This is a genomic window from Streptomyces sp. NPDC005811 (genome assembly GCF_040630405.1).
Lineage (GTDB): Bacteria > Actinomycetota > Actinomycetes > Streptomycetales > Streptomycetaceae > Streptomyces.
Map to the genome: position 1 here is coordinate 113,313 of NZ_JBEXXK010000014.1, position 56,570 is coordinate 169,882.

Below are 56,570 nucleotides of genomic sequence, written 5' to 3' on the forward strand. Positions count from 1 at the left end.
TTGAGGCCGTTCTCGCAGTCGGCGATGTACGCGTCCCGCAGGTCCAGGTTGAGGGCGAGCAGCGCGGGGACCTCGTCGACGGCCCAGGTGCCGTCGGCGTCCGGCCTGTCCAGGAAGGCGCTGTCGTCGGTGAGCCGGTGGCCGTCCCGGCGGCGCTCCTCCTGCCAGCGGCCCTTGAGCCCCGCCGTGTAGTAGTTCGCCGCGTTGGTGGAGGTCTCGGAGCCGAACAGGTCCAGGGACACCGTGTAGTGGAAGTTGATGTACTTCTGGACGAGGTCGAGCGGGATACCGCCGCAGGCGGCGATGTCGAGGGTGTCGTGCTCGCGGACGAGCTCGGCGCTGCGGGTCACCACCCGGTCGACGCCGGTGGTGCCGACCATCATGTGGTGCGCCTCCTCCTTCAGCATGAAGGAACAGGTCCGCGACAGCGGGTCGAAGGCGCTCTCCCTGAGCGAGCCCAGCTGGTACTTGCCGTCGCGGTCGGTGAAGTACGTGAACATGTAGAAGGCCAGCCAGTCGGTGGTCTCCTCGTTGAACGCCCCGAGGATGCGGGGCGAGTCGGGGCTGCCGGAGTTGCGGTACAGCAGCGCCTCGGCCTCCTCGCGCCCCTCGCGTCCGAAGTAGGCGTGCAGCAGGTAGACCATGGCCCACAGGTGCCGGCCCTCCTCCACGTTGACCTGGAAGAGGTTGCGCAGGTCGTACAGGCTGGGCGCGGTCAGGCCCAGCAGACGCTGCTGCTCGACGGAGGCGGGCTCGGTGTCCCCCTGGACGACGATGAGCCGCTGGAGGTCGGCCCGGTACTCGCCGGGCACCTGCTGCCAGACGGCCTCGCCGCGGTGCTCGCCGAAGGCGATACGGCGGTCGGGGGTGGGCTCGGCGAGGAAGACGCCCCAGCGGTAGTCGGGCACGTCGACATGGTCGAAGTGGGCCCAGCCGTCGCGTCCGACGGAGACGGCGGTGCGCAGGTAGACGCCGCGGTTCTCCAGCGCGGGGCCCATCTCGCCCCACCAGTCGAGGAACTTGGGCTGCCAGCCCTCCAGCGCCCGCCGCAGGCGCCGGTCGTCGGCGAGGCCGACGTTGTTGGGGATGCGGGAGTCGTAGTCGATCCTGGTCGGCATCGGGTCACACTCGCTTCCGGTCGTAGACCGCCTTGCGGCCGGTGCCGTAGCGGCGCAGCGCGCCCTCGGGGCCGGAGGCGTTGGGGCGGTTGAAGATCCAGTTCTGCCAGGCGGCGAGCCGGCCGAAGATCTTGGTCTCCAGGGTCTCCGGGCCGACGAACCGGTGGTTGGCCTCCATCCCGGTGAGCGCGTCCGGGCTGAGCGCCGCCCGGGCCTCCAGGACGATCCGGATCCCGTCCTCCCAGTCGATGTCGTCCGGGGCGTCGGTGACCAGCCCCAGGTCGTGTGCCCGCCGCGCGCTCAGCGGCCGTCCGGACGCGCGGCGCAGCCGGTCGAGGTGGTCGTCGTCCCGGTAGAACCGGGACTCCAGGCGGGTCAGACCGTTGCCCATGGGCAACGTGCCGAAGTTCGCCGCGGAGAGGTGCAGGGCCGCCCGGTCCCCGCTGTCCGGGTCATCGACCGGCGGGCCGTCCAGCATGTACTGGAGATCGCAGGCGAGGGCCAGCTCCAGCAGCGGGCCCGCGAAGCAGCTGCCCGGCTCGATCAGCGCGATCAGGCTGCGGCTGGTGACGTCGAGGCGCTTCAGGGTGCGCTTGACGTAGTGGACGATCTCGTTGGCGAGCCAGTCGCCCGCGTCGGCGGCGTCCAGCACCGCCCGTTCGTGGGCGAGGACGCGTGCGGGATCGCCCTGCGTGCGCAGCACCCAGATGCCCAGCTCGGTCTCGTTGGTCCGCAGCCGCAGGATCAGGTCGTCCAGTTCCCGGGTGACGGCCAGCAGCCATCCGCAGGCGCCCTGACGGTGGAGCGCGGCGGCGTCGGCGGGCGCGGGGTCCTCGGGGCCGCGTACGGTGATGCGGACCAGGCCGAGCGGACGGTCGTACGCGGCCCGCACATGGCGGTACGCGATGCCGTGTTCCGTGACCTCGCGTTCCAGGGGCGTCAGCGCGACGCCCCGCCCGTCCGCCGGACGGGAGCCCCGCGCGGCCGCCTCCCGTGCGCGTCGCTCGACGACCGCGCGGAAGTCCCGGCGCGGCACGGCCTCGTCGACCAGCCTCCAGTCCACCGCGGTCCTGCCGCGCACGCCGTCGCTTCGGGTGGCGAAGAGATCGGCGAGGTCCTTGCGGACGCGGCGCTTGTCGGTGACCCGGGTGAGCCCGCCGGTGCCCGGCAGGACGCCGAGCAGCGGGACCTCGGGCAGCGCCACGGCCGAGGCGTTGTCGTCGATCAGCAGGATCCGGTCGCAGGCCAGGGCGAGTTCGTAACCGCCGCCCGCGCAGGAGCCGTTGACGGCGGCGATGAAGGTGAGCCCGGAGTGCGCGGAGGCGTCCTCCATGGCGTTGCGGGTCTCGTTGGTGAACTTGCAGAAGTTGACCTTCCAGTGGTGCGGGGAGGCGGCCAGCATCCGGATGTTCGCCCCGGCGCAGAACACCTTCTCCTTGGCGCTGGTCAGCACCACCGAGCGGACCTGCGGATGCTCGAACCGCAGCCGCTGGAGCGCGTCGTAGAGCTCGATGTCCACGCCCAGGTCGTAGGAGTTGAGCTTCAGCTCGTATCCGGGGACCAGGCCGCCGTGCTCGTCGACGTCCATCTCCAGCCAGGCGACCGGTCCGTCCGTGCGCAGCCTCCAGTGCCGGTACGTGTCCGGACTCCGGTCGAAGGACACCTCCACGGGGCCCGCGGCCCGGAACGCCGCGTGCGTGGCCCCGGCCACGTCCGGCTTGTCTGCCACCACCATGACGAGCGCCTCCTCGCGCCGGCCTGGGTTCCGTCAGAGCAATCCTCCACACGAATGACAAAGTGCGTCAAGGTTCTGTAGAACATTGAGTCGTGCTGAGTCGTACGACTGCGCCCGTGCGGGCCGACCGTCGTTCAGCTGGAGGCGTCCTCGACGACGACGCGGCGCACGGTGCGCAGAGTCGACCGGAGACGGTCCGGATCCGTCGAGCCCAGAGCGAGGCGGAGTGCCTGGGGTGTGTGCTTCGAGGTGGTGAAGGGTTCCGCCGTGCTGACCGAGATGCGCTGACGCGCGAGCGTGGCGGTCAGGCGGTCGGCGCGTGCGTCGTCGGGCAGCGCCAGCCAGGTGAAGTACGACGAGGGGTGGCTGATCTGCGGCAGGCCCGCCAGTTCTTGACGGGCGATCACCTGACGGGCCCTGGCGTCGTCCCGTTTCTGCGCTTCCAGACGGTCCACCGTGCCGTCGTCGAGCCACCGGCAGGCGATCGCGGTGGTCAGGGCAGGAGTGTTCCAGGTGGTCGCCCGAATCGCGCGTTCCAGCGCGGGCACCAGGGCCGGCGGGGCGACGACGAAGCCGACGCGCAGGCCGGTGGCGACGTTCTTGGACAGGCCCGAGACATGGACGGTGAGGTCCGGCGCGCTCGCCGCCAGCGGCGGTGGCGGGTCCTCGGCCAGATAGGCGTACGAGGCGTCCTCGACGAGGAGCGGACCGTGCCGCCGGGCGATGTCGATCAGTCGGGTGCGGTCGGCTGCCGGCATGACCCAGCCCAGCGGGTTGTGCAAGGTGGGCATGGTGTAGATCGCGCGCACCGGGCGGGTCGCGCACAGCTGCTCCAGCGCGTCGAGGTCCGGGCCGTCGGCGGTGACGGGGACGGGCTCCAGGTCGAGGCGCAGGGCCTGCGCGAGCACCTTGAAACCCGGGTAGGTGAGCGCGTCGACCGCGACGACGTCTCCGGCGCCGAGCGCGGCCATGACGGTGACCGCCAGGCCGTGCTGCGCCCCGTTGACGACGAGGATCCGATCCGTGTCGGCGGTGATGCCGCGACGCCCGAGGTGGCGTGCGATCGAGGCCCTGTCCTGGGGACGCCCCCGATGGGGTTGATAGCGCAGCAAGGCGTCCAGTTCACCGGAGGTGGCCACCTCGCGCAGCGCCTGCCGCAGGAGATCGGCCTGGTCGGGCAGCGCCGGATAGTTGAAACTGAGGTCGACGGCATCCGTGGCGATGGCCTGCTGATCGATGCCATGACCGGCGGGAACCGCGAGGTCACGCACGAACGTGCCACGGCCCTGTTCCCGGCTCACCAGGCCCATCGCCTCCAGCTCGGCGTACACCCGGGTCGCGGTCACCACGGCGATGCCCTCGCGGGCGGCGAGCGCGCGGTGCGTCGGCAGCCGTACGCCCGCCGCGAGCCGGCCCGACCGGATGTCGGACGCGAGTGCGTCGACCAGGGTCTTGTAGCGCGGGGCTGCCATGCGCCGCATTGTATCCATGACAATTCTTTGACTGTCCTGTTCGCGGGTCCCTACGGTCAGGACCTCCCAGCCGGAAGGGCAGCCGTCATGCACATCGCCATCCTCACCTTCGAGGGCTACAACGAGCTCGACTCCCTGATCGCGCTCGGTGTGCTCAACCGCGTCCGCACCGACGACTGGCGCGTCACCCTCGCCACCCCCGGCCGCACGGTGACGTCGATGAACGGAGTGGTCGTCGAGCAGATGTCCACGCTGGAGGAGGCGTGTACCGCGGACGCCGTGGTCGTCGGCAGCGGCATCGCCACGCGCGAGGTCGTCGAGGACCCTGCGATCATGAACGTCCTGCGCGGCCTGGACCCCGCGCGCCAGCTCATCGCCGCGCAGTGCTCCGGCGCGCTCGTGCTGGCCCGGCTCGGCCTACTCGACGGCGTCCCCGCCTGCACCGACCTCACCACCCGGCCCTGGGTCGTCGCCGCCGGCGTCGAGGTGCTCGACCAGCCCTTCTACGCGAAGGGCAACCTCGCCACCGCCGGAGGCTGCCTCGCCTCGCACTACCTCGCCGGGTGGATCATCGCCCGCCTCCGGGGCAGCGACGCCGCCGAGAGCGCGCTGCACTATGTCGCCCCGGTCGGCGAGAAGGAGGAATACATCGAGCGCGCCTGGCGCAACATCACCCCCTACCTGCCCGCTCCCGCACCGGCGCTCGTCTGAGACGACACCGCTTTTGGTGTACTCGCCGGTAGCTTCAACACTTGGTCCGTGACCGCCGTGTTCCAGGTGAGCGGTCGTGGAGCGCCGCTGTGTGGGGCTTGCCGCGTGAGAGACATGGGATGGGCCGGACGTGACCAGCGGGACGGGCGTGGCGGGAGGCGGAGGTCTGCCCGCCGCTTTCACCAGCTTCGTGGGGCGGCGCAGCGAGATGGCCGAGGTGCGCCGCCTTCTCGGCAGCGCGCGGCTGGTGACCTTGACCGGTGCCGGTGGTGTGGGCAAGACGCGGCTGGCGCTGGAGGCGGCCGCGGCGTCGGCTCGGGCGTTCCCGGGCGGGGTGTGGCTCGTGGATCTGGCCCCGGTGCGTGATCCGGCGGTGGTGGTGGAGGCGGCCGCGGTGACGCTGGGGGTGGCGGACCAGGGCACGCGCACGGTCCCGGAGCTGCTCGCCGCGCATGTGGCGCAGCGCCGGCTGCTGCTGGTGCTGGACAACTGCGAGCACCTGGTGGAGGCGTGCGCGGAGTTGGCGCAGTGCCTGCTGGCGGCCGCTCCCGAGGTGCGCATCCTGGCCACGAGCCGGGAGACGCTCCAGCTGACCGGTGAGCATGTCGTCGCCGTGGCACCGCTGGTCCAGGACGAGGCGGTCGAGCTGCTGGTGCAGCGGGCGGCCGCCGTACGGCCGGGCTTCCGGCTCACGGACGCGAACCGGGCGGCGGTCCACCGGTTGTGCGCGGACCTGGACGGCCTGCCGCTGGCGATCGAACTGGCCGCGTCCCGGTTGCGCACCCTGGCCGTGGAGCCGGTGATCGAGCGGCTGGAGGACCGGTTCGCGCTGCTGACGGCCGGCAGCCGTGCCGCCAGGCCGCACCAGCGGACCCTGCGCGCGGCGATCGACTGGAGCTGGGAGCTGTGCGGTCCCGCGGAACGGCTGCTGTGGAGCCGGCTGTCGGTCTTCGCGGGCAGCTTCACCCTGGAGGCGGCCGAGAGCGTCTGCTCGGGCGAGGGCCCCGCGAAGGACGACGGCCTCGCGCCGGACGAGGTGCTGGACGTACTGGACCGCCTGGTCGCCCAGTCCCTCGTCGAACACGCCGGCACCGAGCGGCAGCCCCGCTACCGGCTGCTGGAGACCATCCGTCAGTACGGGTGGGAACACCTGACGGACCGTGCCGAGGACCAGGAGGTACGGCGACGGCACCGCGACTTCTTCCTAGCCCTGGCCGAGCGCACGCACCGGGACTGGTTCGGCCCCGCGCAGGCGGACATTCTCGCCCTGCTGCATGCCGACCACAGCAATCTGATGGCCGCCCTGGAGTATCCGCGGGCGGCGGCGAAGCCCGGCCCGGACGGCGGATACCGCCCCGAGCGGGACGAGGATCGACAGGCCGCCCTGGCGCTGCCCGCCGCGCTGGTCCACCACTGGATCGCGGGTGGCTGCCTCAGCGAGGGGCGGCGGTATCTGGAACGGGCCCTGGACGCGGCGCCGGAGCCCACCGCGGCCCGGGCGCGCGCACTGTGGGTCGCCTCCCAGGTCGCCTGCACCCAGGGCGATCTCGGGGCGGCACGCCGCTTCCTGGAGGAGGCCGGCGAACTCACCGAACGGCTCGGGGACGCGGGAGCCGGCGCCCAGGTGCGGGGGCACCGCGGCGCGCTGGCGCTGTGCGAGGGGCGGACGGCCGAGGCCGTCACCCTCTTCGAGGAGGCCGTGGCCGCGCACACCGCGCTCGGCGACCGGGCCGCCGAGGTCGCATGGCGGTGCGCGCTCGGTATCGCCCTGACCCTGTGCGCGGATCCACGAGCGCCCGGGACCAGTGCGCGGGCGCTGGCCGAGACCGAGGAGTACGGCGAGCGGTGGGCCCGCGCGCGTCTGCTGATGGCGCTGGGCCGGCGGGCGTGGGAGCTGGGCGAACAGACCGAGGCCGAGGAACGGACCCGGTCCGCGCTGGGGATGCTGCGGGGCTTCAGCGACAGCATCGGCGTGGCGGACATGGTCGAGCAGCTCGCCTGGATCACGGCTTCGACGGGCGATCCGCACCGGGCCGGCCGGTTGTTGGGCGCGGCCCGGGGCCTGCGCGAGGACAGCGGCGTCACGGTCGTCGGGGACAACCCGCGGCACGCGGAGCACCACGCCCACGGCACGGCCCGGGTCCGCGGCGCCCTGGGTGCCGCGGGCTACGACGAGGCACTGGCGGCCGGCGCCGCGCTCGACGGCGCCGACCAGGTCATCGCCTACGCGCTCGGCGCTGCCGCCGGCACCGGGCCGGAGGCGGACCCCTCGCCGGCCCCCGCGAGCGGGCTGACGCGCCGGGAGGAGCAGGTCGCCGAGCTGGTCGCCCGTGGCATGACCAACCGCAGGATCGCCGCCGAACTGGTGCTGTCCCCCCGTACCGTCGACAACCACGTCAACCGCATCCTGACCAAGCTCGGCTTCTCCTCCCGTGCCCAGGTCGCCGCCTGGTGGGCCGTGAAATAGGTACCCCTTGCGCAGAACTGCTCATGACGTGGCGGCCACCCCCGGCAGACGCTGAGGACACGGCGTCCGGCGAGGGCCCGTTTCCCACACCACGGAGTAGTCGAATGGCACTGGTACCGAACAACAGCCTCATCACCGCCACGCCCGAGGAAGGGCGCGAGCTGGCGCTGAAGATGGCCCGTCTGGTGATCAAGGCGACGCAGCCGGACGACGAGGTGCGCGGCAGGCTGCGCCCGGTGTACGCCGAGAACCCGGACTCGCTCATCGCGATCGGACAGGTGGTGGCGCTGGAGTTCGCCACCATCGCGGCGGCGAACGACTACTGGCGCTGATCCGCCGCCCACCTCGTCCCATGGATACGGATCTGCTTGCGGAGTCGACGCTGAAGGACGTCGTCGACTCGATGGTGCACCTGGTGGAGTTCGCCGGTGCGCTGGTCATCCTCGTCGGCGCGTTCTGGGCGTTCGTGCAGCTCCTGAGGGGCGCGGTGCCCTGGGGACGGGCCGACGAGGCCGGGGCGCGGTCGCCACGAGGGGAGTTCGACCGCGTACGGCTCTCCTTGGGGCGGTTCCTCACGCTGGGACTCGAGTTCCAGCTGGCCGGGGACATCCTGCGCACGGCCGTCGCCCCGACGTTCACGGAGATCGGGCAACTGGCGGCGATCGCGGCCATCCGTACCGTGCTGAACCATTTCCTGGGCAAGGAGATCGAGAAGGAGCGCAAGGAGGTCGAGCGGCTGCCGGGCGAGGCGCCTGCGACGGGTCCGGCGGTCGCGTCATGACGGCGGTGCTGCACCAGCTGGCCTTGATGGTGACGCTGCTCGGACTGCTCTCGGCCGTCTGCGTCGCCGTCCGCCTGCGCCGCGTCCAGCCTACGGTCGCTCTGCTGACCGACTTCCTCGTGGCGGCGGGCCTGATCCGGCTGGCGGCGGCACCGTCGTGGACGTCGCTGACCACGGCCGCGGCGACCGTCGCCGTCAGGATGCTGGTCAACGCGGGGCTGCGGGCACTGGACGCGCGACACGCGTGAGGCGGGCGCGGCAGCAGGGGGAGTGTGCCGTACGGCGCGGCTTGTCGGCCGTGAGGCGCGGCTCGGGTGCCGTACGGCGCCGTCCGGAGGGACGGCCGCGGGCCGGGTGACCCGGTCATCAGCCCGGCCGGCCCGCGCGTCGCCCCGCCGCTCAGTCGCCCTCCTCGACCGGGAAGATGTCCTCGGCGGTCAGCCCGTGCGCCTCCCGGTGCACGGCGGTGGCGGCCTCCGCCGACGGTGCCTCCACGAGGCAGAAGACCTTTCCCTCCGGTTCGTTCACCCAGTACCTCAGGTAGCGGACCCCGAACCTGTCCTGCGTCTCCAGGTCCGCCCGGTGAGCCTGTGCCGCGTCCTGCGCGCTGACGCCGCCGCTGATCGTGTGGACGTCGAGATAGAGCGCCATGGCCGTTTTCCTTCCTGTGGCGGGCACCTCTGGTGGTGCCACACTTGATGGTCGTGGGGTTCCACGCGAAGGGCCATGACCGCACGACCGGGGCACCTGGCCGGGACCCCGGGGTCGGCTCCGGCAGGGCGGGGACACCGCCCGCGGCGGCGCCGACCACCCTTGACACGGCTCTTCAGGGGCTGCGGCTCGACGGAGCGCTCTTCTTCCGGGCCGAGTTCACCGAGGGATGGGCGTACCGCTCACCGGCGCCCGAACAGCTGGTCCGGATCCTGCGGCCGGGCGCCGGGCGCCTGATCGTCTTCCACATCGTCTCCGGTGGGACGTGCTGGGCCCGGGCCCGGGAGGGCGAGCCCCGGTGGGCCCGTGAGGGCGACGTCGTGGTGGTGCCCTACGGCGAGCGGCATGCGATGGGCGGGGCCGAGACGGCCGAGGAGGTGCCCATCCTCGACCTGCTCGATCCACCGCCCTGGCGGACCCTGCCGGTGCTCCGGCACGGCGCGGGCGGTGGACGTACCGACATCGTGTGCGGCTACCTGCACAGCGACCATCCCCTGTTCGACCCCGCTCTCCAGGCGCTGCCGCCCCTCTTCGTGGTGCGCCCGCCCGAGGGACCGGCGGCGACCTGGATCCGGTCCAGCATCGACTACGCCCTGGCGTCCGGTTCCCCGGCACCGGCCACCGACCGGACGGCGACGAGGCTGCCCGAGCTGGTGCTGCTGGAGACCCTCCGACTGCACCTGGCCACCGCGCCGGCGATCGACACCGGGTGGCTGGCCGCGCTCGCGGACCCGGTCCTCGCGCCGGTGCTGGCCCGCATGCACGCCGCGCCGGACCGCCACTGGACCGTCCAGCGGCTCGCCGACACGGCCGCGGTCTCCCGGTCGGCGCTGGACGAGCGATTCCGCCGGATACTCGGGCGCTCCCCGATCCGCTACCTGGCCGACTGGCGGATGCACCTGGCCGAGGACCTGCTCGCCACCACGGGGCACTCGGTCGGCGCCGTCGCCCGTCGGGTCGGCTACGACTCCGAGGAGGCGTTCAGCCGGGCGTTCAAACGCACCCATGCCGTGGCGCCCGGAGCCTGGCGCCGGGCGGCGGCGTCCGGGCCGCCGACCCCTGGGCTCCGCCGGCTCGAGCGAAGGAGCGAAGCCGGACTTCCCTGACGGCACTCTTGCCACTAGATTTGGTGTCATGACTGCCATCACGCTGCGTATCCCCGACGCCATGGACAAGCCGCTGCGCGACGCCGCGGCGGGCGCCCCCTCCCTCAACGACTACATCCTGCGCGCCGTGCGCCGACAGATGACGCTCGATGCCGCACGCAAGCTCGCCACGCTCGCCCCCCTCGACCTCGCGGGCGAGGGCGACGCCCTGTGACCATCCGCAAGGGCGACGTCTGGGACGTCGACACCGGCAAGGGCACGCGCACGGTTCTCGTGGTCAGCCTCGACGGGCTCGCCGAGGCCTACGGAGCCGTCGTGGTCCTGGTGCTCCACGCTCCGGCGCAGCACCCCGACACCGCGATGAGCGTGCATCTGACCACTCCGGTCGACGCCTCGCTCGTCGCCGTCAATCTCCTCCAGCTCTCCGCCCTGCGCTTCGAGTCCGGCACCCTGCACGGTTCCATCGGCCCCGAACAGCAGGAACTCGTCGACAACGCGCTGCGGGCGGTCCTCGACCTCTAGCGGGGGCTACCGGGAGGAGTCCAGGGTCCGGCGTACGACGTCCGTGGCGGAGGGCAGGACGGCGGTGCCGTCGGCGGTACGCGCGTGGCCCCCTCGGCCGACCGGGCTGCCGGCCGGGGAGATCGGGGGTTCGGGGGTTCGGGGGAGAGCGCAGTCAGGGGCGGGGGCGGCGGATGTGGGTGGGACGTCTTCACCCAGGGCTTGGCGATCAGGCCGGCCGCCACTGCCCGCTCTGCGAGCAGCCCGGGCGCCGGTGCGATCGAGGCCCCGCACGGTGAGGTAGGCGTCCACCAGAGGGACATGGCTCGCGGGCCACGAAGACCTCACCGGCCTCATCTGACCGCGACGAGCGTCGCGTACACGACGACGTTGCCCCGGTATCCCGTCGCCTTGCTGTAGCCGCCCCCGCAGGTGATCACCCGTAGGTCGGCCCGCCCGGAGCTGCCGTACACCATCCTGCTGGGGAAGTGCGCCTTGTCGTACACCTCGACGGCCTCGACGGTGAACACGGCGGTGCGCCGGTCCACCCGGTCGATCTCGATCACCTTGCCCTTGGTGAGGACGCCGAGTCCGAAGAAGACGCCGGGTCTGCCCGTGCGCTGGTCCACATGGCCCGCGGTGACGGCCGTGCCGACGGATCCCGGAGTCGTGCCCTCGCTGTACCAGCCCGCGAGCCGGGGATCGTCCGCGGGCGGAGGATCGAGCGCCCCGGCCGCGTTGAGGTGCAACTTGGCGAGAGGGACGTTCACGTCGATGAACGGGATCCGGAGCCGGAGGGGTTCCGCGGGCGGGAGCGGGGAGACCACGGGCTCCGCCGCGGGGACGGTCCGGTGGGCGGCGGGGCCCGGCAGCGGCGGGAAGGCCTGGTCCGCCGAGGGCTGCGGCGGCTGCTCGTAGTGCAGCGCGCCGACCACCAGCACGGCACCTGCCACGAGCGTCCACAGCAGAAGTCCGACGGACGGGACGAACGAGGAGGAGCGGGAGGAAGGACGGGAGGAGGTGCGGGAGGAGGAACGGGAGGACGACGGGTGGGTGGTGCGCCTGGAGGCCATCGCGGTCGGGTTCGCCTCGAGTCGGAAGTGGGGAAGGGGGTACGTCGATCGGATCCTCGCGGCTCCCCGGACGGGCAGGGTGGTCCGGGGAGCCGCGAGGATCACGGGCCGTCAGTTAGTGTTACGGCTCGCGCGGTGACGCATCCTCACCAGCCCCCCGGCCGCGGCCGCGGCGACCAGCGCCGCCCCGAGGGCGAGCTGCGGAGCCGTGTTGCCGCTCGGCCCGAAACCGGCCTCGACGGCACCGTCGGGTTCGCGTGCGGCGATCTGGTAGGTGTCCGTGATCTTGATCCGCGGCGGGCACTTGACGGTGACGGTGTCGGTGTCGGCCGACGACCCTTCCGGCAGCGTGAACTCGCCGGTGAGCACGCCCTTGCTCTCGCCGGCGAAGAGGTGGAACGCTCCTGCCAGCTCCGACTCGCCCTTGCCGTACGTCTCCGCGCCGCAGGCGGTGGTGCTGACGGTGACCTTGGAGCCGTGGGCGCTCTGACGGATGTCGAGACCGGAGTCATCGGCTGCGGCGGCGACCGGAATCTGCAGAGCCAGGACACCGGCCGTCAGGCCGATACCGATACCCACACGTGTGATGCCCACGAGAATCCTCCAACTGCTCGGCTTGCGGCCTGTCGGTGCGGCGCCTGTGTGCGCCACTGACGAGGCAACCGACGCTGCGTCAGATCCGCAACCGGACGGATCGCCCCGCCCCTCGCCCGCCCCTCGCCCGGGCAGGCGTACGTGCCGCCGCCGCACGGGCATGTGCACAGGTCAGCCCGGTGTCCGGTGCGGTGGTGGAGGACATGCGCGAGTGCGGCGAACAGGCTGACGCGCCTACACCGACCGGGTGCCGCCGGAGTTCTCACGCTGCGGTCCTGGAGCGGCACTTCCCGCCCCAGGACCTCGCGTCCCGACCGCGCCGCAGGGCTAGACGCGGTCCTGGAAGACGCAGTTCCACACATGCGTACCGGCCACGCCGCCGTCGGCGCGCACCGCCTGGAGCGTGTAGAAGTGCGTGGTCCCGCGCGCGGCGGTGGTGTCCGTGTAGGTGCGGGTCTGGGCCGGCAGCAGTCCCGTGTGCAGCGGCTCGTACGCCTTCGTGGCCGCGTTCCACCGGCTGACCCGGTAACCGGCCACGCCCTCGCACTCGACGGTCTTGTCACACCGCCAGTTGATGGACGGCCCGTCCTCGGCCGGCCCGCCGATCACGGTGCCGTACCCCACGGGGCCGAGGTCCCAGTCCCGGACGACCGTCACCTCCGGCCGGACGTCCAGCTCGGTGGCCTCGACGAGCGTGACCTTCGGGTCGTTCGGCGAGAGGGCGTTGCCCCAGCGGTCCCTGGCGACGACCGCGTACACGTTCGTCTCGCCGTCCGGCAGATCGCCGCACAGGACGGCCCATGGGTCGCTGGTGCCTTCGCGGCAGGCGGTGGAGCCGAGCCACTTGACCGTGCCGTCGGCCTGACGCACGCCGGTCCAGGCCATGTAGCGCGCCAGATCGTCCTCGGTCGAGGCCGCCCAGCTCACCAGCACGCCGTCGGCGCGCGGGGTGGCCCGCACACCGGTGACGGGGCCGGGCGCGACACGGTCGCCGGTGCGGACGACGAGCGGGGCGGACAGTGCCGACTCGTTGCCGGCCGGGTCCACCGCCGCGACCGCGTACGTCACATACGCGCCCTCGGGCATGTCCAGGTCGTGGCAGATGCCGCCGGTGCTGGTCTCGTCGCTCTGCTCGGCGCAGGTGACGCGGGTGAGCGCGGCCGGGTCGAGGGCGGTGCCGGGTGAGCGGTAGACGTGGTACGTCCCGCCGTTGTCGAAGTCCTCGTAGAAGCCGTCGGGCTGATTCCAGTACACCTCGGTGTCGCCGACGTCGACGACGGAGCCGAGATCGGTCGGGGACTTCGGCGGCGTACGGTCGACGCCGTCGCCGGTGACCGTGGCGTACGCGCCGGGGTTGCCGAGCGCGTCGAGGGCGCGGACGCGGTAGTAACGGGCCGTGTTCTCGGGGGCGTCGGTGCGGTACGACGTCGTGCTCGTCGTGCCGAGCAGCGCGAACGGGCCGCCCGGCGCGGAGGAGGCGGACACCTCGTACGCCGTGGCGTCGGCGACCTGCTGCCAGGCCAGGGTGGCCCACCACGCGTCGCCGACGACCGTGAGACCGGTCGGCGCGGCCGGGCCCGTGCGGTCCACCGTCGCCGCGGTGGTGTCGAGGCTGCCGGTCGACTCGCGGCCCGCCTTGTCGACCGCGCGGACCTCGTACAGGAAGGTCTGGCCCGTGGCGGGCGTCGCGTCCACGAACGAGCGGGAGGTGAGCGGCGACGCACCGCTGACCTTCGCCCACGACGTGGTGCCCAGCCGTCGGTACACGCGGTAACCGGCGAGGTCCATCTCCTTGTTCGCGCTCCAGCGCAAGGTCGTCTTCGTGGTGCCCCCGTCGTACGCGGCGGTCAGGCCGGTCGGGGCCAGCGGCTTGACCGTGTCGACGGCGGCCTCGGTGCGAGGGGCGTACGTGAACGCGGCGCGGGCGGCACCGGTCCAGGCGACGTAGTCCACACGGAGCGTGTGCTTGCCGGCCGGGACGGCCAGGTCGACGGTCCTGCGGGCGGTCGTGGAGACGTTCCTCCACAGGTCGATCTTCCGCACCCCGTCGACGTACACGCGCATGCCGTCCTGCGTGGCGGCGGAGAGCCGGAAGGGACCGCCGGAGCCGAAGTCCCGGGTGAGGGACCAGCGGACGGAGAAGTTGTCCCTGGGCAGGGTGACGCCGGCCGGGTCGCCGTACCCGTAGTCCTCGGCGACGGCGGAGTCGCAGGCGGTCAGCTTCGGCGTACCGCTGAAGGTGGAGTTGCCGAAGTACTGCGCCTTCCAGAGGGGAGAGGCACAGGTGACGGCCGCGGCGGCCGGGGTGGCGGTGAACAGGCCGCCGGTGGCGGCGAGAGCGGCCGTCGCGGCGAGCGCGGTCAGCCGAGTACGAGTCATCACAGAGAGTGCGGCCCCTTCCGGACCATGGGAAAGAAACAGGTGACACGTGTGTGACTCATGAGGTGATCACAGGGTTGCCCGACATCTCAGCCGGGAGCGGAGCCTTCGCCCGGGGGCCGACGGAGCAGATGCAGGCAGACGACCATGGCGAGGAAGGTCTGCCGCTCGGAGGTGTCCAGGTGGGGGGTCGTCTCGACGACGTACTGCTGCAACCCCAGCCACCGGTCGACGGTGCTCACCGTGACACGGCCGAGGCTCTCCGGCTCCCCGTTCGGCAGCGGATCGGTCTCCGTGAGCCGCCATTCGATCCCGACGAGGGCCGTCCGCGTCAGGAAGAGCGGGCGGCTCCGATCCGTCCGGAAGCTCAGCTGCCGGGTCTTGACCAGCCCGGAGGCACGGGCGCGGCCGACCTCCCGGCCCTCCGCGTCGAGAAACCGGAACCGCACCGGGGTCCAGGGGGCGAGCCCGACGTGCCGCTCCACGCGGAGGATGAACGCGCCCGAGAGGCGGGCCAGGAGGAAGTCCGTGTCGTCGGTGTTGATCACCTCGGCGAGCGGTGTCCCCTCCACGGTGGACACGGCCAGGTCGGGGCCCTTGTATCTGCGCCACCCCGAACGCTTCGGCTGCCGCACCACGACGGCCGACAGCGCGAACAACTCGGGCTCCGTCATCGGTCTTCCTCCCCGCCGTGGTCCCCCTCGACCGACCACGTCCACTGTGACGGAGCCGCCGCCGGTTTCCCACCCCTGCGGCCGACCCGCGTCGGAGCCGCAGGCCCCGGCCTCAGCGCGCGAGTCTGCGGGTGCCCCCCTTGCTCCTGCCGTCGGGCCACAGCCGCGGGCGGCGCTTGGCGGCCAGGTCCTCCGCCCAGCCCGCGCCCACGATCATCAGACCGATGAGCGGCCAGACCAGCAGGAACATCAGGATGTTGTACGACGAGTCGAGCGCCGCCACCGCGCCGTCGCTCTGCAGGAAGGGCAGGTCGTAGGCGAGGTCGATGATCGGGACGGTCGCCATGATCAGGAGGTTGTGCCAGAGGTAGATCGTCACGGCACGGTTGTTGGAGAGCGTCACCAGCGGATCCCACCGGCGCAGCCGGCCGGGCAGCTCCTGCCAGGACGGCGAGTACTGGAGGAGGATCACCACGAACCCGAAGGACCAGCAGGCCTGAGCCAGCGGGATGTCGTTCAAATCCCAGCCGTCGGGCCCGAGATGGCCCGAGGCCCACCACAGGCCGAACGCCATCACCAGGGCCGACACCGACACGGCCAGATAGCGCGGGATCCGGGCCAGCACCCCGTCGTGGTGCGCGAAACCGAGCACCCAGCAGGCGCCGTACACGCCGAAGTCGCTGACGGCGTTGCCGGTCTCGCCGGGGATCGGGACGAGACCCGTGCCCACCACCGCGGTCAGGGCGAGCGGGGCGAGCACCGTCGCCCACGGGGCCCGCCGGAACGCCCACAGCAGCAGCGGGGAGGCGATCACGAACCACAGGTAGGCCCGCAGGTACCACAGGACGCCCGCCGCCTGGACGGCCCAGGTCTCCTCCAGGAGGCCCGACTTGGAGCCCAGCTGCCACGGGAACGGCGGGGCGCCGATCGGCACGACGTAGTCGAACAGCTCCACGACCCCCCAGACGCCGCCGTGGTCGGGGTCCTTGAGGGGGTTCCAGCCCGCCGCGAACATCATCGTCAGCATCACCGCGCCGAACAGCCACATCGGCGGCAGCAGCCGGCGCAGCCGGCCCCGGATCACCCCGAGCGCCGGACGGCTCAGGGAGCGCGCCATGAGCGAGCCCGCGAGCGCGAACATGACGCCCATCGAGGGGAACAGGATGGTCAGCCAGGCCCAGCCGAACAGGTGGTACACGACCACGCGGACCAGGGCGATGGAGCGCAGCAGGTCGAGATAGCGGTCCCGGCCGGAGGGCCGGCCGGACGGCCGCTCGTCGCCCGCGGGGGGCGGGGTGCGGTCGTCGGCACGGAGGCCTGCGCCGGCCGTCGGTCCGGGGTTCATACGGCGGGGCTCCGATCGGTGAGGGGGTGGCCGCTTCCGCCGGGCGCCCCGACGACGCCGGTGCGGCGCAGCTTCTGCCAGCGCAGCCGGCCGCCGGTGAGGGCGGTGATCCAGGACTGGAGCAGGACGACGTACATGAGCTGGCGGTAGAGGATCTGCTGGAGCGGCAGCGAGAGCAGGTGGGTCATCCGTTCGCGGTCCAGCCGGAACGCGTACGCCGCGCACACGGCCTGCACGGCGAGCACGCCGAGCCAGGCCACCAGGGTCTTCTGGGTCGGGCCGAACACCACCCCGTAGAGCAGGAAGACATCGATGAGGGGGGCGAGGAGCGGGGCGACGACCATGAAGAGGGAGACGAGCGGCAGCCCGACGCGTCCGAAGCGGCCGGAGGGGCCCTTCTCGACGACGGCGCGCCGGTGCTTCCAGATCGCCTGCATGGTGCCGTACGACCAGCGGTAGCGCTGCGACCACAGCTGCTGCACGGACTCCGGGGCCTCGGTCCAGGCCCGGGCCTTCTCGGCGTAGACGACCTTCCAGCCGTCGCGGTGGAGCGCCATGGTGATGTCGGTGTCCTCGGCGAGGGTGTCGTCGCTCATCCCGCCGACCCGCTCCAGCGCCGACCTGCGGAAGGCTCCGACGGCGCCGGGGATGGTGGGCATGCAGCGCAGGACGTCGTACATGCGGCGGTCGAGGTTGAAGCCCATCACGTACTCGATGTGCTGCCAGGCGCCGATGAGGGTGTCCTTGTTGCCGACCTTGGCGTTGCCGGCGACGGCACCCACGGTGGGGTCGGCGAAGGGCTGGACGAGTTCACCGACGGTGGCCGGTTCGAAGACGGTGTCGCCGTCCATCATCACGATCAGGTCGTACCGCGCGTTGGCGATTCCGCGGTTGAGGGCGGCGGGCTTGCCCGCGTTGAGCTGCCGCACGACCCGCACACCGGGCAGACCCATGGCCTCCACGATCCGGGCCGTGCCGTCCGTCGACCCGTCGTCGATCACGATGATCTCGATCGGATGGTCGCTCGTCATCAGGGAGCGCACGGTGTTCTCGATGCACTTGGCCTCGTTGTACGCGGGCACGAGCACCGACACCGGTTCCGTGACGGGCGCGTTCGGACCCCAGGTGAAGCCCCGGCGGCGGACCCTGCGGGCGTGTGCCGCGGACAGGAGCAGCATCAGCAGGAAGCGGCCGATGACCAGGGTGCCGACCACGGCCAGCCCGGCCACCAGCACACCGGTGATCCCCTCCGAGGCCTGGACCAGGAAGATCCACGCCACGCCCTTCCACAGGTCGAGGCCGGTGACGGGGGTGTGGGCGCTGGGCGCGCCGAGCGCCTCCGTGAGGTTGTCGAAGCTGTAGCCCTCGGCCTTGAGCGTCGGCAGGAACCGGTCCAGGGCCTGCACCGTCTGGTGGCGGTCGCCGCCGGAGTCGTGCATCAGGACGATGGCGCCCTTGCCGCCGTGCGGGGTGGCGCGCCGGATGATCTCGTCGACGCCCGGCTTGCGCCAGTCCTCGCTGTCGGTGTTGTTGACGACCGTGATGTAGCCGCGGCTGCCGATGTACTGGGTCACCGGCCACGACTTGTTGTCCATGGCGTCGGCGAACGAGGAGTACGGCGGCCGGAACAGCGAGGTGCGGATCCCGGCCGCGCCGCCCAGGGCGAGCTGGTTCTGGGTCAGCTCCCAGTCGATGCGCTTCTTCGACTGGTAGGAGAGGTCGGGGTGGTTGAAGGTGTGCAGCCCGATCTCGTGACCCTCGTCCACCATCCGCTTCACCAGGTCGGGGTAGCGGGAGGCCATGGTGCCGGTGATGAAGAAGACGGCGTGCGCGTCGTGCTTCTTCAGGACGTCGAGGACCTTCGGCGTCCACTTCGGGTCGGGGCCGTCGTCGAAGGTGAGGACGAGCCGGTGGTCCGGGACCTTCAGGGAGCTGGTGCCGCCGTTGCGGGTGTCGATCACGGGGCCGCCGTCGATGATCTCCTCCGGCACCTTGTCCGACGCCGCCTCGGGGCGGATGCGGTGGTCGGCGAGGATCTCGCTGTGGACGTAGCCCCGCAGCATCAGCATCGCGACGAGGGCGGTGAGCAGCAGGACGGGCAGCAGCAGCCGCATGGGAACGCGGCGTCTGGACGCCGGGGTGTCCGGCGCGGCGGGTCTGCGACGGCGGGAGAAGGGGCGCATCGGGCGGTGTGCTCCGGGGAGGAGAGAGGGAACGATTCTGCTGGGGGTGGCGGCGGGGAGCGGCTGTGTTCAGGGGCGGGGGATCACAGGCCGGAGTCCGTGACGGTTCCGCCGGAGTCCGAGCCGCCGTCGGCCGGGGAGGCGGACGGCGAGGACTCGGATCCCGGGTCCGTCGAGGCCTCGGCGGCCGGCGACCGGGTGGGGGACTGGGCGGTCTCGGTCGCCCCGGTCGTCTGCTCGGTGTCCGCGGGAGCGGCGGTACGGGTCGCCGAGGGCTCGGCGTCGGAGGAGGCGCCGGTGTCCACCGCGCCGGCCGACAGACTGGGCACCGAGGTCCCGCTCGTCGACCGGGCCGAGGCGGTGCCGCCCGCCGAGGCGTCCGCGGCCGGGGTGGCACCCGGCTCGGTCGCGGCGGCGGACTCCGTCGGCCCGGTGGGGACCTGGACCTCGGCGGCCGGGGCCTCCTCCTGCTGCCCCGGGACCGGGAGCCACGGCGCGTCGGAATGGCCCGACACGAGCGTGGCGACGATCACGCCCGCGTAGAGCGCGCAGACGGTGCCCACGCCGATGCCGATGCGCCGCAACCGTCGGCTGCGGCGCCCCGTCTCGTCCACGAACACCGGCTTGTCGGCGGCGGAGCGGTCGGCGGCGGTGTTCCCCCGGAGCCGGTTCGCGGCGTCCACGGCGGCCCCGACCGTCACGACGTCGAGCTGGACCGTCACCTCGCCCGGATCGTGACTGTGCTCCGGCTCCACGTCCCGGAGCGGATCCGCGACAGGGATCTGCCAGGTCACTGATGGAGCGGGACGCTGGTCTGGTTGGGCGTCTTCTCGCCACATTTTCACGGGTGCACATTTCCCATGGGCCGGTCGGGGGAGCGTCATGACCGTGCGCGCATGTCGGATATGCGCACCCATAGACAACTGAACGAGCCCCCTGCTAGATCACGTTCGAAGGAGAAGGTATCTCATGTGATGAAAATGTGTGCGCACAGCCCAGATTCTGGATTTTCCATGGAGTCTGAATCTGGCTGAAAGAAGCAGTCGTTGATGTGCGGGGCGCGGAGGGGGCGTGCCGCGGTGCCCCCTCCGCACCGGTCAGCGGTCCTGGGCCAGGGCGTAGAGCTCGCCGACGAGACTGCCCTCGGTGGCGATCAGCTCGTCGAACGTGCCCTGCTCGCGGATGCGGCCCTTGTCCAGGGCGATGATCCAGTCCGCGAGGCGCACATTGTCGAGGCGATGGGTCACGATCACGGTGATCCGGTCGTCCTTGTGCTGCCGGAGCTGGTGGAAGATCCGGTGTTCGCCGCGGGGGTCCATCTCGCTGGTCGGCTCGTCGAGGACGAGGACGGCCGGCCGCCGGTACAGGGCCCGGGCGCAGGCGGTGCGCTGCCACTGTCCGCCGGACAGCTCGTGCCCGCCCCACACCGACCGCGCGAGCAGCGTGTCGAGCTGATCGGGAAGGTCGCGGAAGACCTCGCCCATCCCGACGCGCTCGGCCGCTTCCCAGATCTGCTCGTCGCCGTGCTCACGGGGCTGGCCCAGCGTGATGTTCTCCCGCGCGGCCAGGGGCCAGCGGCCGTGCCGCTGCGGCACGAGACCGACATGACGCCAGACCGATTCGGCGTGCGCGGTGGCGAGGTCGGTCCCGTCCCACAGCACTCGTCCGCCGCTCGCCACGGTCAGGCCGGCGAGCAGCCGGACGAGGGTGGACTTCCCGGCCCCGTTCTCGCCCACGAGCGCGACCACCGTGCCGCGGTGGAGCGTGAGGGAGACGGATGCGAGGGCCGGTCCGTCCTTGCCGGGGTAGGTGTACGACACGTCCTCCAGGGTCACCTCGCGCGGGGCCGCGGCCCGAGCGCCGCCGCGGTCGACGGCCTGGGACCGGTAGGCGCCGATGAAGGTGTAGTAGTCGTGGAGATAGAGGCCGTGGTGGAACATGACCGCCGAATAGCGGACGATGCCGTTCAGGGCGCGCCCGCAGCTCTGGGAGGCGACGATCGCGGTTCCGGCGACGGCCGTGCTCATCGCCCCGGCCAGGACCAGGCCCGCCAGTGCGGCCCACATGCCCACCGTGAAGGCGCCGGCGAGCGAGGCGGCGAGCAGCGTCACCAGCAAGTAGGGCCGCGATCCTTCGAGTTCACGCCCGACGACCCGGTCGCACATCGCGCGGTACCAGTAGTGCAGGTACGGGCGCATGGTGTTGGCCCGGAGCTCGTCGGCCAGCTCGGGGGTGGTGAGCCACCATCGCATCATCGACCGTACGTTGCGGGCGGAGATCGTGCGGTCGTGCGTGCGGTAGTCGATCCGCGCGGCGATGACACCGCCCATGCCGCGCGGGACGACGGACAGCACCAGGACGGCGAGCAGCAGCGGATGCAGGCTCGTCAGGACGCTTGCCGCGGAGACGAGCTGGACGAGGCCCTGGGTCAGGGTCTTGGCGTCGTCGGCCAGGTCGACGGCGCGCATGGAGCCGATCTCGGCGGCCTGGCTCGCGTCCTTGAACCCTTCCTCGTCGTAGGCGGACAGCTCGACCCGCATATGCAGGTCGATCATGGTCAGGTCGGCGGCGGCCGCGATCTGCGGGTTCAGCCGACGGGTGGCCCAGTCCGCCAGGATCCACGCGGCGGACCCCCCGGCCATGGCCACGACCGCGACCGCGAGGGCCGGCAGGGCCGCCTCCAGGCCGGAACGCGGATCCTCGGCGGCGAGCAGCGGCCCCAGGGCGCGGGAGACGGAGGTCAGCATGACGAAGGTGCCGATCCCGGACAGCAGTTGGCACACCAGGATGGCGATCACCATACGGCGGTCCACGGACCACGCCAGCCGGGCGGTCTGTGCCAGCGCCCGGGGGATGCGCCGCGCCATCTCCCACAGGGTGGCGTCCTCCATGGCCAGCCGATGCCGTCGGCCCTTGAAGTCGAGCTCCGGCGGCGGTGACGGCTGGACGGGCGCCTGCCGGGCACCGGGAACGGCCGCGGGCGGGCGGCCGTCGGAGGCGCCGTGCGGCTCACCGGTCAGCGGCCGCGTCATGCGCCCCACCTCGATGACGGGCGTGCCGCGGAGGCGAACAGGGCGCGGCGTACGTCAACAGGACGCCGGAAGGCGGCCGGCTCCGCCACGGGGTCGGGCACCCGGAGATGTTCGAACGTGGGACGGAGCGCGCTGAGCACGGACAGGGGATACACGGGTCCTCCCGGTTGAGGTCGAGCGGGCAAGGCAACCGGAGAACGTCGCTGCTCAAGGAGGCGACACGGGCCGGAGGGGGCGACTCTTCGACAGCAAGTTCGAGGTGCGCGCCGACCGGGCAAGGGGGGCCGGGGACACGGTCCCCTGTGCGGCCGTTCGATTCACCCGGGAGGGTGGGGAGTCGGCGCCGTCACTCGCGTGGGCGATTGCCCGGAGTGCGGCGGCGACGGCACCGGCCGGCCCCCGGAGCGCACGGCCGTCCGGGTGCTCCCTGGTAAAATGGGGGCACGCTTCGACACCGCCGGGGCCCGTACCGAGGGGTACGGGCCCCGGCGCGTTCCGGAGACCCGACCAGAAAGGCTCCCCATGGACGCGAAGCAGCCGGACCCCGCGCTCGCCCCCCGGACCGATGCCCCGAGCCCGCGGAACCCGTCCGAGGGCCTGCCGCCGGCCCCGTCCTTCGACGCCCTCGGGCTGCCCCCGGCGCTGGTGGAGACGATGAACGGCCTGGGGGTGAAGGACCCCTTCCCGATCCAGGCGGCGACCCTGCCCAACGCGCTGGCGGGCCGCGACGTCCTCGGCCGGGCGCGGACCGGCTCCGGCAAGACGCTGGCGTTCGGCCTGGCCCTGCTCGTACGGACGTCGGGGCTGCGCGCGGAGTCGAAGCGGCCGCTCGCTCTGGTCCTGGTGCCGACCCGGGAACTCGCCCAGCAGGTGACCGACGCCCTGGAGCCCTACGCGCAGGCGCTCAGGGTACGCCTCGCCACCGCGGTGGGCGGGCTCTCCATCAACCGGCAGCAGGCGGCGCTGCGCGCGGGTGCCGAAGTCGTCGTCGCCACCCCGGGACGACTGACCGACCTCGTCTCCCGCCGCGACTGCCTGCTGAACCACGTGCGGATCACCGTGCTGGACGAGGCCGACCAGATGTGCGACCTCGGGTTCCTGCCCCAGGTCACGGACCTCCTGGAGCAGATCCCCTCCGACGGGCAGCGGCTCCTGTTCTCGGCCACGCTCGACCGCAACGTCGACCAGCTGGTGCGGGACCACCTGCACGAGCCGGTCACCGTGTCGGTCGACCGGGTGACGGGCTCGGTCGCCACGATGGAGCACCATGTGCTGAACATCCACGCCGCCGACAAGTACGCGACCGCCACCGAGATCGCCGCGCGGGACGGCCGGGTGCTGATGTTCCTGGACACCAAGGCCGGTGTCGACCAGTTCACCCGTCAGCTGCGGGCCAGCGGCGTCCGCGCCGCCGCCCTGCACAGCGGAAAGTCCCAGCCCCAGCGCACCCACACGCTCGCCCAGTTCAAGGAGGGCGGGATCACCGTCCTGGTGGCCACCAACGTCGCCGCGCGGGGCATCCACATCGACGCGCTCGACCTGGTCGTCAACGTCGACCCGCCGGCCGACGCCAAGGACTACCTGCACCGGGGCGGGCGCACCGCGCGCGCCGGCGAGTCCGGGCGGGTGGTCACGCTGGTCACACCCCAGCAGCGGCGCGAGGTCAACCGGATGATGACCGAGGCCGGGATCCGGCCCACGATCACGCAGGTGCGCTCCGGTGAGCAGACGCTGACCGCCATCACCGGGGCGAAGCGTCCGCCGGCCGGGACCAAGTCCGACGGCGGCAACGCCCCCTTCCGCGGCCTCGGCACCCGCCCCGGCCGCGCCAAGGAGTCCCGCAAGGCCGCCGAGGCCCGCAAGACGGCGGAGGCCCGCGCGGCGGCACGCGTCCGCAAGGGCCGCTGACACCGCACCGGCGGCGAGGGCGGCCACGGCTCACACCGGGGCCGCCCCCAGGAACCACGCGGAGGGATCACCTCTTCCGCCAGGGTGAGGCGGAATCCGCACGCGGTCAGCAGCGTGCGCCACTCGTCGAGACTGTGCTCCCGCCCCCCGTGCTCCGGGAGATGTACACCAGACGTCCCAACGACCCATGCGACCACCGCCGATGGGCCTGGCAGCGTGCGCGGAATCGAAGCGCACCCGGTCGCACACGAGTTCAGCCCCGCCGCCCCCGAGGAGCGGACCGCGCGGTCATGAGCGCGGCCCCGTCCGCCGTCAGATCCCCGCCACCTTGGCGCTCGCCGTCACCTCGTAGACCAGGGTGACCGAGCGCCGGCTGCCCGGTGCGAGGGCCAGCTTCCAGTGCGCGACACCGTCGGAGTCGAGCAGGTCGGGTGCGGGGGAGCAGGCCTCCTCACGCAGGCGCACCTGCACCGCCGAGACCTCCGAGACCGGGATCCGCTCGCGCAGGACGACCGTCCTCTCGTCCCGCTCGCCCGGGGCGGAGAACCGCGACACATGGAGCCGTACGGTCCGGGTCACCACGGTCCGCTGGGTGAGCGAGGCCGTGTCACGGGACTCCTCGGCGTCCCGGACGACCCGCAGGTCGTCACGGCTGCCGTAGGCGAGTTCGACGGGAGCGCCCGGGGCCGTGAAGTCCAGCGTGCCGCGCCCGGTGAACCCGCTGCCCCGCAGCAGGTCGACCGGGCCGGCGAGCAGAGCGTGACCGGCCGCGTTGTCGAACCGCACCACCTGGGTGACCAGCGGGGACAGCTCGGGAGCGGACGCGTACTCGCTGCTCGCGGGGGCGGTGAAGACGGAGAGCGGTACCCGGTGGGCACGGCCGTCCGAGGGCACCGACACCGGCGCGGGGGAGCGCAGCACCCGTACCTCGCCTCCGTCGTCCACCCCCGGCAGACCGACCACCGGCGCCGGGCCGAGGTCCGAGATCTCCTCCTCCCGCAGCTCCACGTCGATGGTGCGGCGCTCGGCGGCCGGCCGGTCCTGGAGGACCAGCCGGTCCTCGCCGAGCCGCGGCGGATCGGTGGCCAGCGCCGAGCGCGCCGTCGACAGCGTCAGCCGTACGCCGGACCAGTCCTCGCCCGTGCGCTGCCAGACCATCGCCTCGGTCTCCAGCGTGACGGCGTCCCCGTCGAGCACGGCGCGGTAGGCGGGCCGCCACAGCGCACAGGGGGTGAGATGGGTCAGGCGCAGTGCGGCCGGTCCGGCGGCCGAGGCCTCGACGGTGAGCTCGATGTGGCCGGTCAGCTCGGCCGGTTCGTCCTCGGCGAGGTCCAAGGCCTCGCGCGCGGCGTCGAGTTCCGCGGTGAGGTCGGCCAGACGGGCTTCCGCGGCACGCAACAGCTCGGCGCAGGAGTCACGTTCGTCGTCGACCCGGTCCAGTTCGCGGGTCCAGCGGGGCCCTTCGTCCTCGCCGGTGCCGGCGCCCTCGCCGATCTCCCGCAGCAGGTCGGCCGCGAGGCGGCCGAGTGTGTCGAGGCGCGTCCGCAGCCGGTCACGCCGCTGCTCCAGTGCGAGCCGCTCGTCCTCCAGACGGACCGTGTGGTGGCGCAGGGTGGAGTCCTCGTCGGTGGGGCGAGGCCCGCGCGGCCGCCAGGCGCGGACGATCCGCACGTCGAGCACGGTCGCCGGGTGGTCGGCGGTCAGCTCCGCCTGGAGGGTGCGGTCGACGGCCAGCGCGCTGACGGGCCCGAGACGCAGCCGCTGGACGCCGGCCGCCAGGTCCAGGACGGCCGTGCGCTCGACCTGGGCACGGTCCTCCAGGCAGGTGACGGCGGTGACGGGGAGGGGGATCGGCTGCGGTGCCGTGGGCATGGCCGTGGACATGGGGTGGGTCAGCTCCTGCGGTTGCCGCCGGCCAGGGACTTGCCGGAGGGGATGCGGATCTCGTAGCCGCCTTCGAGGGCGGCGGTGCCGCCCGCGGGCAGCTCCACCCGCCACAGGCGGGTGCCGGGCGCGTGGTGGTCCGGTCCGGCGCCGTCGCGGGGGGCCGTCCAGTCGGCCCGCTCCTCGACGCGGACGTCCGAGTCCGAGGTGACCGGGACCCGCTCGCGGACCTCGACGGTGACCGGCCCGGCGAGCCGGTTGGCCAGCTCGATGTGGACACGGTGGTCGAGCACGGTCGTCTGGTTGCGCATGCCCGCCGTCGACTCACGCAGGTGCGTACGCCGGGTGACCCGGACGCCCTCGGCCGGACCGAGCCCCACCCGGCAGACCCCACCGGGGGCGAGCGTGGGCAGCGCGGCGGTCACCAGGAAGTCGTCTCCGGCGGTGACCTCGACCGGGCCGGCCAGCAGGGCCTGGTCGGTCGCGTTCGACACGACGAGCGTCGCGTAGACGGTCTGCTCCACGGACGGCACACAGAGGTGTTCGACGCGCAGACCGACCGGAATCCCACCGACGGTGACGGTGTGCCAGGCGCCGTCCGAGGGGATGTCGGCGCGGGCCACCGCGTCGAAGCGGTGGTCGAAGGAACCGGCCGACTCCCGGGGCCGCACCCCGTGGCCCGGCAGCGGCAGCGCGGCCACCGCGTCGGCGCGGCGCCGGTACTCGGCGGCCACCGGGTCGAAGGGCAGGTCGGGGAACAGCAGGCCCCGGCGGCCGCCCTGCTCGTCCGGCCCGCACAGGACGAGGGCGGTGTAGTCGAGTTCGGCACCGCTCGGCTGCGGCGGACCCGCCGCCACGGCCGGCGGCGGCGCGGCCTTGCCCAGGCGCGCGGCGCTGTCGTGCGCCGAGCGGGCCAGGGCGCGGGAAACCGGGGCGGCGAGGGCGGGGGAGGGCGGCGCCAGGGCGGCGGGAACGGCGGCCGGGCTGCCACCGGAACGTGGCCGGCTTCCCGGCGCCGAAGGGACGGCCGGGACCGGTGGGACGAAGCCGTCCAGGGCCCCGCCCATGACCTCGGGGTAGGCGCCGTCGGACGGGAAGGCGGTATCGGGGACGGCACCCGGGAAGGGGCTCGGGACGGGCACACCGTAGCTCTGCGGAGGCGGAGGCGGAGGCGGAGGCGGAGGCGGAAGCGGAGGCGTCGGAAGCGGCGGCCCGGCGACTCCGACGCTCAAGGGCCCGCCGGCCGGCTCGGGGCGGCGGCCCGCCGCGTCGTACCCGGCGAACAGGTCGGCCAGACCCGCCGGGGGCTCGCGCCAGCCGGAGGGTTCGGGGCCGGACTGCCGACGCCCGATCCGGATCGAGCGGAGCCTGGGCAGATCGGTGCGGCGGCGCAGGTCGGCGGTGGCCAGCGCGATCCGTACGCCGGTCCAGTCCTCGCCGGTGCGCTGGGCGACCGACGCGCGCAGCACCATACGGCCGCTGCCCTCGTCCTGCCGGTGGGTGAGCCGATAGGTGGGCACCCACACGGCGCCGGGCACCCCGTACTCCACCTCCACCTCCACCTCGGCGCCCTCGCCGCCGTCGAGCGTCAGGACCGCGGAGACGGTGGTCTCCACGTGTGCCGCCGGTGCGTCGGTGGAGGCGCGGGCGAGGCGGTCCTCGGCGAGGGACAGTTCGTGCTCGACGCGGCGCAGCGCCTCCTCCTGTTCGACGAGGCGGGCGTGCAACGCGGTCAGCCGTTCGTCGACGAAGTCCGCCAGCCGAAGCCATGCGTCGACCGGGGTACGGCGATGCGGATCGTCCTTCCTGCGCGCCGGAGGAACCGGGCGCAACGCCCCGACCTCCGCGATCAGTCCGAGCCCGCGATCACGGCGCCCCCGGGCCGCCGCGCACTCCTCGCGCAGCCGCTCCACCTCACGTCGTAGCCCTTCCGGCGCCTCGGTGCCGAGCGGTTCGGCCCCGACCTCCACCCGGGCCGCACCGACGCGCACCGCGGAACCGCCCAGGACACGCGCCCGGAGGGATCCCGCGTCCAGTGAGCGCGGCAGTCCCGTCACCCGCACCCGGCCGTCCGGCGGTACGACACCCCGGGCCAGCCGACGGCACACCGCGCCCTGCGCGTACACCACGACCGAATCGAGGCGCGACTCCCACCCCTGTGCCGTCTCCGACGTCGTCATCCGCTCCCCCGGGCCGTGACTGTACTGAGCGCAGCCTACGCCGACCGGCCGACCGCCCTTTCGCCGAGCCCCCGGTGGCGGTGCCGTGCGTCACCGCGGGCCATGGGTCAGCTCCGGCTCGTGCCGTGGCGCGTGGTCGTGGCGGGGGAGCAGCAGGGGGCTGGTGAGGATGAGCAGGCCCGCCGCCGCGAGAGCGGTGCGTGGGCTGGTGAGGTCGGCGAGCAGCCCGGCGAGTGCGGTGAGGGTGGCGATGGCCGCCTGCTGGCCGATCGACCAGGCCGACAGGGTACGGGCGACGAGATGCTTCGGGGTGTGTTCGAGCCGGTAGGTCGCGAGCACCGGGGTGTACAGGCTCATGTTGACGATGATCGCCAGCTCGACGGCCATCACGGTGACGAGGCCGACGACGCCGGGACGGACGAAGACCAGGCCGACGAGCCAGACGGCGCGCAGGGTGCCGACGGTCCGGAAGACCGCGTGCCGGCCGTGACGGGCCACGACGCGGCGGGCCAGCCGGGAGCCGACGAGCCCGCCGAGGCAGGGGGCGGCGAAGGCGAGGGCGTACTGCCAGGGTGGGAACCCGAGCTGGCGGAGGAGGAGCACGGCCAGCAGCGGCTCGGTGGCCATGATCAGACCGGCGACGAGCAGGTTGTTGAGGTAGAGCGCCCGCAGGCCCGGATGGCCCAGGATGTGCCGCCAGCCGTCCAGCAACGCGCCCGCCCGGTCCGGGCTGGTGCCGGAAGACGGCGGGGCCTCCTCCCGGCCGCGGATCGCGGTGATGCCCAGTGCGGAGAGGAGGTAGCTGAGTGCGTCGGCCACCACGGTGGTGACCGGCCCGAACACGCCGATCGCCGCCCCGCCCAGCGGTGGCCCGATCGCGATGGAGCTCCAGTTCGTGGACTCGAACCGGGCGTTGGCGACCAGGAGATCGTCCGGCCGCACGAGGGACTTGAGGAGGGCGCCACTGGCCGCGTTGAAAGCGATCTTGGCCGCGGCGACCACGGCCGAGATCACGAGCAGCTGGACGAAGCCGAGCCGGCCGAACGCGTAGGCGACCGGGATCGTCGCCATGGCCGCGAACCGGGTCAGGTCCATCGTGATCATGACCGGGCGCTTGCGCCGGAACTCCACCCACGGCGCGAGCGGCACCGCGATCAGCGCGCCCACGGCAGGACCCACCGCGGACAGCGCGGACATCTCTGCGGGACCGGCGTGCAGCACCAGCACGGCGATCAGCGGCAGCGCACCGAACCCCAGCCCGGACCCGTAGGCGCTCACCGCGTACGCCGCCCACAGCCACCCGAACGGCCGCCCCAGGCGTCTTCTGCCCACCACGCTCAGCACTCCCACCCGAACAAACCGACGTTGACCCAGGAGAGCTAAGCGAGCGGCACAGCAGCAGGTCAAACAACTACCCGGCCATCCACCCACAACCATGCGTTGTTGCCTAAGGTGGCCGCTGTGGATCTCGAAGCAGTACGCACCTTCGTCGCCGTCGTGGAAGCGGGCCAGTTCCAGAAGGCCGCCGCGGATCTGTCGATCACCCAGCAGGCCGTCTCCAAGCGCATCGCCGCGCTCGAACGCAGCCTCGGCGTGCGGCTGTTCACCCGGGCCGCCCGCGGCACCGAGCTCACCATCGACGGGCAGGCGTTCCTGCCCCACGCGCGCGAGCTGCTGCGGGTCACCGAGCGCGCGGTCGCGTCCGTACGCCCCGGCCGCCGGCCGCTGCGCGTCGACGTGATCGCTTCGCGCGGCGCGGCGTCGGGACTGATGCGTGACTTCCACCGGGCGCACCCCGGGATCGAGCTCGACGTGGTGATGCTCTTCGAGATGGACACAGCCGTCGCCGCCATCCGCTCCGGAACCATCGACGCGTCCTTCCGCGCCGTCGCCGTGCCCGGTCGCCCCCTTCCCGAGGACATCGGGTCCGTCCGGGTGCTCGACGAGCCGCTCCAACTCCTGACCGGCCCCGCCCACGCGCTGGCGAGCGCCCAGTCGGTGACCCTCGCCCAGCTCGTGGGCCACCGGATCTGGATGCCCGGCATCGTCCCCGGCACCGAGTGGGGTGCCTACTACGACGACCTCGTCGCCGAGTTCGGCCTCACCATCGAGGCGACCGGCCCCAACTTCGGTTCCGACGCGCTCCTCGACACCATCGCCGACACCCCGGCCCTGGCCACCTTCATGGGTGAGCACACCCGTCTCATCTGGCCCGCCGGCCACGGCTTGCGCCGTATCCCGGTGACCGACCCGACCCCCGTCTACCCGCACTCGCTCCTCTGGCACCGCGACAACCCCCACCCGGCGCTGACCACCCTCCGAGCCCACCTCGCCACCACGACGGCGGACCGGGACACCACCGGGGTCTGGACACCGGGCTGGGTGCTTCCCCGCTGAACGCTCCGCGGGCGCGGGGCACGAGGTCCGGTTCAGCGGGTGAGGGCGTCCGGGAGCTCGTGGAGGGAGTGGATGACGCGGATGCGGCCGTTGGTGACATGGCCGGATTCGTTGTTCGCCCGGTCGAGCCAGAAGGCGTGCAACCCCGCGTCGTGTGACCCCATGGCATCGATCGTGTACTTGTCTCCGACGTAGGCGACCTCGTGGGGCGGGAGACCGAGGGACGTACAGCCCGCGAGAAAGATGCTCGGTGCGGGCTTGGCGGCGCCGTGCTGGTCGGAGCAGATGAGCACGTCGTCGAAGTAGGGCAGCAGACCGATGGCGTGCAGCTTGTCGCGCTGGTGGCCGACGGACGAGTTGGAGACGATGCCGAGGCGGTAGTCCGGTGCGAGTGCCCTGAGGACGGGCTCGGCATCAGTGAACGCCGCCCAGGCGGCGTTGCGGAGGGCTTCGTAGCCGGCGAACCACGCGGACGCTTCCTCGTCCGGCATGGCGGAGGTGTCCTGCCCGAAGTGGGAGAGGAACTGGCGGGTACGTTCGATCCGCTGCTCGGAGAAGGTGAGCTCGCCGCTCAGGAAACGTGCGTACTGCGCTTCCATGATCTTCCGCCAGAACGCGAGCGCCGTGTCGGGGTCGGGGAACCGGTCGAGCAGCCGTTGGTCCTCCAAGTGGGCGAGCACGCCGATGCGTTCCGAGGACGAGTAGTCGAACAGGGTGTCGTCGACATCGAAAAGCACACCTCGGATGGGCATGAGACCGTCCGTTCCAGCTCTCACGGCTGCTCGGTTGGAGTCGGCAGGTTGTGCCATGCGTGACGGCAGGCACCTTTGCAGTACGTGTCGCGGCGGCGCGTGTCGGCCACGGCGAACACGGAGACGAGGACACGGAACGCCTTGACGTGTTCTGCGGTGGGGAGGTCCGCGAAGCCGTAGCGGGGCGGGTCCATGCAGATCATCACCGAGGGATTGGCCGTGGGCTTCACACCGGACCGGGCCACCCCCACGCGGCCGTCCTCAGCCGTGATGTGCGCCTGCATCGCGTAGCCGGCGACCTGCTGCAGTACCTCCCGCATGCGCGTCGGGGCGAGGCCGGAGAACCAGCTCACACCGGCGTCCAATGTGCGGAGCCCTTGGGCGATTTCGTTGACGACCTGCTCGGTCTCGCGCCGGAACGGCCCGTCAGTCATGAACCTGGTTCCACTCATCAGGGCCCTTCTCATCGGTCACTTAGGCTAGCGCGGTGACTGATGAGCAGGAGCGGGTCCGGCCGTCGGGAGTGTGGGCCACGGCGGTCGGGGTCGCCAGGGTGCGGGCGTTGGAGAGCGAGCGGGAGAACGCGCTGTTCCGCGACCCGCTGGCGTGGGCCTTCGCCGCCGCCGGTGGCCGGGGGCCCTCCTCGCCGCCGCTGCCCGGTGACGAGGCCGCGCGACGCCGCCGTAGGGGCGTGGCGTTCTCGATCGTCATCAGGACGAAGTTCCTCGACGACCTGTTGCGGCAGGCTTCCAAATCCGGGGTCCGGCAGGTCGTGCTGCTCGGCGCCGGCATGGACAGCCGGGCCTTCCGGATGGACTGGCCCGAGGGCACCCGGCTGTTCGAGGTCGACACCGCCGAGCCACTGGATTTCAAGGCTTCGGTGCTGCGCCGGGAGCGGGCCGTCGCACGCTGCGAGCGGATCACCGTCCCGGTGGATCTGCGGGAGGACTGGCCGGGCGCGCTGGCCGCCGCGGGCCACGACCCGGCGCTGCCGACCGTCTGGATCGCCGAAGGACTGCTGATCTATCTGCCCGAGGACGCGGTGGAGTCGCTGCTGGCCCGGATCAGCGCGCAGTCGGCGGTCGGCAGCCGGATGGGACTGACGTTGGGCTCGCGCGGCGTGATCGAACGCTTCGGCGCGGACGCCGTACCGGGATCGGCGGCGTCCCTGTGGGTCTCGGAGATGCCCGACGACCCCGTGGGCTGGCTGGCCGGGCACGGCTGGGAGGCCGACAGCCACACCCTGCGCGAGCGCGCCGCCGCATACGGCCGCCCGTTCGACACCCCGCCGCAGCACGAGGAACGGCCCGGCGGACTGATCTCGGCGGTCCGTCGGCCCGCCCGGCGCCCGTGACCGAGGTCAGCCCACGGTCGGACCCTGCGGCACCTCCGCGCGCGTGAATCCGCGGCTCCGCTCCACCTTCGCCACATGCAGCGTGTACGTCTCGTACCACTGGGCCCGCCCGCGTTGTTGCGCCGCGCGGTGCTCGACGTCAGTCCGCCACTCCGTGAGGGCGTCGGCATCACGGAAGTAGCTGACGGTGATGCCCAGCCCGCCAGGCGTCTGCGCGTGGTCCATCCCCAGGTAGCCGGGGACGTCCTTCACCAGCTCCTCCAAGTACGCGCTGGTCTCGCCGTACTCGCTCTGGTCCAGGGTGCGCACCGTGGTGAACACGGCCGCGTAGTAGGGAGGTTCAAAGGCCTCGACGGGCACGACGGGCAGGGTCGGCACGAGGGGTGCGACCCGCCGCGCAGACACCTCTATCTCGATCTTCATCCGGGGGTCGGCCAGCCCGCACACGAGCATCGTCGCGGCCGGCCGGACCTCCCCGAAGCAACGCCGCAGGACGGGCCAGCAGGGTTCGAAGTCCGCGCGCTCGGGCAGGAGGTAGCGCACCCGCACCACGTCGGCGAAGGTGCACTGCGCCTCGGCCAGTGCCGTCCCGATGGTGCGCAGGCACTGCTCGGCCTGCTCCACCACGTCGTCGGAGATCGTCATGGTGGCGTAGTCGAACCCGGTCGTCCCGGACACGTGCACCCAGTCGCCGTCGACCACGGCACGGGCATAGCCGATCTGCTCCTCGAAGGCCGAGCCACCGAGGATCGCGCGTCGCTCTGTCATGCGCGGAACGCTAAGTGCCCCGCATCGATACGTCTAATACGGTCACCTGCATGATCTGATATCTCTGGGCGTATGGAGCGCCCCGAACTCCCCCTGCCGCAGCTGCATGCCTTCGTCGTGCTCGCGGAGGAACTCCACTTCGGCCACGCGGCCGCACGCCTGGGCATCGCCCAGCCGCCGCTGAGCCAGCAGATCCGCCGTCTGGAGGACAAGGTCGGCCACGCGCTGTTCACCCGCGCCCCGGGGCCTGTCTCCCTGACCCCGGCCGGCAGCGAACTGCTGCCCGCCGCCCGGCGCGCGCTCACCGAGCTCGCGGACGGCCTCGCCGCAGCCCGGGCCGTCGGCAGCGGGCGCGCCGGCCGCCTGCGGATCGGCTTCGCGGCCTCCCTCGCCCTGACGGTCCTGCCCGGCCTGCTGCGCACGTTCCGTGACCGGCTGCCCGGCGTGCAGCTGGACATCCACGAGATGACGACCGCTCCGCAGATCGCCGCCCTGCACGACAAGACCATCGACATCGGTCTGCTGCGCGAACCCCCCGCCGACGAGACGGAACTCGGCTTCAGGACGATATTCAGCGAGCCCTTCGTGGCCGTGCTGCCGTCCACCCACCCGCTGGCCGCCCAACGGACCGTCCGTCTGGCCCAGTTGGCGGACTCGCCCTTCGTGCTGTTGCCCCGCACGGTCGGTCCGCCGCTGTACGACCAGATCATCGGCCTGTGCACGGCAGCGGGATTCACCCCGCGGGTGATCCAGCACGCGGTGGAATGGCAGACCGTGTGCGCCCTCGTGGAAACCGGTCTGGGCGTCTCCCTGGCCCCGGCCGGCATCCGGCGCATCCGCCTCAAGGGCGTCGCCTTCCGCGCGATCGAACCCGGCACCGCCCGCACACGCGTGGCCGTCGCCTGGCGCCGGGACGACCACAATCCGCTGGTCGCACACCTGTTGGCGACCATCAGCCAGGAACCGCCGGACAGGCCCTGACCCGCCGCCCCCTGCACGAGGGGGTCGACGAGCCCGGGAGACGTACGTCTTGACGGTCTCGGGAGTGATGAACAGCTGCGCCGCGATCTCGGCGCTGGACAGCCCTTCGGCGATGTGCCGCAGGACCTCCGCCTCGCGGGGCGTGAGGGCGCTGATGACGTCTTCCCGCGCCGGCCGGGTGACCGCGGGACGTCGTCCTCATGGCGGCCTTCCTGTGACGGTCGCGCCTTCGGCGATCCGGCTGCCACGCTGGAAATCCGCCGCCCTCCGCGAATCACCCGGCCGGGGACGGCTGGGGTGGCTCTCACGGGGGATGCGCCGCACCACCCGCACCGGCATCCGCCCCCGGTGGCTCAGTCGGCCGCCTCGCCCTGGGCGATCTCGATGTCCTCGTGGACGCGGAACGCGCCGGTCGCCGCGGTGGCGCAGGACAGCACGGCACATGTGGCGAGGAGCGCGGCGATCCACGGCACGGCGCGCGCGTGCCGGGCGGGCGCCAGGAGGGCGGCCACGCGCCGGGGGACCGGACCCGTCGTCGCCGCGGGCGTGACCGTCGGCCGGACGGTGTCCTGTCCTGTCGTGGCCAGCGCGGCCCGTGCGATGGCGCGCGCGGTCAGGTGCCGGTCGCCGACGGCGGTGGCCGCGGCTTCGTCGGCCGCTCGCTCGGCGGCCAGCCGGATGGCTTCCCGGACCGGACGCAGCGCCGGGTGACAGTGGGCCGCGAGTTCGGCCGTGGCCAGGAAGTAGTGGTGGCCGCCGCTGTTGTGGGCGCGCTCATGGGCGAAGAGCGCCTCGCGCTCGGACGCGTCGAGGCTGCGCAGCATGGCGGTGGTGACGACGATGCGGTGCGGGCGGCCGGGCAGGGCGTACGCGTCGGGGCGGGGGGAGTCGACGACGCACAGGTCGCCCGCGGCCGGCCGGCGGTCGGCCTGGGCGCGGGCGGTGCGCAGACCCGCCGCCTGCCGTACGAGCGACGTCCCGAGGGTCAGGGCGGCCAGGACGAGGAGGCCGGCCGCGAGTGCGGCGATCGGCAGGACCAGCCGCTCGGAGGGCGTGCGCAGGGGGTGGACCAGCTCGCCCAGCGCGGCGAAGGCCGGGATCCTGAGCAGGCCGGTCAGCGCGAGCGTGCCGAGCGCGGCGACGCTGCCGCCCGCGAGGAGGAGCGCGGAGACGGTGAGGGTCCACAGGGCGGCGACCGGAGGACAGCGGTCGAGGACCCGGCGGGCCAGCGCGGGCGCCGCGCACGGCAGCAGCAGCGGGACCAGGAGCAGGGCGATCATCACGGCCCCTCCTCCAGCAGTTGGCGCAGGACCTGCTCGTCGTCCGGACTGAGCCGGTCGACGAAGCGGGCCAGCACGGTCGCCCGGTCGCTGTCGCGGTCGAGTTCACCGTGCATGCGCAGGGCGGTCAGGCCGTGCGGGTCCTCTATGGGGCGGTAGGCGAAGCCGCGGCCCTGCCGCTCCCGCTCCAGTGTCCCCTTCTCGTGCAGCCGGGACAGGATCGTCGTCACGGTCGTGCGGGCCAGATCGGAGGCGAGGTGGGCCTGGACCTGGGCCGGGGTGAGGGGTGTGCCCGCGGTCCACAGCGCGGCCAGCACGGCGGCCTCCAGCTCACCCGCCGGCCGGCGTTCGTCCTTCGCCTCGGGCATGGGAACCCTCCTCGCTCCTCGATCGTCTACAGTGTCGTAGACCGTCTACGTGATTGTAGTCGGTCGGGTTGCCGCGCCGGAGGTCCAGGAGGCCAGGGGCGCCGTCCGGCCGGCCTCGACGAAGGGACCCGCCCGATGACTGCCACCGTAGCCCTGTCGTCACAGCTGGCGGTGAACCCGCTCGACGCCCGCTCGCTGCTGAGCGCGTTCGGTGTGCTGGGCGTCGGCGTGGTGATGTTCGCGGAGACGGGACTCCTGATCGGCTTCTTCCTGCCCGGCGACTCCCTGCTCTTCACCGCGGGCCTGCTGTGCACCGGCACGGGAGAACACGGGGTCGCGCTGTCCCTGGGGCCGCTGCTGGTGGCGGCGGCGCTCGGCGCGCTCACCGGCGCCCAGTGCGGCTACCTGCTCGGCCGCCGGGCGGGCGGGGCCCTGCTGTCCCGCGGCAGATCCGCCCGGCTTCGGGCCGGGGCCGAGCGCGCCGAGATCCTCCTCGCACGCTACGGACACGCCAAGGCGGTCGTTCTGGCGCGCTTCGTGCCGGTGGTGCGGACCGTGCTCAATCCGCTGGCCGGGGCGCTGGGCGTACCGGCACGGGTGTTCACCCTCTGGCAGATCGTCGGCGGCCTCCTCTGGAGCGTCGGCCTCACGCTCGCGGGGTACGCCCTGGGCTCGTCGATCCCGAACGTGGACCGCTATCTGCTGCCGCTGGTCGCGCTGATCGTGCTCCTGTCGCTGCTCCCGTTCGCCGCCGAGCTGTACCGGGGACGCGGGCGGACCGGGGCGAAGGAGGCACCGTGACGTTCCTCGGGCTGCTGGTCTTCGCCGTACTCATGCTCGCGGGGTGGTGGCGGGCCGGACACAAGGACGCCGTCGCGGCGATGACCACGCTCGCCGTGCCCGCGACCGGGTCGGCGGCCTACGGCGTCGACGCCCTGGCCGAGCTGCCGGTGTGCGAGGACCGGCCCTGCCGGAGCCCGGCGGTGCGGACGCCGGAGGCGCGCCCGGCCCACGGCGCCCGGTCGTTCCCCAGCAATCACGCCGCCGCCGCGGCCGTCGCGCTCCTGTTCGTCTCCCGCCGACCGGGCGCGGTGGCGGCCGCGGCCGCTCTCGCGAGGGCGGCCTCCCGGGTGTGGATCGGCGTGCACCACCCGCACGACGCGATCGCCGGTCTCCTCCTGGGCGGGGCGGCCGCCCCCGGCCTGATGATCCTCATACGACGGCGGGCACGGACCGTGGCCCGGCTTCTCACCGGCACACGGCTGAGCCCGCTGCTCGCGGTCTCATGAAGCGCAGGGACGTCGCCGAGCTGGCGGGCAGCGTCGGGGCCGGCGCGTGGACCGCGTTCGCGGTGCTGGCCATGAACAGCGCGGGCGGCAGCGGCGGCCCGACATGGCCCGACCAGGGCCTGCTCACCTGGTCCCTCGGCCACCGCCCCGACATGCTGCTCGCCCTGGCCCGCGGGGTGACCGCCACCGGCACCGGAGTCATTCCGTACGCGCTCGTCGTGCTCGCCGGCGCGGTGGCCGGGCGGACCCTGCGGCAGCGGCTTGCGGCCGCCGCCCTGGGCCTCGTCTGTCTGCTCGGCGGGCAGGCCCTGCGCTACGGCGTGATGGAGGCCGCGCACCGGGCCCGGCCGCCGCAGGGGGACTGGGCCGCGCACGCGAGCGGCTGGTCGTTCCCCTCGGGACACACCACCACGGCGGCCCTCACCGCGGGCCTGCTCATCGTGGCGCTCACCGTGCGCGCCCCGCGCGGCGGCACGGCCCTGTCCGTCGCCGTCGGCTGCTGGGGAGCGGCGGTGGGACTGACCCGCGTCTATCTCGGGGTGCACTGGTTCAGCGATGTCATCGGCGGCTGGCTGTTCGCCGTCGGCTGGCTCGGGGTGTGTCTGTGCGCCGCCGCCCACTGGCTGCCCGCCGCCTTCCCCACCCGACCGACCCACCCGCGACACCCGGAGGAACATGCGCCCCAAGATCCTGGTCGTGGAGGACGATCACGCCCTGCGTGACGTCCTGCGCCGTGCCCTGGACGACGAGGACCTCGCCCCCGTCCTCGCCGCCGACGGAGCCACCGCCCTGAGACTGGCCGGCGCCGACATCGCCGCGGTGATCCTGGACGTCGGGCTGCCCGACGCCGACGGACGGGACGTGTGCCAGGCACTGCGCGCCGGCGGATTCCGCGCCCCCGTCCTCTTCCTGACCGCCCGCCACCATGTCACCGACCGGCTGTCCGGCTTCTCCGCCGGAGGCGACGACTACCTGCCCAAGCCCTTCCACCTCGCCGAACTCACCGCCCGGCTGCGCGCGGCACTCCGGCGGTCCGGCCCCCTGCCCCCGGCCACCGTCGGCGACCTCGTCCTGGACCCGATGGGCCACCACGCGAGCGTGCACGGTGTCCGCGTCGACCTGTCCCCGACGGAGTTCCGGCTGCTGGCCGCGCTCGGCGCGGCGGGCGGGACCCTCGTGCGCCGACGCGATCTGGTCCGGGCGGGCTGGCCCGAGGGCGCACACGTCAGCGACAACACGCTGGACCAGTATCTGAGCCGGCTGCGGCGCAAACTGCGCGGGGCGGGCAGCGGACTGACGATCGGCACCGCCCGCGGGATCGGACACCGCCTGTCATGAACCGCCTTCTGCGGCGCTTGGCCCCACGCACCCTGCGCGGACGGCTCTCCCTCGTCGCGCTGACCACCGCCACCCTGCTGATGACCGCCCTGACCCTGGTCTTCCACACGATGGCGGAACGGCAGCTGAGGCAACAGGCGGACGACGAACTGCTGGGCCGGGCGGCCGCGGTCGCCACCACCGTCGACACCACCGGCCCCCGCGTGCGCGTCCTGGAGACCGTCAACGACGAACTCCTCGACGCCAACGTCTGGATCTACGACGGCCCCCGACTGGTGGAGAAGCCGCCGTCGGCCCCGCCCGGCAGCGCGCTCACCGCAGCCGCCGACCGGCTCGCCGCGCAGGGGGAGCGGACCTGCTCGACGGTCCGCGAGGGGCACGGCTCCGTCCGCCTGTGCTCCCGGATCGTGGCCGGCCGCCGCACCACCGCCACCGTCGTCACCGCCCTGGACCTCGCCCCGTACCGCGGCTCGGCCGACACCCTGCTCCTCGGTTCCCTCGTCCTCGACGCGGTGATGCTGGCCTGCACCTACGCGCTGACCCGTCTCGCCGTCGGCCGCGCGTTGCGCCCCGTCCGCACCATGACCGACCAGGCCACCCGGTGGAGCGCCGTGACCTCCCCCCAGCGCTTCGGCGCCGCACGGCACCCCACCGAACTCGCCCGTCTCGGCACCTCCCTCGACGCGCTCCTGGACCGGATACGCGCCGTGCTGCGCCACGAACAGCGGCTGACCGGCGAGCTGTCGCACGAACTGCGCACCCCGCTCGCCCGGATCGTCGCCGAACTCGACTGGTGGCACGCCCGCCCCCGCACCCCGGCCGAGACCCACGCCACCCACCAGGTGATCGCCGAGGCCGCCCACGCCATGCGCGCCATCTGCGACACCCTGCTCGACGACGCCCGCGACCCCGCGCACCACCCGGCCACCGCCCCCGGCACCACGGACGCCGTGTCCGTGCTGCGCCGCCTGACGGAGGGCCTCGACACCCCCCACCCGGTGACGACCCGGCTCGACACCGCGCACGCGGAACTGCACGCGGCCGTCACCGGCCCCCTCCTCGAACGGATCGTCAGCCCCCTCCTGGCCAACGCCGCCCGCTACGCCGACCACGAGGTGACCGTACGCGCCCGGCCGGCACCCGGCGTCGTACACGTCGATGTCGAGGACGACGGCCCCGGCGTACCGGAGACCTTCACCGAGCAGCTGTTCCAGCCCGGCCGGCGTGCCGACGCCACGGACGGCCACGACGGTGCGGGCCTCGGACTCGCCCTCGCGCGACGCCTGGCCCGCGCGGCCGGCGGCGACATCGCCCACGATCCCCGACACACCCCCGGGGCCCGCTTCACGCTCACCCTGCCCGCAGGGTGAGCGTGCCCGTGAGGCTCAGCCGGCCGCCCCCTCGGCCTCCGCCGCCCCGGTGACGTCCTTCCGCGTCACCGACAGGTACACCACCAGGCCCAGGATCACCGCCAGGAACACCGCGCTCGTCACGACCGTGCCCAGACCGAGTCCCCCGTCGCCGGCCGGCTGGGAGAGGTAGTCGCCGACCGACGCCCCCAGCGGCCGGGTGAGCACGTACGCGATCCAGAAGCTCCACACCGCGTCCAGTCCCAGGGCGAAGCGCGCGACCGCCACCGCGGCGAGGGCGAGGGCGAACAACAGCGCGGAGACCCGGTACCCCAGGTCCATCCGCTCGGACACCAGGTCACCCGCCGCCGTTCCGAGCGCGAAGGTGAACAGGACCGCGAGCCAGTAGAAGGCCTCCCGGGGCACGGTGTCGATGCTGTGGATGGACAGGGTGCGTTCGCGACGGAACCAGACGACGAACACCACCACGAGCACGACCGCGAACACGGTGGTGCTCCGCTCCAGCGGAACCCCCATGCGGTCGGTCAGGTTGTCGCTGATCAGCGTCCCGACGACGCTGATCAGAGCGACGACCGGCCAGTACACCCCCGCGCGGTAGCCCGCCGTACGGAACTGGACCACCAGGACCGCGGCGAGCAGCGCGCTCATCAGCAGCGACACGCCCGTCAGCCCCAGCCCGGCCTTCTCGCTCAGCAGGTCGGCCACCGTCTCGCCGACCGTGGTGCACAGCACCTTGATGATCCAGAAGTAGACGGTGACCTCGGGAACCTTGTTCCAGCGGAACCGGTGCCGCGCCGGAGCGGACGGCCCGCCCGGCAGCGGAATCGACGATGTCTCGGATGTCTCGTACGTCATGGGGCCCGACGGTGCCACCGGCCACCTGAACGCATCCTGACCGTCGCGCGGCACCTGCCGCCCGTCGCCGCGCGCGGGAGCAGCATGGGCGCCATGGACACCGACGCGTTCCCGCACGGCATAGCCGCCTCCTTTCCTGCCGCTGCCCCCGCCCCCGCCCCCGCCCCACCACCGTGACGGAGAAGAGCCTTCATGGAGGACACCCCACCGACCGCCCGCGGTCCGGCCGCCTGGCTGCGGCACAGGCTCGGCCGCGCCGTCGCCGTCTCCTACGCGGCCGCCGCGCTTCTGCCCGCGCCCGGACTGTGGCTGCGCCGGACCCACACCGTCCCGCTCGGGGACACCGCCCGTCTGCCCCTGCACAGCCCCCAACTCCTGCTCGCCCTGGTCCTGTTCTCCGCCGGACTCCAGGTTCCCGTCCAGGCGCTGGGCGGGCTGCTGCGCCGCCCGCGGACCCTGCTCGCCGGGCTGGCCCTGCATCTGGCGATCCCCCTGCTGGTCATTCCCGCCGTCGCGTTCCTGCTCCGCCTGACGCCGGACGCCGACGGGGGCAGCGGCCTGGTCACCGCGATGATCCTCGTCGTGGCGATGCCGGTCGCCGCCGGTGCCACCGTCTGGACCGACAGGAGCAACGGCGACCAGCCGGCCATGGTCGGACTCGTCGTCACCTCCACCCTCCTCAGCCCCCTGGCCGTGCCCCTGACCACCGGTGCCCTGCTGCCGCTGCTCAGCCCGGAGTACGCCGACCGTCTGAGCCGGGCCGCCCAGACCGCGGGCGGCGGATTCACCCTCGGGGGAGTGGTCGTGCCCTGCGCGGCGGGCCTTCTCTGCCGGCTCGCCCTGCCCGCGTCCCGGCTTCCCCGGGCCCTGATCACCGTCGTGCCCGCCGCCCTCGCCGGCTCGCTGCTGCTGACGTACGTCAACGCCGCCGGAGCCCTCGGCTCGTTCCTGGCCCACCCACGCCCCCAGTTGCTGGCGGCGGCGCTGGCCGTGGCCGCCCTGGTGTGCCTGCTCTCCTTCGCCGTCGGCCGCTGCGCCGCCCGGCTGCTCCGCCTGGACACCGCCGCGGCCTCGTCCCTCACCCTCGCCTGCGGCATGACCAACAGCAGCGCGGGCGCGGCACTGATCACCACCACCCTGCCCGACAAACCCCACCTGCTCCTGCCGGTCCTCGCCTACGGCCTCCTCCAGAAGACGGCAGCCGACCAAGTGGTCCACGGCCGCTTCCCCACCTCGCTGCTCCGCCGACGCACGACCGCCCCCGCCGGGCCTCAACCGGCGGACGAGGACGACCGGTGAGGCCCCTGCCTTCCCGCCGGTGGTTGACCTCGTGGCGCCGCCGAAATCCCCGACATCATTCTGTTTGCCCGGTCCCTGCCGCTGTCATATGCTGGCAATGAGTAATCTTTCAGACCTCGTAAAGCCGCCTCGCACGGCGAAGTTGCGGCTAAGAGGGGCCACCTTTCGGCAATTCCTCCCCCCGGGTAGAGACTTCATTCGCCGATCACCGCCGCGACGCACCGTCGGCCCGTCACAGAAAAACGTCCAAGCGCTGAGGCCACGGCGTCGCAGAAGCGAGTTGTGGACTGAGAGGACGACGTCATGTCCGAGAAGAACTTCGACGACGACGACGTGAAGGCGGCTCTCGAGAAGACGGACACCGGCGACGGGCCCGGCACCGACCGCCTCGACGACCTTCCGGAGAGCGATTTCGTCGCCTTTCCCGAGGACGGTGTGGAGAACGACGGGGAGGCCTCTCACATGGCCGCCACCATCGCTTACGACCATACCGTCGCGGACTTCATCGACAAGCTGAGTGCGACGGGCCACGTTTACCACACGCCTTACCGGAAGACGTCGGTCACGCTGCACCACAACGCCGGCCGGTATTCGCACCAGGGTCTGCTCGACCTCTGGAAGACCCGCCCGGCTTCGGCCCACTTCGACGTGGACGCCACCGGTGCCGTGGCCCAGTACGTCAAGGTGAACGAGTACGCGTGGGCCGTCGGCAACAAGGTCGGCAATCAGGGCTCGGTCAGCATCGAGATGGCGAACGCCACGCTCGCGCCCGGTTGGACGGTCGCCGAGACCACCTGGAAGGAAGCCGCACGCCTCGCCGGCTGGCTCTTCGCCAAGGTGGTCGGCGAACGCCCCGGCACGGGCAACCTCTTCTACCACCACCACTGGAAAGCGACCGAATGCGCCGGCCCGTACATGGAAGGGGTCTACGACAAGGTCCTGGCGGCGGCTCAGGAGGCGTACGACTACTTCAAGGCTTCCGCCGCCGGCATCCCCGGCCGGCATGACCTGCACGTCCCCAGCGCCTGACTCCTCAGGCCGCCGCCGGATGGGCCTCGTGCTTCCAGAACCCCGAGAACGTGATGCGGTCCTTGGGCAGGCCGGCGCGGTGCAGATGCCGGCGGCCCTCGGTCGCCAGGGTCGACTCGCCCACGACGAAGGCGTATCCGGCGGGGTCGGCGCGCGTGTGCCGTCGTAGCTCCGCCAGGGTGGCCGTGCCGGGCGGGGACGTGTCGTCGTCGCGGACGACCCAGGTGACCCGCATGCCCGCCGGTGAGTCGAGGGTGCGCCGGTCCCGTGCCGTGGGTACTTCCTGGATGAGCCGGCCGACCGTGTGCGCGGGCAGGGAGCGCAGGATGTTCGTGGTGGCGGGCAGTCCCGTCTCGTCGGCGGCGACGATCACCTCCGAGGCGTCCTGCGGGCAGTCGAACAGGCGGCCCTGGTCGAGGACGGCGAGCGCGTCACCGGGCCGGGCCGCGCAGGCCCAGATCGCGGCGCGGCCCTCCAGCTCTCCGCCCGGCCCGCGGTGCACGACGAAGTCGATGTCCAGCTCGGCCGTCCCGGGCCGGAAGTCGGCCACGGTGTAGTTCGAGCAGTGCGGCCGCTCCTCCTCGGGAATGGCCAGATACGGCTGCCACCAGCGGGAGCCGGTGAACTCCGGGAGCCGCAGCCGCCGTTGGTGCGGGAGCTGGAGGAAGAGGCGGAACCAGTGGTCGTAGCCCTGCCACGCGAACGCGGTGAGGTCGGCGCCCGCGACGGTGAGCCGGTGCAGGGAGGGGGAGACGCGCCGGGTGCGGACGACCTCGGCGCGGAACATCCGGGGGTTCTCCGGCATGAGCCGGTGGATCTTCGCCATGGAAGGAAGGTTAGCCTAAGCTAAGTCGCATGTTGATCAATTTAGTTAGGTTAGGCTAACCTTAGTTTGTGAGTTCGATCGAGGAAGCACCCGCGGCACATCGCCGACGTGGGCAAGAGCTGGTCGCGCGTGACGTGACCGTGTCGTACGACGGCAAGGACGTCGTCCACGGCGCGGCGCTCACGCTCAGGCCGGGCCAGGTGACCGCCCTGGTGGGGCCCAACGGCAGCGGCAAGTCCACCCTGCTGCGCACCCTGGCCCGGCTCCAGCGGGCCCGCACGGCGACGCTCGCCCTGGGCGGCGGGGACGGCGAGGACGGCGACGGCACCGACGCCCTCGCCCTGACATCGCGTGAGTTCGCCCGCCGGGTGGCCCTGCTGACCCAGGGCCGGCCCACGCCGAGCGGACTGACCGTACGGGAGGTCGTCGAGTTCGGGCGCTACCCCTACCGGGGACGCTGGGGCGGGACCGACCCGGACGGCGCGGCGGCCGTGGCCCGCGCGCTGGCCATGACCGACCTCGAGGCCCTGGCCGAGCGGGGCGCCGAACACCTCTCCGGCGGGCAGCTCCAGCGGGTGTGGCTCGCCGGCTGCCTCGCCCAGGAGACCGGCGTGCTCCTGCTCGACGAACCCACGGCCTATCTCGACCTGCGCTACCAGGTCGAACTGCTCGATCTCACCAGGGACCTGGCGGACGACCACGGCATCGCGGTCGGCGTCGTCCTGCACGACCTCGACCAGGCCGCCGCCGTCGCGGACCGGATCGCCCTGCTGCACGCGGGACGGATCGTCGCCGACGGCCGGCCCGAGGACGTCCTGACCGCGGAGCGTCTCACCGAGACGTACGGCATCCGCATCGACGTCGACACCGACCCCTCCACCGGCCGGCTGCGCACGCGCGCCCTGGGCCGTCACCACGCACGCACCGAAAGGCTCAGCACCACCCCATGAGAAGACGCCTCATCGCCCTCGCCGCCACCTCCGCCGCCGTCGCCCTGGCCGGCTGCGGCACCACCGAGCCCGCCGCCTCCGACTCCGCGTCCAGCAGCGCCCGGAGCATCACCCTCACCGACGCGACCGGTACGAAGGTCGACCTCGACGGCCCCGCCAAGAAGGTCGTCGGTACCGAGTGGGACGTCATCGAGCACCTCGTCTCGCTCGGCGTCCAGCCCGTCGGCGTCGCCGACATCAAGGGCTACACCGCCTGGGACGCCTCCGCACCGCTGACCGGCTCGCCCAAGGACATCGGCACCCGCGGCGAGCCCAGCATGGACACCGTCGCCGCACTCGCCCCCGATCTGATCGTCGCCAACACCGACCTGCCGACGTCGGCCGTCAAGCAGCTGCGGAAGATCGCCCCCGTGCTGACGGTCGACTCCGCCGATTCCGCCGACCAGATCGGGCGGATGGAGGGAAACCTGGAGCTGATCGCCGAGGCCACCGGCACCACCGCCAAGGCCGACGAGCTGAAGAAGGCCTTCGACGCCAAGGTCGCCGAGGGCAAGAAGGCACTCGCCGACGCCGGACTGGCCGACCGTGAGATCGCCTTCGCCGACGGCTACGTCGTCTCGAACCAGGTCTCCGTCCGCCCGTACACCAGCGGCTCGCTGATCGGCGCCGTCAACGAGGCCATCGGCCTGAAGAACGCCTGGACCATCGAGGGCGACAAGGACTACGGCCTCGGCACCACCGACGTCGAGGGCCTGAGCGACCTGGGCGACGTGGAGTTCGCCTACATCGGCAACGACAGCGAGTCCAGCGACCCGTTCGCGCAGGACCTCGCGAAGAACTCCGTGTGGACGTCGCTGCCGTTCGTGAAGAAGGACAACGTGCACAAGCTGTCCGACGGCATCTGGATGTTCGGCGGCGCGCTGTCGATGGAGGCCTACATCGACGCCGTCGTCGGCGCCCTGACGAAGTAGCAGGGGCATGACCGTCACCGAACCCGCCGCTCCCGTCATCACCCCCACGGCCCCGGACCCGGCACCGGCACCGGCCACGGCCTCCCGGACGGGCGCGGCCGCGGTGACGGCCGTGCTCGTCCTGCTGACCGCGGCCCTCGCCGTCGTCGACATCACCCAGGGCACCGCCTCCGTGGGCCCGGCCGAGGTGCTCAAGGCTCTCACCGGCCGGGCCGACCCCGCCGACGCCTCCGTCGTGATCGCCTCACGGCTGCCCCGGATGACCGCCGGACTCCTGGTCGGAGCCGCGCTCGGCATCGCCGGCGCGGCCCTCCAGGCGGTCAGCCGCAATGTGCTGGCCGCCCCCGACACCCTGGCGGTGAACGCCGGCTCGTACCTGTCCCTGGGCGTGGTCACCGTCACCGGCGCCTCCCTGCCGGTGCTCGCCTCCTCCGGCGTCGCCTTCGCCGGCGGCCTCGGCGCGGCGGCCGTCGTGCTGGCCCTGTCCGGACCCGGCGCGGGCACCGTCCGGCTCGTGCTGGCCGGCAGCGCGCTGACCCTCGGCCTGTACTCGGTCACCGAGGGGCTGCTCCTGCTGTTCCCCGAGCGGACCGACGGCCTGTACCAGTGGAGCCAGGGCTCGATCAGCCAGAACGGATTCAGCGGCATCGTGCAGCTGGCGCCCCTGGTGGTGGCCGGCCTGGCCGGACTGCTGCTCGTGGGCCGCCGGGTGGACGCCCTCGCCCTCGGCGACGAGGCCGCACGCGGACTCGGCGTCCCCGTGCGCGGCACCCGCGTCACCGTCGTGGTCCTCGCCGCGCTCCTCTCGGCCGCGGCCGTCACCCTCGCCGGCCCCCTCGGCTTCGTCGGCCTGTGCGCACCCGCCCTGGTGCGTCCGCTCGCCCGCCGGATACGCCCGTTCGTCCGCGTCCGGGCCTTCCTCCCGCTGGCCGGCCTGACCGGCGCCGTCCTGGTCCTCGGCTCGGACGTCCTGCTGCGCGCCACGGTGCCCGCCGACTCCGCCGTCGCCGTCCCCACCGGCGTCGTCACCAGCCTCGTCGGCGCGCTGTTCCTCGTCGTCATGGCGATGCGGGTACGGGACACCACCGCCGCGAGCGTGCCGGAACGCCTGCGCATACCGAGCCGTACGGGATGCGCCGTGACGGTGGCGCTGCTCGTCGCCGCACTCGTCGGCGTGACCGTCGCGGGTGTGCTGCTCGGCGACAGCAAGCTGCTGCTCGGCGACGTGCTGAACTGGGCCCAGGACAGGGCCGGCCGGTCGGTCGCGTTCGTCCTGGACACCCGCGTGCCCCGGGTCGCAGCCGCCCTGCTCGCCGGTGCGGCCCTCGCCCTGTCCGGCACCCTCGTCCAGGCCGTCACCCGCAACCCGCTCGCCGAGCCCGGTGTCCTGGGCGTCTCCGGCGGCGCCGCGCTCGGTGCCGTCCTGCTCGTCACCACCGTCTCCGGTGCGGGGTCCTGGAGCGTCGCGGGTGCGGCGTTCGCGGGCGCGGCGGTCACCGCGGTCGTCGTGTTCGGGCTCACGGCCCGGGGCGGCTTCGGCCAGAACCGACTGGTCCTGGTCGGGGTCGGCGTGTCCGCCGCCACGACCGCGCTCATCAGCCTCTTCATCGTCCTGACGGACCCGTTCAACGCGACGAAGGCGCTCACCTGGCTGTCCGGCTCGACGTACGGCCGTACGCTGCCCGACACCCTGCCCGTGGCGGGAGCCCTGGCGGTGGGTCTGGTGGTGGCCGTGACACGGCGGACCGAGCTGGACCTGGTCTCCCTCGACGGCGACACCCCGCGGCTGCTCGGACTGCGGCTGCCGTCGGCACGGTTCGGGTTCCTGGTCGTGAGCGTGCTGCTGAGCGCCACCGCGGTCGCCGCCGCGGGCACCATCGGCTTCGTGGGGCTCGTCGCCCCGCACGCGGCACGGGCCCTGGTCGGCCGTCGGCATGTGTGCGTCGTACCGGTCGCCGTACTCCTCGGCGCGGTCCTCGTGTGCACCGCCGACCTCGTCGGCCGCACCGTGATCGCCCCGGCCCAACTGGGAGCGGGCCTGATGACGGCGGTCATCGGCACCCCCTACTTCCTGTACCTGCTGATCCGCACGCGCCGCGTCGCGTGACGGCCCGCAGGCCGACGCCCCCTCCCAGGAGCCCCACCATGCTGTAGGTGCAGGGACTGGTCACCCATCTCGGCAGCGTCATGGCCCTGACCGCCCTGCCGCGGCAGATCAAGGACCTCACCGGCTCACCGCTCGCGGTGCGCTCGCCGACGCCGTCGACCGCAGGAAGGTCATCGTCCTCACCGAGATCGGCCTCGGTCTGATGGCGGCCGTCCTGCTGGTGAACGCGATGCTGCCCGTCCCCCTGCTCTGGCCGCTCTACGGGGTCGCCGCCGTGGTCGCGGCCCTCGCCGGGCTCCAGCGGCCCGCCATGGACTCGCTGTTGGCCCGGATCGTTTCCCACGACCAGCTGCCCGCGGCCGCCGCTCTCCACGCCCTGCGCTGGCAGGCCGGGGCGATCGGGGGACCGGCCCTGGCCGGCCTGGTCGTGGCGTACGCCGGCAACGTCCCCGCGTACGCCACCACCGTCGGCTGCTTCGCCGTCTCGGTCCTGATGTGCCGGCGCCTGTCGCCCGTCCCGCCCGTCGAGCACGCGGCCCGCCCGTCCCTGCGCGGCATCGCCGAGGGCGCCCGCTACGCATGGTCGCGACCGGTACTGCTCGGCACCTATGCGATCGACCTCGCGGCGATGTTCTTCGCGTTCCCTAACACGATCTTCCCCTTCCTCGCCGACGACCTCGGCGCCGACTGGTCCCTCGGCCTGATGTACGCGGCCGGATCCGTCGGCTCGCTGCTGGTCAGCGTCAGCAGCGGCTGGGTGTCCCGCACCCGGCGCCACGGCCTGCTGGTGGTGCTCGGGGCGGCCGCCTGGGGGCTGGCGATCCTGGCGGCCGGGTGGGCGACCGACGTCTGGCTGGTGCTGCTCTGCCTCGCGCTGGCCGGGGCGGGGGACATGGTCAGCGGACTGGGCCGCTCCACGATCTGGAACCAGACCGTCCCGGACCGGCTGCGCGGTCGGCTCGCCGGGATCGAGGTGCTCTCCTACAGCATCGGCCCGCAGCTCGGACAGGTCCGTGCGGGCGCGATGGCCGGCTGGACCGGGGCGCGGACGGCCATCTGGACCGGCGGCCTCGCCTGCGTGGCCACGGTGGCCCTGCTGGCCGCCGTGCTGCCCCGCCTCGTCACCTACGACGCCCACACCGACGAGGACGCGCGCCGCCGCGCCGCGGAACTCGGTGCACCGGGCCTGACCCCCCTCCGGGGAGGCACAGCGCCCCCGCATTGAGATTCACATCACAGCGGGTCTACCGTGAAGACACTTGGAGGGCTCCCCTTCCCCTGGGACGAGCCGAGCAGCGGTGTGCGCCGAGACCGTCTCCAGGTGAAGGAAGTGGTGCCGATGACCGTCGCCTGGGACCAGATAGGGGGTCTGGCCGATGCCCACGAGCGCTTCCTGACCGGTGCCCGGGTGGACTCGGACGTACGCGGCTCGGTCCTCGAATCCTGGAAACGGTGCAGGTCCGCCGGCCTGGAGCCGCACCGGTTGCTGGTTCCCTACAGCTCCGATCTGGAGCTGGACGACCGGTTCCGGCGTGCCGCCGACCCGGTCCTGAAGGACCTGGCCGCGTCCCTGGCCGACGTGAGCATGACGGTCGTGCTCTGTGACGGCCGGGCGCGCATGATCCAGCGCTACGGCGGTGACCGGACCCTGCGCCAGCGCCTCGACGAGATCCGGTTCGCCCCCGGGTTCGACGCCTCCGAGCAGGTCGTGGGCACCAACGGCGTCGGCACCGCACTGGCCGAGCGCTCCCCCTTCTACGTCGTCGGCCGCGAGCACTTCGCCGACTGCCTGCAGCCCTTCACCTGCGCGGGCGCACCGATCCGCAATCCGCTCAGCGGCCACGTCGAGGCGGTCCTCGACCTCACCTGTCTGCGCGCCGACGGCGACCCCGCCATGCTGCGGCTGGTCCGTGAAGCCGTCCACGGTATAGAGGAGCGGCTGCTGGAACAGGCCACGCAGCGCGAGCAGGCGTTGCTCGCCGCGTACCGGCGAGCCGAGCGCGACACCCACGGCACGCGCCCATGGCCGCAACAGCCCGCACACGCCTTCCTCGGCCATCGCACCCTCCACGAGGACGGCGACCTCGGCCGGATCGACCTGGCCGTGCTGCGGGAGAAGGCCGAGGAACTCATCGCCTCACCGCACCGCGCCTTCGACGAGGTGACCCTGTCCGACGGCCGGATCGCCACCCTGCTGCGCCGCCCGGTCATCGGCGCGGCGGGGGAGACGGGGGTGGTCATCGAGGCCCGTGTCCTCGGCGGCCCGCGCCTGCGGCACGTCGACCTCACCCTGCCGGAGGTGCCGGCCGGAGCCGCCGCGACGGCCGCGACGGCGTCCCCCGCAGCGACCGCCACGGCATCGGGCCCCTCCGTGACGTCCGCCGCCGACACGTACACCGTCGTGCCGTCGCCCCTGTCCAGCGCACCGGCCTGGCCCAGGACCCCTGCGGCCGCCCCCGCTCCCGGGGCCGCTTCCGACACCGACGGATCGGGGGACGACGGCTGGCTGCTGCTCGTCGGCGAGCCCGGCGTCGGCAGGCTGGCCGTCCTGGCACGCAAGCGTCTCGAATTGCTGTACGACGCCGGCGTCCGCATCGGCACCACCCTGGACGTCACCCACACCGCGGAGGAACTGGCCGATGTCGCCGTTCCCCGGTTCGCCGACTTCGCCGCCGTCGACCTGGCCGACCCGGTGCTGCACGGAGAGGAACCGGCATCGACCGGCGCGGGCACCCCGTTGCGCCGGGCCGCGCTGGGCGCCGTACACGAGGAGCCGGCCCTGTACGGCGTCGGCGACCGGGTCGCCTACGTCCCGTCCACGCCGCAGGCCCGGAGCCTGGAGAGCGGGCAGTCGGTGCTCGAACCCGTCCTGGCCGAGGCCCCCGGCTGGATCGCCAACGATCCCGCACGGGGCGGACGGGTGCTCGCGGCGGGCGTCCACTCCCTGATCACGGTCCCGGTACGGGCCCGTGGCGTGACCCTCGGCGTGGTGAGCTTCTACCGCTCCCAGCAGCCCGACTCCTTCGAGGAGGACGATCTGTCCCTGGCCCGGGAGCTGGTCGGCCGGGCGGCGATCTGCATCGACAACGCCCGCCGCTACACCCGCGAGCACAACACCGCGCTCGCCCTCCAGCGCAGCCTGCTGCCCCGCGGCAGGCCCGAGCAGAACGCCGTCGAGGTCGCCTACCGCTATCTCCCGGCGAGGGCCGGCGTGGGCGGCGACTGGTTCGACGTCATCCCGCTGTCCGGCGCCCGGGTCGCGCTGGTCGTCGGCGACGTGGTCGGCCACGGCCTGCACGCCGCCGCCACGATGGGCCGACTGCGCACCGCCGTACACAACTTCTGCGCCCTGGACCTGGCACCCGACGAACTCCTCACCCACCTCGACGACCTGGTCGGCCGGCTCGACCGCGGTGAGGGCTGGGCGGTGGAGAACACCCACCCGGACACCGGAATCATCGGCGCCACCTGCCTGTACGCCGTCTACGACCCCGTTCTCCGGCGCTGCACCCTCGCCCGTGCCGGGCACCCGCTTCCGGCGGTCGTCCACCCCGACGGCCGCGTGGACTTCGTCGATCTGCCGGCCGGCCCGCCGCTCGGACTCGGCGGCATGCCGTTCGAGACGGCCGAGCTGGAACTGGCCGAGGGCAGCCAGCTGGTGCTCTACACCGACGGCCTGATCGAGGACCGGCTGCAGGACATCGACGTCGGCCTGGACCGCCTCCGCACCGTCCTGGCCTGCGCGGAACGGGCGCCGGAGGACACCTGCGAGGCGGTCCTGGACGCCCTGCTCCCGGCCCGGCCGACCGACGACGTCGCCCTGCTCGTCGCCCGCACCCGCGCCCTGGGTCCGCAACAGGTCGCCCAGTGGGACCTGCCCAGCGACCCGGCGGTGGTCGCCCACACCCGCGCGGCGGTCACCAGCCAGTTGACCGCCTGGAACCTGGACGAACTGGCCTTCACGACCGAACTCATCGCCAGCGAACTGGTCACCAACGCCATCCGCCACGCGACCGGCCCGGTCCAGCTGCGACTGCTCCGCGACCGCACCCTGATCTGCGAGGTCTCCGACGGCAGCGGCACCTCACCCCGGCTGCGCCGCGCCAGGACCGAGGACGAGGGCGGCCGCGGCCTCTTCCTGGTCGCCCGCCTCACGGAGCGCTGGGGAACCCGGTACACACCCACCGGCAAGATCATCTGGACGGAACAGCCCCTGCCGCGATCCTCGTGACGAGTTGACCGGCAGGGTCGGCGGCGACGCCGACTCTGGGAGCGTGCACAGGAAATTTCGTTTCCTTCTCTTGCCAACTGATCACACCTCGGGTTACCTACGTGTAGCTGAAGGGTGTCAGCCGATGTGATGTCTGTGCACGTTCACGGAAATGGCCGACCCCTTGTCCGCCCGCGTTCCGCCGATCCTCCCGGAGCAAGACATGCCCTCCTCCTTCGACCGCCTGCCGCTCGGACAGGAGGAGGGCGTCCGGCTGACCGGGAAGGCAGGCGTCGGCGGCGCGGAGCACCGACCGGATCACCGCCCGGCCCACCGAGGATTACGGCGGGCGACCTCGCCGTAGTCCTGTGACGCCCCGATGCGCCAAGACATCGCGCTCGTGGTGCAGGAAGCCGAACGGGCCGCCTTCCGCTGCGCCGCCGACCGCACCGCCACCGAACCCCCCCCGGGCGCCCGGAATCGGATCCGACCGGTCCCCGGTCCCCTCCCAGCGGTGCCCCACCGCACCCGCCCGTGTCATCCCCGAGCCGACCTTTGTGAAAGGACCTTCGACATGCGCAGACGTAGCATTCTCACCGCGGCGGGCGCCGCGGCGCTGGCCGTGCCGACCCTGGGCGCCGCACCGGCCTTCGCGCTCCCCACGACCGGCAGGTCCGCGCCCCGCTGTCTCCCGATCCGCGGCATGGACATCTCCTCGCTGCCGAAGAACGAGGACCACGGTGCCGTCTACCGCCGGGCCGACGGCCGGCTCGGCGACCCGATCCGCATCCTCGCCGAGGCGGGCATCACGCACGCCCGGCTGAAGGTCTGGGTGGACCCGGCCGACGGCTACAACACGAAGAAGCGCATCCTGCCGCTGGCCCGCCGCCTGAAGCGGGCGGGCGTCGGCCTCTGGATCGACTTCCACTACTCGGACAGCTGGGCCGACCCGGCGCACCAGACCAAGCCGGCGGCCTGGGCCGACCTGGACGTGGCCGGTCTGACCCGGGCCGTCTACGACCACACCGCAGACGTCCTCGGCGCCCTCAAGCGCCAGGGCACCCCCGCCGACCTGGTGCAGATCGGCAACGAACTCAACGGCGGCATGCTCTGGCCGACCGGCAACTGGGACCACTGGGACAACCTGGCGGCCTTCCTCAAGGCCGGGCTACGCGCCGCACGCGACACCACCCCGCGCGTCCGCACCATCCTCCACCTGGCCAACGGCGGCGACAACGGCCTCTACCGCTGGTGGTTCGACAACGCCGTGTCCTACGGCGTCGACTTCGACGTCATCGGCCTGTCCTACTACCCCTTCTGGCACGGCTCCCTGGACCAGGCCGCCGCCAACATGGCCGACATCACGGCCCGTTACGGCAAGCCCTGCGTCATCGCCGAGACCGCCTACCCGTTCTCCCTGAACAGCGAGGACGAGATCAACGACATCATGAACAGCCCCGCACAGCTCACCGAGGGCTACCCCGCCACGCCCGAAGGACAGTCCGCCTGGCTGCGCGCGGTGGCCGACCTGGCAGCCGCCGTCCCCGACGGCAGGGGCCTGGGCTACTGCTACTGGGAAGGCACGTGGACGTACCGTGCCGGCAGTGGCTGGAACCCGGAGGACCCGGCATCGGGCAACGCGTGGGAGAACCTCGCCCTGTTCGACTTCGACGACAAGGCACTGCCCGGCCTGCGCACCCTCGGCCACTACCGCTCCTGACCCGCCCCACCGCACGCCGACCGCTCCTCCTTCCCACAGGCTCCGATCCGCCGACGCCGGCCACGCGAGGCACCCTGGCTCCCCTCCTCACCCCGGGGGTGCCGGGGCCGGGGCGAGAGCCGCGCCGGCTCAGTAAGGTGACTTTGCATGACCGACACCGACACCGGCACCGAGCCTCAGATCACCGCAGACCTGATTCGCGACCTGCTCCAGGAACAGCATCCAGACCTTGCAGGGCTGGCCGTCCGCGAGGTGCCGGGTGGTTGGGGCAACCAAATGTGGCGTCTCGGCGACGAGTTGGCGATGCGCATGCAGCGTATGGACCCCACCCCGGAGCATCAGCTGAGGGAACGGCGGTGGCTCCCCGTACTGGCTCCGCGCCTGCCGCTCCCGGTGCCGACTCCGGTGCGGTTCGGCGAACCGTCCGAGCGCTTCCCCAAGCACTGGACCGTGATGACGTGGGTTCCCGGCGAGCCCCTGGACCACGGCTCGATCAGCCGCGGCGCTCACGCGGCCGACACGCTGGCGGGCTTCCTCCGGGCGCTCCATGTGGAGGCGCCCGCCGAGGCGCCGATCGCCAGGGACCGTGGTGCCCATCCCAGGAACTGCACGGATGGCTTCGAGGGCTTCCTTCGGGCCGTTGCCCCGGAAGCCATCGCTGCCGACGTCCGGGCCGTCCGGGCCGTCTGGGACGACGCCGTGGCGGCGGACGCGTGGGAGGGCCCGCGCGTGTGGGTGCACGGCGACCTCCATCCCGCGAACGTCGTGGTCTCGGGCGGAACGCTCTCAGGCATCGTCGACTTCGGTGACATGTTCGCCGGCGATCCGGCGTGGGACCTCGCCGCCGCATGGGTGCTGCTGCCCGCGGGCACGGCCTCACGGTTCTTCGAGACGTACGCGCAGGCAGACGAGGCGGCGATCCGGCGTGCGCGCGGGCTGGCCGCGATGAAGAGTCTCTTCCTGATGCTCATGGGGCAGAACGGAGACCGGGGTCTGCCCGGCGGCAAGCCGAACTGGGGACCCGTGGGCCGGGCGGCACTCGATCGTGTTCTGAAGGGCGTTTGAGGGACCGCGGCAGCCGGGCCGGAACCGAGAGGCGGCCGAGTGTGCAGTGCTCTTGCGGACAGACGGCGACCGTGACCATCCGACTCGCTTGTCGTGTCGTCCGACGCAGTTGACGCCATCTTGCGTCTGAGCGCGCGAAGATGCCCGGGGACACGACCGCCAGCACATCGACGGACAGGAGCCGGTCATGATCAGCGGTGCGCATGTCGTCCTCTACAGCCAGGATGCCGAGGCGGACCGCGCCTTCATCCGTGACGTCCTCGGCTTCCCCGGCGTCGACGCGGGAGGCGGCTGGCTCATCTTCAGACTGCCCCCGGCCGAGGTGGCTGTGCACCCGACCGACGGCCCGCCCCAGCATGAGTTCTTCCTGATGTGCGATGACCTCGATGCCCAGCTCAGCACGTTCCGCGCGCGGGGCGTCGACATCACCGGTCCGGTCAGCGAACAACGCTGGGGCAGACTGGCGGCGATCCAACTCCCCAGCGGCGCCGAACTCCCGCTGTACGAACCACGCCATCCCACTGCCCATGGCCTGTGACCTCACGGCACTGCGGCAGACGAAGAAGTACATGCCGCCGAGGTCGCCCAGGTCCATGGCGTGGCCGAATTCTTCGAGGGCGGCAGGATCGGCCCCGGCCGGGGAGCCACCGGCCCCTTCCCGGTTCCGTCGCGGTGACGCTGAGCAGATGTTCCGTGCGGGTGCCGCAGCCTCCGCAGTCGGGCCAGTCGGGCGGCTGGATCCATCCCGGGTAGCCGCCGACCTTGCTCTGCTGCGTGGTGGCCGCCTCGAAGTAGTCGTAGCCGCGTTCCTCTCTCAGAGCCTCAAACCGCTGGGCGAGCAGCATGCTGAGTCCCTGCGGCAGGTAGTCCTCCTCTGCGGTGTGTGGCCGCGGCCTGGCGATGTACGTGCGAGGACTCGCTGGAACCACCCGGTGAGTTCCTCGGATCGGGACCGGCGTACAGGCGATCGGCCGACGCGGCTTCACCAAGTCTCCGCCGGTTGCGGTCGCGTGGTCGCGGGACGGGGCTGTCGACCAGGCCCTCGGGCACGGTTCCGGGGCGGCAGAGGCGGGGCCAGGGTGATCAGTCGTCGGTGGCTCGCAAGGACACGTCGGTCAGGCTGGCGGCCAGCCACTGTTCCACGGCCGTGATGTGGACGGTCGCGGCGGAAACGGCCAGCAGGGCATCGCGGGACCGGAGCGCGTCGAGGATCTGCTCGTGGTCCTGGTGGGCGTTGTCCAAGGCGTGACGGGTCCTGCTGCCGCGGACGATGCGGACCCGCTGGGTGCGGGTGGAGAGCACTTGCAGCAGCATCGACAGCACGGGGTTGCCGACGGCTTCGACGATCCTGAGGTGGAAGGCGATGTCGTGGGCGACGAACTCCTCCACCGTCGCGGCGGTCCGGGACCGGTCCAGGGTGTGGCGCAGGTCCTGGAGGTCCTCCGGCTTCAGCAGCGCGGCGGCCAGTCCCGTCGCCGGCGGCTCGAGCAGTCGACGTACCTGGAGCAGTTGCAGAGCCGTGGCCCCCTGGGAGACGTCCGCGGCGAAGGAGAGGCTCTCCAGCAGCAGGTGGGGCTCGAGACTGGAGACGTAGGTGCCGTCGCCCTGACGGGTGATCAGGATCCGCATGGCGGTCAGCGCCCGAACGGCCTCGCGCAGGGAATTGCGGGACAGGCCGAGCTGTGCGGCGAGGATCTCCTCCTTGGGCAGCCGGGAGCCGGGGGCGAGTTCGCCGGCGACGATCATCGCCTTGATCTTGTCGATCGCGTCGTCCGTCAGTGCCACGA

General features: G+C 72.7%; 49 protein-coding genes and 3 pseudogenes (1 of these 52 only partly in view). 27 read left to right on the forward strand and 25 right to left on the reverse strand.

All coding sequences use genetic code 11. The features are described 5' to 3' along the window. The 3 genes from boxB to ABZ490_RS17200 form a co-directional block, all read right to left on the reverse strand. Window positions 1-1,118, reverse strand: partial view of a benzoyl-CoA 2,3-epoxidase subunit BoxB gene (gene boxB, locus ABZ490_RS17190; RefSeq protein WP_358990235.1) — the 5' portion only. The gene continues 304 nt to the left of window position 1, outside the view; the window shows 1,118 of its 1,422 coding nt (coding positions 1-1,118); the start codon lies at window positions 1,116-1,118; the stop codon falls past the left edge of the window. Window positions 1,119-1,122: 4 nt separating this feature from the next. Further along, window positions 1,123-2,853 (reverse strand): 2,3-epoxybenzoyl-CoA dihydrolase, encoded by a 1,731-nt coding sequence (boxC, locus tag ABZ490_RS17195; protein ID WP_358990237.1) that lies wholly within the window; start codon window positions 2,851-2,853, stop codon window positions 1,123-1,125. A 134-nt stretch (window positions 2,854-2,987) separates the two neighbouring features. Next, window positions 2,988-4,325: a PLP-dependent aminotransferase family protein gene (locus ABZ490_RS17200; protein WP_358990240.1), complete on the reverse strand. Its 1,338-nt coding sequence runs from the start codon at window positions 4,323-4,325 to the stop codon at window positions 2,988-2,990. A gap of 87 nt (window positions 4,326-4,412) precedes the next feature. Here ABZ490_RS17200 and ABZ490_RS17205 point away from each other — a divergent pair, with 87 nt between their 5' ends. From ABZ490_RS17205 to ABZ490_RS17225, 5 genes are all read left to right on the forward strand, one after another. Beyond that, entirely contained in the window at window positions 4,413-5,036 is a 624-nt protein-coding gene (locus tag ABZ490_RS17205; protein WP_358990243.1) for a DJ-1/PfpI family protein, read from the forward strand. A gap of 130 nt (window positions 5,037-5,166) precedes the next feature. Beyond that, entirely contained in the window at window positions 5,167-7,503 is a 2,337-nt protein-coding gene (locus tag ABZ490_RS17210) for a LuxR C-terminal-related transcriptional regulator (RefSeq protein ID WP_358990246.1), read from the forward strand. A gap of 104 nt (window positions 7,504-7,607) precedes the next feature. After that, window positions 7,608-7,835, forward strand: coding sequence for a hexameric tyrosine-coordinated heme protein (locus tag ABZ490_RS17215; protein ID WP_358990249.1), 228 nt, complete (start codon window positions 7,608-7,610; stop codon window positions 7,833-7,835). Window positions 7,836-7,855: 20 nt separating this feature from the next. Next, a complete protein-coding gene (locus tag ABZ490_RS17220) occupies window positions 7,856-8,284 on the forward strand; it encodes a DUF1622 domain-containing protein (protein ID WP_358990251.1) in 429 nt (142 codons plus the stop codon). Further along, complete coding sequence (locus ABZ490_RS17225) at window positions 8,281-8,532, forward strand: hypothetical protein (protein WP_358990253.1); 252 nt, start codon at window positions 8,281-8,283, stop codon at window positions 8,530-8,532. Before ABZ490_RS17220 ends, ABZ490_RS17225 begins: the two co-directional genes overlap by 4 nt. Window positions 8,533-8,683: 151 nt before the next feature. Here ABZ490_RS17225 and ABZ490_RS17230 read toward each other — a convergent pair whose 3' ends face one another. After that, entirely contained in the window at window positions 8,684-8,935 is a 252-nt protein-coding gene (locus tag ABZ490_RS17230) for a DUF4242 domain-containing protein (protein ID WP_358990255.1), read from the reverse strand. Window positions 8,936-8,988: 53 nt separating this feature from the next. Here ABZ490_RS17230 and ABZ490_RS17235 point away from each other — a divergent pair, with 53 nt between their 5' ends. The 3 genes from ABZ490_RS17235 to ABZ490_RS17245 are packed head-to-tail and all read left to right on the forward strand — an operon-like array spanning window position 8,989 to window position 10,623. Continuing rightward, window positions 8,989-10,101 (forward strand): AraC family transcriptional regulator, encoded by a 1,113-nt coding sequence (locus tag ABZ490_RS17235; protein ID WP_358990258.1) that lies wholly within the window; start codon window positions 8,989-8,991, stop codon window positions 10,099-10,101. 28 nt (window positions 10,102-10,129) lie between these two features. Continuing rightward, a complete protein-coding gene (locus tag ABZ490_RS17240) occupies window positions 10,130-10,315 on the forward strand; it encodes a hypothetical protein (protein WP_358990261.1) in 186 nt (61 codons plus the stop codon). After that, window positions 10,312-10,623, forward strand: a complete 312-nt coding sequence (locus ABZ490_RS17245; RefSeq protein WP_358990264.1) for a hypothetical protein — start codon at window positions 10,312-10,314, stop codon at window positions 10,621-10,623. The genes ABZ490_RS17240 and ABZ490_RS17245 overlap by 4 nt, the downstream gene beginning before the upstream one ends. A gap of 332 nt (window positions 10,624-10,955) precedes the next feature. Here ABZ490_RS17245 and ABZ490_RS17250 read toward each other — a convergent pair whose 3' ends face one another. The 8 genes from ABZ490_RS17250 to ABZ490_RS17285 form a co-directional block, all read right to left on the reverse strand. Then, on the reverse strand, window positions 10,956-11,675 hold the full coding sequence (locus ABZ490_RS17250) for a class F sortase (protein WP_358990266.1): 720 nt from the start codon (window positions 11,673-11,675) through the stop codon (window positions 10,956-10,958). 111 nt (window positions 11,676-11,786) lie between these two features. Next, window positions 11,787-12,269 carry a sortase gene (locus ABZ490_RS17255; protein WP_358990269.1) on the reverse strand — a complete coding sequence of 161 codons (483 nt, stop codon included), beginning with the start codon at window positions 12,267-12,269 and terminating at the stop codon, window positions 11,787-11,789. Window positions 12,270-12,596: 327 nt separating this feature from the next. Beyond that, complete coding sequence (locus ABZ490_RS17260) at window positions 12,597-14,648, reverse strand: PA14 domain-containing protein (RefSeq protein ID WP_358990271.1); 2,052 nt, start codon at window positions 14,646-14,648, stop codon at window positions 12,597-12,599. Between the two features lie 89 nt (window positions 14,649-14,737). Then, a complete protein-coding gene (locus ABZ490_RS17265) occupies window positions 14,738-15,322 on the reverse strand; it encodes a hypothetical protein (RefSeq protein ID WP_358990274.1) in 585 nt (194 codons plus the stop codon). Between the two features lie 112 nt (window positions 15,323-15,434). Further along, window positions 15,435-16,667: an acyltransferase gene (locus ABZ490_RS17270; protein WP_358990277.1), complete on the reverse strand. Its 1,233-nt coding sequence runs from the start codon at window positions 16,665-16,667 to the stop codon at window positions 15,435-15,437. Next, window positions 16,664-18,850: a glycosyltransferase gene (locus ABZ490_RS17275; RefSeq protein WP_358990279.1), complete on the reverse strand. Its 2,187-nt coding sequence runs from the start codon at window positions 18,848-18,850 to the stop codon at window positions 16,664-16,666. Before ABZ490_RS17275 ends, ABZ490_RS17270 begins: the two co-directional genes overlap by 4 nt. Before the next feature lie 83 nt (window positions 18,851-18,933). Continuing rightward, window positions 18,934-19,644: a hypothetical protein gene (locus ABZ490_RS17280; RefSeq protein ID WP_358990281.1), complete on the reverse strand. Its 711-nt coding sequence runs from the start codon at window positions 19,642-19,644 to the stop codon at window positions 18,934-18,936. A 303-nt stretch (window positions 19,645-19,947) separates the two neighbouring features. Then, entirely contained in the window at window positions 19,948-21,882 is a 1,935-nt protein-coding gene (locus ABZ490_RS17285) for an ABC transporter ATP-binding protein (RefSeq protein WP_358990283.1), read from the reverse strand. Between the two features lie 522 nt (window positions 21,883-22,404). Between ABZ490_RS17285 and ABZ490_RS17290 the strand changes: the two genes are divergently transcribed. Beyond that, window positions 22,405-23,790 carry a DEAD/DEAH box helicase gene (locus ABZ490_RS17290; protein WP_358990286.1) on the forward strand — a complete coding sequence of 462 codons (1,386 nt, stop codon included), beginning with the start codon at window positions 22,405-22,407 and terminating at the stop codon, window positions 23,788-23,790. A 312-nt stretch (window positions 23,791-24,102) separates the two neighbouring features. Here ABZ490_RS17290 and ABZ490_RS17295 read toward each other — a convergent pair whose 3' ends face one another. The 3 genes from ABZ490_RS17295 to ABZ490_RS17305 all read right to left on the reverse strand — a co-directional run bounded on the left by ABZ490_RS17295 (window position 24,103) and on the right by ABZ490_RS17305 (window position 29,189). Beyond that, the gene (locus ABZ490_RS17295) at window positions 24,103-25,662 is read right to left on the reverse strand and encodes a mucoidy inhibitor MuiA family protein (protein ID WP_358990451.1); all 1,560 of its coding nucleotides are present in this window, start codon (window positions 25,660-25,662) and stop codon (window positions 24,103-24,105) included. 20 nt (window positions 25,663-25,682) lie between these two features. Next, complete coding sequence (locus ABZ490_RS17300; protein WP_358990289.1) at window positions 25,683-27,854, reverse strand: DUF4139 domain-containing protein; 2,172 nt, start codon at window positions 27,852-27,854, stop codon at window positions 25,683-25,685. Between the two features lie 90 nt (window positions 27,855-27,944). After that, entirely contained in the window at window positions 27,945-29,189 is a 1,245-nt protein-coding gene (locus tag ABZ490_RS17305; protein WP_358990292.1) for an MFS transporter, read from the reverse strand. A 126-nt stretch (window positions 29,190-29,315) separates the two neighbouring features. Here ABZ490_RS17305 and ABZ490_RS17310 point away from each other — a divergent pair, with 126 nt between their 5' ends. Further along, window positions 29,316-30,251, forward strand: a complete 936-nt coding sequence (locus ABZ490_RS17310; RefSeq protein ID WP_358990295.1) for a LysR family transcriptional regulator — start codon at window positions 29,316-29,318, stop codon at window positions 30,249-30,251. A gap of 32 nt (window positions 30,252-30,283) precedes the next feature. Here the strand turns inward: ABZ490_RS17310 and ABZ490_RS17315 are convergent, their stop codons facing one another. Both ABZ490_RS17315 and ABZ490_RS17320 read right to left on the reverse strand, forming a co-directional pair. Further along, window positions 30,284-31,003, reverse strand: coding sequence for an HAD family hydrolase (locus tag ABZ490_RS17315; protein WP_358990297.1), 720 nt, complete (start codon window positions 31,001-31,003; stop codon window positions 30,284-30,286). Window positions 31,004-31,023: 20 nt separating this feature from the next. After that, complete coding sequence (locus tag ABZ490_RS17320; protein WP_358990300.1) at window positions 31,024-31,437, reverse strand: DUF5958 family protein; 414 nt, start codon at window positions 31,435-31,437, stop codon at window positions 31,024-31,026. Between the two features lie 89 nt (window positions 31,438-31,526). On the opposite strand from ABZ490_RS17320, the gene ABZ490_RS17325 reads away from it, so the two are divergent. Beyond that, a complete protein-coding gene (locus tag ABZ490_RS17325; RefSeq protein WP_358990453.1) occupies window positions 31,527-32,357 on the forward strand; it encodes a class I SAM-dependent methyltransferase in 831 nt (276 codons plus the stop codon). Between the two features lie 6 nt (window positions 32,358-32,363). Here ABZ490_RS17325 and ABZ490_RS17330 read toward each other — a convergent pair whose 3' ends face one another. Together ABZ490_RS17330 and ABZ490_RS17335 are read right to left on the reverse strand one after the other, a co-directional pair. Further along, window positions 32,364-32,762 (reverse strand): antibiotic biosynthesis monooxygenase, encoded by a 399-nt coding sequence (locus ABZ490_RS17330; RefSeq protein WP_358990455.1) that lies wholly within the window; start codon window positions 32,760-32,762, stop codon window positions 32,364-32,366. Next, window positions 32,748-33,125: pseudogene (locus ABZ490_RS17335) on the reverse strand (RidA family protein); the annotation flags it as partial. The pseudogene ABZ490_RS17335 and the gene ABZ490_RS17330, both read right to left, overlap by 15 nt. 72 nt (window positions 33,126-33,197) lie before the next feature. Between ABZ490_RS17335 and ABZ490_RS17340 the strand changes: the two are divergent. Next, window positions 33,198-34,106: a LysR family transcriptional regulator gene (locus ABZ490_RS17340; protein WP_358990303.1), complete on the forward strand. Its 909-nt coding sequence runs from the start codon at window positions 33,198-33,200 to the stop codon at window positions 34,104-34,106. A 33-nt stretch (window positions 34,107-34,139) separates the two neighbouring features. Here ABZ490_RS17340 and ABZ490_RS17345 read toward each other — a convergent pair. The 3 genes and pseudogenes from ABZ490_RS17345 to ABZ490_RS17355 all read right to left on the reverse strand — a co-directional run. Beyond that, a pseudogene (locus ABZ490_RS17345) lies at window positions 34,140-34,298 on the reverse strand (helix-turn-helix transcriptional regulator); the annotation flags it as partial. Window positions 34,299-34,459: 161 nt separating this feature from the next. After that, window positions 34,460-35,386 carry a M48 family metalloprotease gene (locus ABZ490_RS17350; RefSeq protein ID WP_358990306.1) on the reverse strand — a complete coding sequence of 309 codons (927 nt, stop codon included), beginning with the start codon at window positions 35,384-35,386 and terminating at the stop codon, window positions 34,460-34,462. Continuing rightward, window positions 35,386-35,754: a BlaI/MecI/CopY family transcriptional regulator gene (locus ABZ490_RS17355; protein ID WP_358990309.1), complete on the reverse strand. Its 369-nt coding sequence runs from the start codon at window positions 35,752-35,754 to the stop codon at window positions 35,386-35,388. The genes ABZ490_RS17350 and ABZ490_RS17355 overlap by 1 nt, the downstream gene beginning before the upstream one ends. A 135-nt stretch (window positions 35,755-35,889) precedes the next feature. Here ABZ490_RS17355 and ABZ490_RS17360 point away from each other — a divergent pair, with 135 nt between their 5' ends. The 5 genes from ABZ490_RS17360 to ABZ490_RS17380 are packed head-to-tail and all read left to right on the forward strand — an operon-like array spanning window position 35,890 to window position 39,751. Beyond that, a complete protein-coding gene (locus ABZ490_RS17360; RefSeq protein ID WP_358990312.1) occupies window positions 35,890-36,555 on the forward strand; it encodes a DedA family protein in 666 nt (221 codons plus the stop codon). Continuing rightward, on the forward strand, window positions 36,552-37,043 hold the full coding sequence (locus tag ABZ490_RS17365; RefSeq protein ID WP_358990315.1) for a phosphatase PAP2 family protein: 492 nt from the start codon (window positions 36,552-36,554) through the stop codon (window positions 37,041-37,043). The genes ABZ490_RS17360 and ABZ490_RS17365 overlap by 4 nt, the downstream gene beginning before the upstream one ends. Beyond that, window positions 37,040-37,765: a phosphatase PAP2 family protein gene (locus ABZ490_RS17370; RefSeq protein WP_358990318.1), complete on the forward strand. Its 726-nt coding sequence runs from the start codon at window positions 37,040-37,042 to the stop codon at window positions 37,763-37,765. Before ABZ490_RS17365 ends, ABZ490_RS17370 begins: the two co-directional genes overlap by 4 nt. Next, complete coding sequence (locus tag ABZ490_RS17375) at window positions 37,719-38,381, forward strand: response regulator transcription factor (RefSeq protein WP_358990320.1); 663 nt, start codon at window positions 37,719-37,721, stop codon at window positions 38,379-38,381. Before ABZ490_RS17370 ends, ABZ490_RS17375 begins: the two co-directional genes overlap by 47 nt. Continuing rightward, window positions 38,378-39,751: an ATP-binding protein gene (locus ABZ490_RS17380; protein ID WP_358990322.1), complete on the forward strand. Its 1,374-nt coding sequence runs from the start codon at window positions 38,378-38,380 to the stop codon at window positions 39,749-39,751. Before ABZ490_RS17375 ends, ABZ490_RS17380 begins: the two co-directional genes overlap by 4 nt. Before the next feature lie 15 nt (window positions 39,752-39,766). On the opposite strand, the gene ABZ490_RS17385 is transcribed toward ABZ490_RS17380, so the two are convergent. Further along, entirely contained in the window at window positions 39,767-40,606 is an 840-nt protein-coding gene (locus tag ABZ490_RS17385; RefSeq protein ID WP_358990324.1) for a hypothetical protein, read from the reverse strand. A gap of 192 nt (window positions 40,607-40,798) precedes the next feature. Between ABZ490_RS17385 and ABZ490_RS17390 the strand changes: the two genes are divergently transcribed. After that, window positions 40,799-41,905 (forward strand): sodium-dependent transporter, encoded by a 1,107-nt coding sequence (locus ABZ490_RS17390; protein WP_358990326.1) that lies wholly within the window; start codon window positions 40,799-40,801, stop codon window positions 41,903-41,905. A gap of 303 nt (window positions 41,906-42,208) precedes the next feature. After that, window positions 42,209-42,934, forward strand: a complete 726-nt coding sequence (locus tag ABZ490_RS17395; protein ID WP_358990330.1) for an N-acetylmuramoyl-L-alanine amidase — start codon at window positions 42,209-42,211, stop codon at window positions 42,932-42,934. A gap of 4 nt (window positions 42,935-42,938) precedes the next feature. Here ABZ490_RS17395 and ABZ490_RS17400 read toward each other — a convergent pair whose 3' ends face one another. After that, window positions 42,939-43,760, reverse strand: a complete 822-nt coding sequence (locus ABZ490_RS17400; RefSeq protein WP_358990332.1) for a siderophore-interacting protein — start codon at window positions 43,758-43,760, stop codon at window positions 42,939-42,941. Between the two features lie 68 nt (window positions 43,761-43,828). Here ABZ490_RS17400 and ABZ490_RS17405 point away from each other — a divergent pair, with 68 nt between their 5' ends. From ABZ490_RS17405 to ABZ490_RS17440, 8 genes and pseudogenes are all read left to right on the forward strand, one after another. Next, window positions 43,829-44,710, forward strand: a complete 882-nt coding sequence (locus ABZ490_RS17405; protein WP_358990335.1) for an ABC transporter ATP-binding protein — start codon at window positions 43,829-43,831, stop codon at window positions 44,708-44,710. After that, window positions 44,707-45,681: an iron-siderophore ABC transporter substrate-binding protein gene (locus ABZ490_RS17410; RefSeq protein ID WP_358990337.1), complete on the forward strand. Its 975-nt coding sequence runs from the start codon at window positions 44,707-44,709 to the stop codon at window positions 45,679-45,681. Before ABZ490_RS17405 ends, ABZ490_RS17410 begins: the two co-directional genes overlap by 4 nt. Window positions 45,682-45,688: 7 nt before the next feature. Further along, window positions 45,689-47,788, forward strand: a complete 2,100-nt coding sequence (locus tag ABZ490_RS17415) for an iron ABC transporter permease (RefSeq protein WP_358990340.1) — start codon at window positions 45,689-45,691, stop codon at window positions 47,786-47,788. A 47-nt stretch (window positions 47,789-47,835) separates the two neighbouring features. Continuing rightward, window positions 47,836-49,013: pseudogene (locus tag ABZ490_RS17420) on the forward strand (MFS transporter). Window positions 49,014-49,127: 114 nt separating this feature from the next. Continuing rightward, on the forward strand, window positions 49,128-52,019 hold the full coding sequence (locus ABZ490_RS17425) for a SpoIIE family protein phosphatase (protein WP_358990343.1): 2,892 nt from the start codon (window positions 49,128-49,130) through the stop codon (window positions 52,017-52,019). 553 nt (window positions 52,020-52,572) lie between these two features. Then, on the forward strand, window positions 52,573-53,718 hold the full coding sequence (locus ABZ490_RS17430) for an arabinogalactan endo-1,4-beta-galactosidase (protein WP_358990345.1): 1,146 nt from the start codon (window positions 52,573-52,575) through the stop codon (window positions 53,716-53,718). A gap of 147 nt (window positions 53,719-53,865) precedes the next feature. Beyond that, the gene (locus tag ABZ490_RS17435; RefSeq protein WP_358990347.1) at window positions 53,866-54,783 is read left to right on the forward strand and encodes an aminoglycoside phosphotransferase family protein; all 918 of its coding nucleotides are present in this window, start codon (window positions 53,866-53,868) and stop codon (window positions 54,781-54,783) included. A 187-nt stretch (window positions 54,784-54,970) separates the two neighbouring features. After that, window positions 54,971-55,321, forward strand: coding sequence for a VOC family protein (locus tag ABZ490_RS17440; RefSeq protein WP_358990349.1), 351 nt, complete (start codon window positions 54,971-54,973; stop codon window positions 55,319-55,321). Between the two features lie 545 nt (window positions 55,322-55,866). Here ABZ490_RS17440 and ABZ490_RS17445 read toward each other — a convergent pair. After that, a complete protein-coding gene (locus ABZ490_RS17445) occupies window positions 55,867-56,568 on the reverse strand; it encodes an FCD domain-containing protein (RefSeq protein ID WP_358990352.1) in 702 nt (233 codons plus the stop codon). Between the last annotated feature and the right edge of the window lie 2 nt (window positions 56,569-56,570).

Coding starts and splice junctions, on each gene's coding strand:
- boxC (WP_358990237.1), bottom strand. CDS start 2,853: ATGGTGGTGGCAGACAAGCCGGACGTGGCCGGGGCCACGCACGCGGCG.
- ABZ490_RS17200 (WP_358990240.1), bottom strand. CDS start 4,325: ATGGCAGCCCCGCGCTACAAGACCCTGGTCGACGCACTCGCGTCCGAC.
- ABZ490_RS17205 (WP_358990243.1), top strand. CDS start 4,413: ATGCACATCGCCATCCTCACCTTCGAGGGCTACAACGAGCTCGACTCC.
- ABZ490_RS17215 (WP_358990249.1), top strand. CDS start 7,608: ATGGCACTGGTACCGAACAACAGCCTCATCACCGCCACGCCCGAGGAA.
- ABZ490_RS17220 (WP_358990251.1), top strand. CDS start 7,856: ATGGATACGGATCTGCTTGCGGAGTCGACGCTGAAGGACGTCGTCGAC.
- ABZ490_RS17225 (WP_358990253.1), top strand. CDS start 8,281: ATGACGGCGGTGCTGCACCAGCTGGCCTTGATGGTGACGCTGCTCGGA.
- ABZ490_RS17230 (WP_358990255.1), bottom strand. CDS start 8,935: ATGGCGCTCTATCTCGACGTCCACACGATCAGCGGCGGCGTCAGCGCG.
- ABZ490_RS17240 (WP_358990261.1), top strand. CDS start 10,130: ATGACTGCCATCACGCTGCGTATCCCCGACGCCATGGACAAGCCGCTG.
- ABZ490_RS17250 (WP_358990266.1), bottom strand. CDS start 11,675: ATGGCCTCCAGGCGCACCACCCACCCGTCGTCCTCCCGTTCCTCCTCC.
- ABZ490_RS17260 (WP_358990271.1), bottom strand. CDS start 14,648: ATGACTCGTACTCGGCTGACCGCGCTCGCCGCGACGGCCGCTCTCGCC.
- ABZ490_RS17265 (WP_358990274.1), bottom strand. CDS start 15,322: ATGACGGAGCCCGAGTTGTTCGCGCTGTCGGCCGTCGTGGTGCGGCAG.
- ABZ490_RS17270 (WP_358990277.1), bottom strand. CDS start 16,667: ATGAACCCCGGACCGACGGCCGGCGCAGGCCTCCGTGCCGACGACCGC.
- ABZ490_RS17275 (WP_358990279.1), bottom strand. CDS start 18,850: ATGCGCCCCTTCTCCCGCCGTCGCAGACCCGCCGCGCCGGACACCCCG.
- ABZ490_RS17285 (WP_358990283.1), bottom strand. CDS start 21,882: ATGACGCGGCCGCTGACCGGTGAGCCGCACGGCGCCTCCGACGGCCGC.
- ABZ490_RS17290 (WP_358990286.1), top strand. CDS start 22,405: ATGGACGCGAAGCAGCCGGACCCCGCGCTCGCCCCCCGGACCGATGCC.
- ABZ490_RS17295 (WP_358990451.1), bottom strand. CDS start 25,662: ATGCCCACGGCACCGCAGCCGATCCCCCTCCCCGTCACCGCCGTCACC.
- ABZ490_RS17300 (WP_358990289.1), bottom strand. CDS start 27,854: ATGACGACGTCGGAGACGGCACAGGGGTGGGAGTCGCGCCTCGATTCG.
- ABZ490_RS17315 (WP_358990297.1), bottom strand. CDS start 31,003: ATGCCCATCCGAGGTGTGCTTTTCGATGTCGACGACACCCTGTTCGAC.
- ABZ490_RS17320 (WP_358990300.1), bottom strand. CDS start 31,437: ATGACTGACGGGCCGTTCCGGCGCGAGACCGAGCAGGTCGTCAACGAA.
- ABZ490_RS17340 (WP_358990303.1), top strand. CDS start 33,198: ATGGAGCGCCCCGAACTCCCCCTGCCGCAGCTGCATGCCTTCGTCGTG.
- ABZ490_RS17350 (WP_358990306.1), bottom strand. CDS start 35,386: ATGATCGCCCTGCTCCTGGTCCCGCTGCTGCTGCCGTGCGCGGCGCCC.
- ABZ490_RS17355 (WP_358990309.1), bottom strand. CDS start 35,754: ATGCCCGAGGCGAAGGACGAACGCCGGCCGGCGGGTGAGCTGGAGGCC.
- ABZ490_RS17360 (WP_358990312.1), top strand. CDS start 35,890: ATGACTGCCACCGTAGCCCTGTCGTCACAGCTGGCGGTGAACCCGCTC.
- ABZ490_RS17370 (WP_358990318.1), top strand. CDS start 37,040: ATGAAGCGCAGGGACGTCGCCGAGCTGGCGGGCAGCGTCGGGGCCGGC.
- ABZ490_RS17375 (WP_358990320.1), top strand. CDS start 37,719: ATGCGCCCCAAGATCCTGGTCGTGGAGGACGATCACGCCCTGCGTGAC.
- ABZ490_RS17380 (WP_358990322.1), top strand. CDS start 38,378: ATGAACCGCCTTCTGCGGCGCTTGGCCCCACGCACCCTGCGCGGACGG.
- ABZ490_RS17385 (WP_358990324.1), bottom strand. CDS start 40,606: ATGACGTACGAGACATCCGAGACATCGTCGATTCCGCTGCCGGGCGGG.
- ABZ490_RS17390 (WP_358990326.1), top strand. CDS start 40,799: ATGGAGGACACCCCACCGACCGCCCGCGGTCCGGCCGCCTGGCTGCGG.
- ABZ490_RS17395 (WP_358990330.1), top strand. CDS start 42,209: ATGTCCGAGAAGAACTTCGACGACGACGACGTGAAGGCGGCTCTCGAG.
- ABZ490_RS17400 (WP_358990332.1), bottom strand. CDS start 43,760: ATGGCGAAGATCCACCGGCTCATGCCGGAGAACCCCCGGATGTTCCGC.
- ABZ490_RS17410 (WP_358990337.1), top strand. CDS start 44,707: ATGAGAAGACGCCTCATCGCCCTCGCCGCCACCTCCGCCGCCGTCGCC.
- ABZ490_RS17415 (WP_358990340.1), top strand. CDS start 45,689: ATGACCGTCACCGAACCCGCCGCTCCCGTCATCACCCCCACGGCCCCG.
- ABZ490_RS17425 (WP_358990343.1), top strand. CDS start 49,128: ATGACCGTCGCCTGGGACCAGATAGGGGGTCTGGCCGATGCCCACGAG.
- ABZ490_RS17430 (WP_358990345.1), top strand. CDS start 52,573: ATGCGCAGACGTAGCATTCTCACCGCGGCGGGCGCCGCGGCGCTGGCC.
- ABZ490_RS17435 (WP_358990347.1), top strand. CDS start 53,866: ATGACCGACACCGACACCGGCACCGAGCCTCAGATCACCGCAGACCTG.
- ABZ490_RS17440 (WP_358990349.1), top strand. CDS start 54,971: ATGATCAGCGGTGCGCATGTCGTCCTCTACAGCCAGGATGCCGAGGCG.